Here is a 56,738-nt window from a genome sequence, read left to right as displayed (position 1 = left end):
GACGTCTTAAAACGGGGACGCCGGCCCGTATCGACGGACGTACGATTGATTTTTCAAAGTGTATTGAACAACCCGGGGATCTGAATCCGGTTCCGCATTTTTCTTTGATGGAACCGGATATTGATCATCCGCGGCAGGTGCCTTGCTGGATTACACACACGAATAAGGAAATGCACGAGATTATCCTGAGTAATCTGGACAGATCTCCGATGTATTCCGGTGTAATCAAAGGAATCGGACCCCGTTATTGTCCTTCGATTGAAGATAAGGTTCAGCGTTTTGCCGGTAAAGACAGTCACCAAATTTTTTTGGAGCCCGAGGGCTTAACGACAAATGAGTTCTATCCGAACGGTATTTCCACCTCTTTGCCGTTTGATGTGCAGCTCAAAATGATTCATTGCGTCCCCGGGTTGGAAAATGCCTACATGGTGCGCCCCGGGTACGCTATTGAGTATGACTTTTATGATCCCAGGGATCTTCACCGGACCTTGGAAACAAAAAAGATTAAGGGACTCTTTTTTGCCGGTCAGATCAACGGAACAACGGGGTATGAAGAAGCTGCTGCACAAGGTTTGCTTGCCGGTGCCAATGCTGCACTGAGTGCCTTGGATCGTGAGCAGTGGACGCCGAGCCGGACAACCTCATACCTTGGTGTGATGGTGGATGATCTGACCACGAAGGGGGTGACCGAGCCCTACCGAATGTTTACAAGCCGCGCCGAATACCGCTTGAGCCTGCGTGAGGATAACGCTGATGCGAGACTGTCGGAAACAGCACATAAGCTCGGCCTTCTTTCTGAAGAAAAATGGGCCCGCTATGCTCGTAAACATGAGGCGGTACAGCGAGAAATCGAGCGATTGAAGTCGACCTGGGTGAATCCGATGATTGTGAGTCAGGCCGATTGTGAACGTGTTCTCGGTAAGAAAATTGAGCGGGAGTATTCACTCGCTCAGCTTTTGTCCCGTCCCAATACCGTTTATGAAGAGCTGATGACGCTTAAAAAAGCGGACGGATCGTTGGTCTCTGATAAAAAACTCGGAGATGCGGCACAAGTCGAGCAAGTCGACATTGCCATGAAGTACAGCGGTTATATAGAAAGGCAGAAGTCGGAAATAGCCAAGACAACTGCTAATGAAGAACTGCGTATTCCTTCGGATATTGATTACGACACGGTGGGCGGATTATCTTTTGAAGTCAGACAAAAGCTCAAAGCAATGAGACCGGAAACACTCGGACAGGCGGGACGAATTTCCGGTGTAACTCCAGCAGCTGTCTCGCTGCTCTTAATCCATCTGAAACGTCGTCAGTTCGGCCTGGAGAAGTTATGACAACATGGACGGTCACTGAAACTTCTGTGCGTGATGCCGTTGCTCGGACGGATCTGGATGTCAGCGCTCAACAGATCGGGCAACTGACCCGGTATGTGAATCTCTTGCTGCAGTGGAATTCCACATACAACCTGACAAGCATCACGTCGGTTGATTCTGTACTGAAACTGCATCTGCTCGATTCTTTATCGCTTGTCTCTGCTCTGAACACAAAAGTTATTGATGGGAAACGCCTTTTGGATGTCGGCAGTGGCGGCGGACTGCCCGTGGTTCCTTTGGCTGTCATGAGACCGGATATTGACTGCAGTGCCGTGGATGCCGTTAAAAAGAAGACTGTCTTTTTAAAGCAGGTAAGCGCGGTTTGCGGGCTTAAAAATCTGCATGTCTGTCATGACAGGGTTGAAAAGCTGCAGCTTCCGGCTTTTGACGTGATTACAAGCCGCGCTTTTGCCTCATTGATTGACATGGTCACCTGGACCGAACATCTGCTCTCTGAGAACGGTCAATGGCTCGCCATGAAAGGAAAGTTGCCTGTTGATGAGATCGCAGCGCTTCCGGCTGATCGGTTTGATGTCTCTGTTTCTGATCTGATTGTTCCGGGATTGGAGGCGCAAAGGCATTTGGTTTGTATTAAAAAGAAATAATTTCTTTTTAAATCAATTAATTAATATTTTTCTTGGGGATGCAGCATGTTTGAAACAGAAATTTCCAATGCATACTCAACAGCCCTGTTCGTTTTTGTCTCATTTTTCCCGGTATTGAACGCCATCGGCGGTGCCATGTTTTTTCTGACACTCACCAACGGTGTGGATTCAGCCTCAAGAGCGCAGCTGGCAAACCGCATTGCGATCTACTCGATTATTGTGTTGTTTGTCAGCATGTATGCCGGCAACATCATTCTGAACTTTTTCGGCATTTCGATCGCAACGCTGCGCGTGGCGGGCGGTATTGTGCTTTTTGGTGCCGGCTGGCAGGCTTTGAATGCGCCGTCACAGGATGACAGTGATGCGCCGCCCAAACCGAAAAGTGCGAGAGCTCTGTCTTCGATGGCGTTCTATCCGTTCACATTGCCTTTGACGACCGGTCCGGGGGCTATTTCGGTGGCCGTGGCTGTCGGTGCCACACCGGTAAGAGACGTCGGTGACGTGATCGGCTGTATCGTCGGTGTTTTACTGAGCGGTTTTGTGATCTGGGTCTGTTACCGGTTCTGCGACCGCATCAACCGTTCAGTGGGAGCAGCCGGAGCAGATGCGCTGGCAAGAATTTTTGCATTCATTCTGATTTGTCTTGGGGTTACGATCTTCTGGACAGGTTTTTCAGAACTTTGGGCAACGTTGCCGCGATGATCAGGTTTTATTAAAAGGGAGTCACTCATGTCGCACGTTTTTTGTGTCGCCAACCAGAAAGGCGGGGTCGGTAAAACGACAACGACCGTCAATCTCGCTGCAGCGCTTGCCAAAAAAGGAAAAAAAGTACTGCTCATCGATCTGGATGCTCAGGGGAATGCCACGATGGGATCCGGTATTGAAAAAAGTGAGCGCTCACAAACTATTTACGAACTGCTGATCGGAACAGCCAAGTTTGAGGATGTGCTTGTCCGCAGTGAGCAGGGAAAGTACGATGTACTGCCTTCCAACAGGGATTTTGCGGCTGCTGAACTTGATTTGGCCGAGTGTGATGATCCCGACATGCGGCTCAAAAAGATTCTGGAAAGCGTGGCCGACAGGTATGACTATGTGCTCATTGACTGTCCGCCTTCGCTTTCCATTGTGACGGTGAACGCGCTGTGCGCTGCTGCCGGTGTCATTATCCCCATGCAGTGTGAGTATTTTGCGCTTGAAGGGTTAAGTGACCTTGTTAATGCCGTCAAGCGGGTCCGGTTCAACAAAAACCCGCAACTGAGGATGATCGGACTGCTTCGGGTGATGTTTGATCCCCGGATCACTTTACAGAAGCAGGTGAGTGAACAATTGAAGGAAAACTTCGGAGAACGTGTGTTTGACACAGTGATTCCCCGTAATGTTCGTCTGGCTGAGGCGCCTTCCTACGGTCTGCCCGGTGTTTTATACGATCCTTCCAGCCGCGGGGCAAAAGCCTATCTTTCATTTGCACGCGAAATTCTGAAAAGAACCAACACTACAGCCAAGGAGTCGAAGTAATGGCTAAACCGAGAGGATTGGGACGAGGGTTGAAATCACTGTTGGGTGACGACCTTACTTTGGCGGTGATGCCGGATAAGAGTAACGGGATCACGGAAATTGAGCTCAGTAAGCTGCAGGCTGGCAAATACCAGCCGCGTACGGCGATGGAGCAGGAGAAGCTGCAGGAACTTGCAGATTCAATCCGTGAGCAGGGGGTGATCAGTCCGATCATCATCCGCCCGATTGCCGCCGACAAGTACGAAATCATTGCCGGTGAGCGGCGTTTCCGTGCATCCCAGCTTGCCGGAAAGGAGTCCATTCCGGCAATTATCCGCGACTTTGATGACAAGACGGCACTGGCGGTTGCACTGATTGAGAACATGCAGCGCGAGGACCTCAATGTGATGGAAGAAGCGCTCGGCGTGAAACGTCTCATTGAAGAATTCGGATTTACGCATGAAGATGCCGCAAAAGCAATCGGCAGAAGCCGTCCGGCAACCAGTAACCTGCTGCGGCTTCTGAATTTGGCTGCACCGGTACAGAAGATGCTGTCTGAGGGCAAAATCGAGATGGGGCACGCCAGAGCGCTGCTGAGTCTGCAGCCCGCGGAGCAGATTCTTGCCGCCAATGAAATCGTCAATCAGGGGTCAAGTGTCCGTCAGGCTGAAAAACTGGTGGCCGGCTGGGGTGCTAAGGCTGAATCGAAGAAAACGGTCAAAAGTAAGCCCGAGAAAACCCGTGATGACGTCATCCTGGAAGAAAAACTCAGTGACGCGCTCGGCGCGGCAGTGAGCATCAATGTGGGACGCCAGGGAAAGGGGCAGATTCTGATCAGTTTCTCTGATCTCGATGATCTGCAGTCGATTATTGATAAGCTGATGCCGGCGGAAAACGGGGAGCAGTCAGAGGAGTAGAGGGTTAACACTTACTCCTTAAAACCTAGTACCATCCCTCTTTTTGATACTTGTTAAAAAGTGTTTAGGGACGTAAAATACGGCCGATTTCAGTAAACCATGGACTTTTTGTCACCTGACCGTATGAACCGGACTGAGCTGATCCGCATTATTGTTTGTCAGTTTGCTCTGGTTTCGGCAGTTGCTTTGTTCGCAGCCTTTTTTGGCTTGAATGCAGGGCTCTCCGCTGCTGTCGGCGGTCTCTGCGTTGCTGTTCCCAACACTTTGGTAGTGGTCAATCTTTTGGTGTGCAACGCCTTGAAAAAGCCGTTGCCGCCGATGGTGATATTGGTTGCGGAGTTTCTGAAAATCCTTGTTACGTGCGCACTTTTTGTGCTCGCAGCAAAACTGTGTGCGGGGTTGAACTGGCCGGCAATGCTTTCCGGAATAATTGCCGCCGCAGGCAGTATGTTTCTGCTGCCTCTTTTTAAACGTTGAGACCAAAGGATCGGTTAACTTATGGCTACCGCAGGCGCTCAGAGCCCTACCGAATATATGGTTCATCACTTGACGCACAATTCCTCCGGGAAGATGTCGTCAATTGTTGATTTCTCCGTTATCAACTACGACACAGTCGTATTCTCCGTGCTGTTGCTTTTGGTGTCTCTGTGGTTGCTGTACATGGCCGCCAAGAAAGCCACCAACGGCGTTCCCGGCAAGTGGCAGTGTGCGGTGGAAATGGTTGTGGACATGGTGGAAGAGCAGAGTAAGTCCATCGTCCACGGCGACCGTTCCTTCATTGCACCGTGCGCTCTGACCGTGTTTGTCTGGGTGATCCTGATGAACGCGATCGACCTTATCCCGGTTGATCTGCTTCCCGCAATTGCTTCTTTGTTTGGTGTGCATTACCTGCGCCCGCTTCCGACGGCGGATCTGAACGGAACACTCGGCATTTCCGTGAGCGTTCTGGTTCTGTGCATCTATTACAGCCTTAAAATCAAGGGTGCCGGCGGCTTTGTCCACGAGCTCTTTACCGCTCCCTTCGGCAACAATATTCTCCTGTGGCCGTTTAATCTGGCCCTGAACCTCATCGAGTACCTTGCGAAGACCGTGTCTCTGGGCATGCGACTCTTCGGCAACATGTACGCCGGTGAATTGCTGTTTTTCCTGATCGCGCTTTTAGGCGGCTACGCACTGTCTTTCGGTGTTGTGGGCGGCTCTCTGAGCGTGCTCGGACAAGTCGTGGCCGGCCTGTGCTGGTGGCTGTTCCACATTTTGATCGTTCTGCTGCAGGCGTTCATCATGATGATGCTGACACTGGTTTATCTGGGTCAGGCACATGACGTCCACTGACAGTTTTTTCTTCTTCTTTTACTTTTATTCCTAATTGGAAATCTAAGGAGTTTGCAATGACCAACGTTGCTATGGTTGCCCTGGCCACTGGCTTCATCATCGGCTTAGGTGCTCTGGGTGCCTGTATCGGTATCGGCATCATGGGTTCTCGTTACCTCGAATCTGCTGCCCGTCAGCCGGAACTGATGAATGCCCTGCAAACCAAGATGTTCCTGCTCGCCGGTCTGATCGATGCCGCCTTCCTGATCGGTGTCGGTATCGCGATGATGTTCGCCTTTGCTAACCCGTTCGCCGGCTAATTGAAGTCGTCGGTTCACGTCTTTCTTATTAATGACGCCGTCAGTGCCGCAGCCTTTCCCTGTGAAGGGCCGGTGCTGACGTAACGGGGTTCCATAATGAACATCAATGCAACACTGTTCGTACAGATGGTGGTGTTCTTCATCGGCTGCTGGATTACGATGAAGTACATCTGGCCGCCTTTGATCAAAGCGATCGAAGAACGCCAACAGAAAATCGCAGACGGTCTTGCAGCTGCCGACAAGAGCAACATCGCTCTTGCTGAAGCTCAGGCTAAAGGCAAGGAAATTGAGGCCGAAGCCCGTGCACGTGCCACGACGATTGTCTCCGACGGCGAAAAGCGCGGTGCCAAGATCGTTGAAGCGGCCAAAGAGCAGGCTCGTACCGAAGCTGATGCCATCATCAGCGCAGCCAAGGCTGAAGCGCAGCAGGAAATTCAGCGTGCGCGGGAAGAACTTCGCGGCCAGGTGGCAGCGCTTGCTGTTGCCGGTGCTGAGAAGATTCTGCAGCGTGAGGTTGATGCGGCTGCTCACGCGAAAATGCTTGATCAACTTAAGGCGAAGCTTTAATCATGGCAGAACTTTCAACGATTGCGCGCTCGTATGCAGAAGGTCTTTGGCAGGCTTTGACCGAGCATAAGACATCTGCTGCGAAAATCGCCAAGATCGGTCAGGTGTTGGAAAGCTTGGCTGACATGGCGAAGGATCCGCAGGTTTCTGAACTTGTCAGAGATCCCAAGCTCACCGATGATCAGATTTTTGAAGCTGTTACCGGTGCTCTCGGCAAGGGGCTTTCTCCCGAATTGTCTGGACTGATCCGTGTCGTGATTGAAAACGGTCGTTTGGAAGCTCTCCCTGAAATTGCCGCGCAGTACCGCGCTCTCAAAAACGAATCCGAAGGTGTCGCTGACGCCTACATTGAGACCGCTTTCCCTCTGGATCAGAAGGAACTGGAAAAGGTGCTCGGAGATCTGGCCGACAGATTCCCGGGTGTCAAGCTCAACCCCATCGTCAAGGTCAATCCCGCATTGATCGGCGGGGTGAGTGTGTGCGTGGGGGACCAGATCCTCGACGTGTCCGTTCGAGCCAGACTGATGCAGATGCAGGCGGCGCTCACCGCATAAATTTCGGAGCTCAATGATGCAACTCAATCCCAGTGAAATCAGCGAACTGCTCAAGCAGCGAATTGAAGGCCTTGGCGTCTCCGCTGATCTCCGTACTCAGGGAACCGTAATTTCGGTTACCGATGGCATTTGCCGTGTTCACGGTCTTCACGACGTGATGCAGGGTGAAATGCTTGAATTCCCCAATAACACCTACGGCCTCGCGCTGAACCTTGAACGTGATTCCGTCGGCGCAGTTGTTCTCGGTGATTACGAAAAGATTTCTGAAGGCGATACGGTCAAGACGACCGGCCGCATTCTTTCCGTGCCCGTCGGCCCGGCTCTGATCGGCCGTGTGGTCAACGCTTTGGGCCAGCCCATCGACGGCAAGGGTCCGATCGACACCAAGGAATTCGACGCTGTTGAAAAGATCGCTCCGGGCGTGATCGAACGTCAGTCCGTGAGCCAGCCGGTTCAGACCGGTCTGAAGTCCATCGACGCGATGATTCCGATCGGCCGCGGCCAGCGCGAACTGATCATTGGTGACCGCCAGACCGGTAAGACGGCCATTGCGCTTGATACGATCATCAACCAGAAGGGCAAGAACCTGATCTGCGTTTATGTCGCTATCGGCCAGAAGGCTTCCACCATCGCCAACGTTGTCCGCCAGCTCGAAGAGCACGGCGCCATGGAATACACGATCATCGTGGCTGCTTCTGCCTCTGAAACGGCAGCTCTGCAGTACATTGCACCGTACGCCGGTGCCACGATGGGCGAATACTTCCGTGACCGCGGTCAGGACAGCCTGATTGTTTACGACGATCTGACCAAGCAGGCCTGGGCCTACCGTCAGATTTCCCTGCTGCTTCGTCGTCCGCCGGGACGTGAAGCCTACCCCGGCGACGTCTTCTATCTGCACTCTCGTCTGCTCGAACGTGCAGCCCGCGTGAATCCGACTTATGTCGAACGTTTCACCAAGGGAGAAGTCAAGGGTAAGACCGGTTCCATGACGGCTCTTCCGATCATTGAAACCCAGGCAGGCGACGTCACGGCCTTCGTTCCGACGAACGTGATTTCCATTACCGACGGTCAGATCTTCCTTGAAACGGACCTCTTTAACGCCGGTATCCGTCCCGCTATTAACCCCGGTATCTCGGTGAGCCGCGTGGGCGGCGCTGCCCAGACCAAGGTGATTAAGAAGCTCGGCGGCGGTGTGCGTCTGGCTCTGGCCCAGTACCGTGAACTTGCGGCATTCGCACAGTTCGCGAGCGACCTGGACGAAGCCACCCGTAAGCAGCTGGAACGCGGCCGTGTTGTGACTGAACTCATGAAGCAGCCCCAGTACCAGCCTCTTCAGGTTTGGGAAGAAGCTGTGACGCTGTTTGCCGTCGAAATGGGCTTCTACGACACTGTTGCCGTCAAGGATGCTCTGCGCTGCGAACGCGCTATGCGTGAGTTCCTGCAGACCAAGCATTCCGATCTGATTGCCCGTATCGAAGAGCAGAAGGTCCTTTCCAAGGAAGACGGAGAGGCTCTGAAGGCTGCGATCGAAGACTTTCAGAAGAACGGCGCTTACTAATTGCGCATCAGTTTGAGAGGACCACATGCCTAGTACAAAGGAAATTCGCGGAAAGATCAAGAGCGTGCAAAACACGCGCAAGATCACCAAGGCGATGGAAATGGTTGCGGCCTCGAAGATGCGCAAGGCACAGGATCGGATGCGTCAGGCTCGTCCGTACGCTGACAAGATTCGCAATATCATTGCGCACTTGGCGGCTTCTTCGAGCAGCTACACGCATCCCTTCCTCGTCAAGCACAAGGAACAGACCGGTACGTCGGCAATCATCATTGTTGCTACGGATAAGGGTCTGGCGGGCGCGCTCAACACCAACGTTCAGCGCCTCGTGCTTCATAAGTCTCAGGAACTTCACGAGAAGGGTGAAAACCTCGTGGTGACTGCTATCGGCAGCAAGGCTGTCGCTTTCAGCGGTCACCTCGGTCTCGAAGTGATGAGTCAGGTCGTACAGCTCGGTGATCGTCCGAATCTGGAAAAACTGCTCGGTGCCATCCGCGTCCAGCTGGATGCGTATGCTCAGGGTAAGGTCGATGCCGTTTATCTTGCTTACACGCAGTTTGTCAATGCGATGAAGCAGGTTCCGGTGGTCGAGCAGCTTCTGCCGCTCACAACGGATAAGCTCAGTACGATTGGTGAAGAACCGCGTCAATACTCGTGGGATTACATCTACGAACCGGATGCGCAAACTGTGCTTGACGAGTTGCTCAAGCGCTACGTCGAAGCTTTAATTTATCAGGCGGTTGCTGAAAATATGGCTTCTGAGCAGTCTGCCCGTATGGTCGCCATGAAGGCGGCTTCGGACAACGCGAAGAAACTCATTGATGATCTGCAGCTCGTCTACAACAAGACCCGTCAGGCCGGCATTACAAAAGAAATCACCGAAATTGTCGGTGGTGCCGCTGCGGTGTCCTAAAAGATTTGAATACCGAGGATTACCCCATGAGTATCGGACAAATCGTTCAGGTTATCGGCGCTGTGGTGGATATCGAATTCCCCCGCGACGACATGCCGAAGGTTTACGACGCACTTGTCCTGGAAGAGGACAAGTCCAATACCCTGGCCGAGGCAGGCCTGACTTTCGAAGTGCAGCAGCAGCTGGGCGACGGCGTGGTTCGTACCATTGCCATGGGCTCTTCTGACGGTCTGCAGCGCGGCATGAAAGTGAAGTCCACCGGCGCAGGTATTTCTGTTCCTGTCGGTCACAAGACTCTCGGCCGTATTATGGACGTGCTGGGCCGCCCGATCGATGACTGCGGCCCCATCGGCGAAGATGAACGCCGTACGATTCACCGTGCAGCTCCGAAGTTCGACGAACTGAGCCCGGCTGTTGACCTGCTGGAAACCGGCATTAAGGTTATTGACCTTATCTGCCCGTTTGCCAAGGGCGGCAAGGTCGGTCTGTTCGGCGGCGCCGGTGTCGGCAAGACCGTCAACATGATGGAACTCATCAACAACATCGCTAAGGCTTACGGCGGTTATTCCGTGTTTGCCGGTGTCGGTGAACGTACCCGTGAAGGCAACGACTTCTACCATGAAATGGAAGAGTCCAAGGTGCTCGACAAGGTCGCCATGGTGTTCGGTCAGATGAACGAACCCCCGGGCAACCGTCTGCGCGTTGCTCTGACGGGCCTGACGATGGCTGAAGCCTTCCGTGACGAAGGCCGCGATATCCTGCTCTTCATTGACAACATCTACCGTTATACCCTTGCCGGTACGGAAGTGTCCGCTCTGCTCGGCCGTATGCCGTCAGCTGTGGGTTATCAGCCGACGCTGGCAGAAGAAATGGGTAAGCTGCAGGAACGTATTGCTTCCACGAAGACCGGTTCCATTACGTCGATTCAGGCCGTGTACGTGCCTGCTGACGACTTGACTGACCCGTCTCCGGCCACCACGTTCAGCCACTTGGACGCCACCATCGTTCTGAGCCGTGATATTGCTGCTCTGGGTATTTACCCCGCTGTGGATCCGCTCGATTCCACCAGCCGTCAGGTTGACCCCAACATCATCGGTGAAGAACACTACAACACGGCCCGCCGTGTTCAGGAAACGCTTCAGAAGTACAAGGAACTGCGCGACATCATCGCCATTCTCGGTATGGATGAACTGTCTCCGGAAGACAAGCTCGCCGTGACCCGCGCCCGTAAGATTCAGCGCTTCCTCTCCCAGCCTTTCCACGTGGCCGAAGTGTTCACGGGTACGCCGGGTAAGTATGTGCCACTGAAGGAAACGATCCGTGGCTTCAAGATGATTGTTGACGGCGAATGCGATGCATTGCCCGAACAGGCCTTCTACATGGTCGGCACGATCGACGAAGCCTTTGAAAAGGCCAAGACGATCAAGTAATAAGTCGGTTGCGGGGGTGCAGCGGTGAGCTGCCCCCGGCAGCCACACTTGATTGCCGATTACACGGAGCAACATATGTCCACGATTTTTGTTGATGTCGTCAGTGCGGAAGAGGCCATCTTCTCCGGTAAGGCGAGCTTTGTGGCTCTGCCCGGTCAGGAAGGTGAGCTCGGTATTCTGCCCGGACACGTTCCTCTGATTACCCGTATTCGTCCCGGTGCCGTCCGCATCAAGACGGAAGAAGGTCAGGAAGAAGACGTGTTTGTTGCCGGCGGCATTCTTGAAGTGCAGCCCGATCGCGTGACGGTGCTTGCTGACACGGCTGTCCGCAGCAAGGATCTTGATGAGGCTAAGGCCAAGAAGGCTCTCGAAGAAGCCAAGCAGGCCAGAGAGCAGGCGAAGAGCAATGTTGAAATCGCCAAGCTCGAAGCCACGATGTCCGCCTTGGCGGCACAGCTTGCCTACATCAGAAAACTCCGTCACTGAGAAACGAGTTTGCGGTAACGACTTTCCGAAAGACGTCCCGGCAGAAGCTGAGGACGTCTTTTTTTGCCCGGTGACAAGTTTTGCAGTAGCATGGAAAGATAGGGCGGCAGAAGGGGCCGGACTCCGTTGCCGTTATGGTCAGAAAAGCCCGGAGCACTCAATGAGGCGGACGCGGCTTTAGTACTTTAAGAGATTAAAAAAGGGGTATTGAGCATGCTCAAGGATGTTGTTCAGGTCTGTACCGACGGCAGCGATCTTTCGCACAAAGGCATTGAATCGGCCGTGGAAATTGCCAAGGCACTGCATCTGCCGGTGGTCGGAATGACCGCGGTTTTATCCAAGCCCAACACAGTGCACGGTCTTGAACATGAGGACAAAGCCGTGCAGGAGAGACTTGCTGCGGTGAAGAACCTCGCTGAAGCCGCTGAAATTCCGTATGAACTCGTGGCGGAGCACTGTGAGTCGGTGGCTGACGGTATTCTCAATGTGGCGGACCGTCATGACGCCCGCTTTATTGTGATGGCAAGCCGTGGCCTGGGAACGTTGGGCAGCCTGATCCTGGGCTCAGAAACCCAGAAGGTTCTCGCGCAGGCCAACCGTCCCGTGCTTGTGATCCGTTAAGCGTTTTTTGGACTGAAGGCGGCTGCCGCGTCAGCGGAACTTAGCCCCCGGATGCGGACGCGCTTTGTGCGTGAGGTCTCGCCGCTGATGACAGCAACGGCAGACTTCGGTACACCGGCTGTTTCAGCAATGAAGCGGATCAGCATGGCGTTGGCTTTGCCGTCCACCGGAGGTGCGGACAGAGCAATTTTGAGTCTGTCGTTGTAGATGCCCGCGACGGCATTGCGTTTGGCGCCCGGTTGGGCGTGAACCGCTAAAATGCAGCCGTCCTCACCGGTACTGAGCCAAACGGGGCCCGCGGGGGAGGCTGTATTCCCCGTTTTCCCGGTCTGTGTAATTTCCCTCTGCTTTTTAGAACTCATGAAACCGAGCAACGATACTTTTCTGCGTACTTTAAAACGTGAACACACTGAATATACCCCATTGTGGCTGATGCGTCAGGCGGGAAGGTACCTGCCCGAATACAACGCAACGCGTGCCAGGCTCGGCAGTTTCATGGCACTGGCGCAGTCGCCTGAAGGGGCTTGTGAGGTAACGCTGCAGCCGGTGGAAAGATTCGGGCTCGATGCGGCGATTCTTTTTTCGGACATTCTGACCGTACCGGATGCCATGGGGCTCGGCCTGCATTTTGTGGCCGGCGAAGGCCCTGTGTTTGACCATCCGGTTCAGACCGAAGAAGCGGTGGCCAAACTTTTTGTGCCGGATCCCTGTGAGAAACTGAAGTATGTGACCGATGCTGTGAGCCTGATCCGCAAAACCCTGAACAATAAGGTTCCTCTGATCGGTTTTTCGGGCTCGCCCTTTACGCTTGCCTGCTACATGGTTGAGGGCGGATCCTCCAAGGATTTCTCCACCATTAAGAAGATGATCTACACGCGTCCGGACCTTCTCAAGCGCATTCTGGAAGTCAATGCTGCATCAGTGGCGGCATACCTTAACGCGCAGATCGAGGCGGGCGCTCAGGCTGTTCAGATTTTTGATACCTGGGGCGGCGCGCTGGCCGACGGTGTTTACCAGGAATTTTCTCTGAAGTACATGGCCGACGTGATCCGCGCGCTGAAGCGTGAAAATGAGGGCGAGAAAGTGCCGGTCATTGTTTTCACCAAGGGATGCGGCAACTGGCTTGAAGATCTTGCGGCCTGCGGTGCGGACTGTGTGGGTGTGGACTGGTGCGTCAATCTCACGACGGCCCGCAGCCGTGTGAAGGATCAGGTGGCTTTGCAGGGCAATATGGATCCGATGGTGCTTTTTGCCGGTGAAGAGGCAATCCGCCGGGAAGCCCGCCGCGTTATTGACGCTTACGGGCCGGTCGGAAAAGGCGGTCATGTCTTTAATCTCGGCCACGGCATCAGTCAGTTTACGGATCCCGAAGCCGTCCGTATTCTTGTGGATGAAGTGCACAGTTATTCACGCGGCCGTCATTAATTCAACAGCTGATTCCACAGAGTTATCCACAGGAAGAAAGTCAAAGACCGCTGCCGTAAAAGATTCGGCAGCGGCCTTTATTTTTCTATTGAATTCGTTTCAACAGATTGAAAATAAATAAAATTAATTTTCTTAGCGCTTCGGAAAACACGCCTCTTTGTTTTACACGGTTACCGGTGCTCCGGCGCCGGTGGAAAACTCTCCACAAAGTTATCCACAGGATGGGCTTAAGCGGGTAGAAGTGCCCTCAGAACCGTTCTATCAAACCTGTGTAAAAGTCGGTTTGCTCACATCTGAACCTATTATTCGCTCTTCGTCCCGACACAGCCGAACTGCTGTCCCGTGTGAATGGCGGGGACTGTGTCTGAGCATCCCGGGCCTTGCGGTCCGGCCGAAGTCCTGCCGTGAACGGTAGAGCCCGAGGGCTCCTCCAAGCGGCGACGGAACCTGGCTTCAAGCTCGGCCTTCACATACTGCCTGCCGAGCTTTCGGGCGAGCTTTTGTTCCGATACGCATCTCCGAGAGGTCTTCCACCACGAGCCGCCCGATTTTCTTCGGATTATCGGCAAGCGGCTTTAAGAAGACGAAGTTCCGCCGTGCGGCCCTCTTCCGTGAGACGCTTTACAGTCTCATTCCTGAATAGACGAAATGCGAAACCGCCGCAAGAACGAGACTTGCGGCGATGTGTTCAACTAAGGAAGTCTTAGGCTTCTGTTGCGTTGTCCTCTGTTGAGGGTTTTCTGTAAATATCGAAGCTGAGTTCGGAGTAAGGAATGTGGCAACGATCAAAGAGTGCTTTCAGCAAGCAGAGCTTTAACCGGGTATTACCCGCGATCCATACATAAAGATTGTCCGAAATCTGGCGGTAGTCAACTTGCGGCTCCTTTAAGAAATGACTGCCAGGCCAACCGTCTTCTTCTGTAAGGCTGGTGAGGATCGCCGGCTCAATCGTGTTGATGAGGCTGATGACACTGGTGTGCATCTCCCTCCAGGAGCTGACCGTGTATCTGGAGCCCATGAATGTGAAGGCGGCAATCTTTCTATTGGTGACGGAGCGCTCGTCTTCATCCAGTGAAATTTCGTCATAAGCAGTGGCGGGCGGCACATATTCTGAAGACGGCAGGGGCCAAAGATGAAGCGCTTTTTCCCAGAGCAATTCGTTTCGAGCTTCCAACTCTTCCTCGCCCCAGCGTTCCTGATTTCTCACGAAATCGTTGATTCGGAAGCCGGATTGACAGAAACCGCCTTCAGCATCTCGCTTTTCAAGGAAGGATCGGTTGCTGTATTCAGAGTTGTAGGCAGTCAGGGTTAAGTTGGCTGCTTTATGGAGCCAATTTTCATGGATCTCATTGAAATTGGGACCAAGTGCTTCTCGCCACGGATTGCTGAGCGTTTGCGGCATGATGTGTTCGATGCTGTATGTGCCGTCGCGTAGTCGTTGGATTACTTCAACGCGCTCGCGACTGTCTTCGTTTTCAAGCCGGTCGAAGAAATAGTACTTCATGCTCTGAATTTGGTAGAAGTCACGCTCCTTGAAGGCTGTTTCAAATGCGTGGTCATTCGGGAACGCAGCACTGCCCTCCTTGTGAAGAAGCAGATAGTTGACCACGGAAAGATAGGAGGAATCTCTGGACAGCTTGGATGCCTCGCTGTGCAGCGTCATAAACACTTTGGCCAGCGCGTTGCTGGGCTCTCGGCAGACGAATCGCCTGAAGAGATAGGTTTCGATCGTCTTGAGTACGGACGCGGTTTCATCATCGCTGATGAAGCCATCCTTCCGGTATTTGTAAAGCCCAAGCAGGAAGGGAACGATGACGTCTTGCTCGAAAAGGTTGAGGCGTCGCTGGATGAGATTGATGGCCTGGCAGCCAAGTTCTGCATGCTTCAGAGCTTGGTAAAGCCCTGCGTATTCGAGCAGATCGGCCAGATGCTCTTCCTGCGAAAAGTCGGATTTCTCAAAAAAGGTTTTGTATTGAGCATAGATTCTGGCTTTGGGCGGCGATTGGCGGATTTTGGTGGTTAGATAACTACGCACGAAATCCGATACGTTGAAGTCGGTGCGCTCTTCAATTTTCTCCCAGTACCGTTCATGACACATTTCCTGCTCTTCAGGAGACAGGCGCATAAGAAGGTAGTTGCGGATCTTGTCGCCTTCGGAAAGGTTGAGCCCGGTCGAGTTGAGACTTTCGAAAATCAACTGAGGGTCATCGCGGTCATCCAAAGTGATGTCGATGACTTCAAGTTTCATAATGGCCTTTTCGAGCTCTTCCGGCGAAAAACCACTCTGAGCAATTCGCTCAGCAAAATACTTGTAGTTGACAGTGACGTTGGAGGAATCGATCAGATTGTCGAAGTCTCCATGAGCGATTCGGAAGAAGGCCTCTTGATCCTTCTTGATGAGTTTCAGGCGTAGTTTTTCTTGTTCCTTGTTGTATTGGTTGAGGAGGTATTGATCCAGTATGCGTCGAGCAAAGACCGGATCATTGGTTTTGAGGATCCCTTTTTCAACGCTGTGTACAAGAGCGAATAAAAGGAGGAAGCAGGTCGTGATGCGTTGCTGACCGTCAATGAGAATACGATTGCCGAACGCTTCGGTACTGATCTGGGAAACAATGCATCCGAAGAAGTGCCTTGGTCTCTTCGTAAGGATCATGTTTTCGAGGTCGGTGAAGAGCTGAGCGCAGTTCTCAATCTTCCAGTCATAGTTTCGCTGATAGACAGGAATGATGAATTTTGTGTCAGCTCCATTCAACATCTGCCCGATTACTTTGGCGTCACCCCTCACGCTTCATCCCTTTTGATATTGTGATTCTTTAAAAATACTGGCTTTGGCTTGTACGTACAGGTTTAAGAATCTTACAGCAGGGGTGACGAGCATGTGCAAACCTGGTCGCGAGATGCTAAAGACGCTTTTGGTTACGGCCCGCCCGAACCAACCCAACGAAAGTCCCATTTCGTCCAGTTGGCGCCTCAGAAAGCCGTCAAACAACGTTGAATTGCTCTGATGGTATCGCGGATTTCTAAATGGCGATCGTTTGCTGATTTTTTCACCATGACACCTTGAAAACGGCGAAAAATCATCGACTCTGAAGTGGAATCCTCACCATCGAGACAGACCTTTCCAAGGGAGGGACGTGTCTGTTTTCAGCGCAGCGACCAGGCGGTCTCTGAGTCCCTGGAAAGCCATGGCGTCCTGCCTGAGTTCCCGGCTTTGCAGGCCGTTAAGAAAGACAGAGAGCATATCGCTGTAACGGACGCACAACGCCGTGAGCGCGGCAGCTTCCTGCGCCCCGGCGTTTCAAGCTCACGTATAACGGTTTTGATTTGTGTGTCTCTGACTTTCATGGCCGCGGAGCATATCAGAAACATTTTGGATGCGTATGCTTTCATCCGGTTTGTTTTCACTGCGCCCGCTGCGGCGGTTTTTCCGGCTGCGTTTGCCGTACAACCGCGCAGAGAACACAGTCATCAGTGTGATGACGTTACGCACAAGTTCCGTTTCAAAGGCTTCTTCCCTTGCGGCATCCAAAATCACAACCTGTGCCGCCTGCCGACGGCAGATGGCAAAGATGAGTTCAGTTCCGAAACGCGGTTTTCGTGTGTGAGAACAAGCGTTTCAACCTCATCGGAAAGCAGTGCACTCATCAGACGCTTTAATCCCGGCTTGCGGCAGTTAAGCCCGTAACCAAGGCCCGTGATGACCTCATCGCATCCGTAATCTCTGAGGCGCTGCGCCTGTGTTTCAAGATCCGCTTTCTGATTATGGCCGCTTACGCTGGCATAACCTATTTTTTCGGCGGGCTTTGTCGTTTGCGTCATTGAGCAGGTGCTTGTAGTCTGAGTGAGCAAAGTGGCGATGGTTGTCTGCCGTGCGCAAAGTTCTTTCAGATGCCCCTCACGGCACCAGCGGCGTACTGTGCTCACGCTGACGCCTAAAACAGCGGCAAGTTGTCCTATACTGAGCAGGCTGTGGAGTTTTGCATCGCAACCTCCGTTGGTGAGGTTACACGTCTCATTGTTCCGTAAATGGACAGCTTTGGACAAATTATCCGTGGCTAGCAGTTACCCCTTCTGCTTCTGCCGTCTCTATTGTTATGAACGCGAAACTCGCCTCCCAATATGCCCGAGTCATCATTGACGCACCGCTGCCCGTTCTAGACTACAGGATTCCGGAATCGATGAGCCTGGTGCGGGGGGACCGTGTGATCGTTCCGCTGAAAAAGCGCAAGGTCGCAGGCATTGTCACGGGGCTTGAACCGCGCTCGCTTCTTGCGGATTCAAGGATCCGGTCAGTGCAGATGCTGCTGGCCGAGACCCGGCCGCTTTCGGAAGAGTGGCTCGATCTCACCCGTTTTGCGGCGTCTTACTACATGGGAAGCTGGGGAGAGGCTGCGCTGCCGGCGCTGCCGCCTTTCTGGCGCCGTGTGCCGGGGGTACGCCATGCGGCTACGGTCGCGTCCCTGCGGGAAGTCAAAGCCCGCAGCGTAAAACCAGGACCAAGGCCTCAACTCAATGAAAATCAGCGCGCTGCGGTACAGGCTGTTCTGGACAGTCACGGTTTTCAGCCGTTTCTGCTTTTCGGTGTCACCGGGTCCGGTAAGACCGAGGTCTATCTTCACATCATGGAGGAGGTCTTAAAACGCGACCCGCAGGCGCAGGTTCTGCTCCTGGTTCCTGAAATCAACCTCACCCCGCAGCTGGAAAACAGGGTGCGTTCCCGCTTTACCGACGAGACTGTGGTGACGCTGCATTCGGAACTCTCCCTAAAACAGCGGGCCGCCAACTGGCTTGCCGTGCACGAAGGGCGGGCCCGTGTTCTTGTGGGAACCCGGATGGCGGTTTTTGCGAGCTTTCAGAAGATTGCCCTTCTGATTGTCGACGAAGAGCATGACACAAGTTATAAGGCGGGCGACGGCCTGCATTATTCAGCGCGCGATCTGGCTGTGAAACGAGCTCAGATGCTGTCGGTGAGCTGCGTGCTGGGTTCGGCCACACCTTCGCTTGAGACATGGGCACGGGCTGAGGAAGGAAAATACCGGCTGTTAAGGCTCGATCACCGCGCCGTGGCGGCTGCGCAACTTCCTAAACTCACGCTCTCAGATACGCGGCATGAAAAGTTTGTCATTTTCACGGCCTCCGTCAGGCAAAAGATTGATGAGGCGCTTGAAAGAAAAGAGCAAGTCCTTATCTTTGTGAACCGCCGCGGCTATGCGCCGGTTTTAACTTGCACGGCCTGCGGCTGGGTGAGCCGCTGCCGGCACTGCTCGGGGTTTACGGTTTTCCATAAAGCTGAGAAAAAACTTGTGTGTCATCACTGCGGCACGACCTATGAGGTGCCGCAGTACTGCCCCTGCTGCGGAAACGCCGAACTTGAAGCGGTCGGCACAGGGACCCAGAAAATTGAAGAGGGTATTGAAAAGCTTTGGCCCCAGGCGAGGCTTCTGCGCATTGACCGTGACAGCGTGCGCGCCAAGGGTGAGGCTGAGGCGGCCTTTAAAAAGGTGCATGCCCGGGAAGTCGATATTGTGGTCGGCACCCAGATGATTGCCAAGGGGCATGACTTTCAGCATGTGAGTCTGGTGGTTGTCTTAAACGCCGACGCGCAGCTCGTGAGTCCCGATATCCGTGCCGAGGAACGGCTTTTTGCCACCCTCATGCAGGTGGCGGGCCGCGCCGGGCGGGGGGATACGACCGGCGAAATCGTGGTGCAGACCCGGTTTCCTGAGCATCCGGTCTTTGCCGCTCTGGCAGCTCAAAGCTATGAGATGTTTGCCGGCCGGGCGCTCGGAGAGCGCCGGGAAATGCATGCGCCGCCTTTTGTTTTCCAGGCGCTTATGCGCGCCGAAGCGCAGACATTGGAGCGGGCCGTGGGATTTTTGCAGAGAGCGGCAGCCCTGGCGGCGGATCTGGCCGGAGACACGGTTTTTGTCTACGACCCGGTACCGATGTCTCTGATGCGGTTTATGGATACCGAGCGCGCGCAGCTTTTGGTGGAAGCCGACAGCCGCACCGATCTTCACCGGTTTTTAAATGCATGGAAGGCCGCCGTGGTGCCTGAGAGCGGTATTTCCTGGCAGATTGAGGTAGACCCGCAGGAAGTCTGAGGCGTTCTCAGGCTATAATCAACAGTCCGTCGCCGTATTTCAATGGATAGAATACGACCCTCCGAAGGTTGTGATGTGGGTTCGATTCCCGCCGGCGGCACCAGAATACAGAGGCGGCACGTGTGAAAAACACGGCCGCTTTTTCTTTTTTATTCCAGGATGGCCGGACATGCTGATTCCTACCGATATGTCTCTGCACAGTAAGAGCAGGCGATTTGACATTACGTTTGACAACGGCAGCAGCTACTCTTTTTCCTACGAGTTTCTGCGCGTGTTTTCTCCGTCGGCAGAAGTGCAGGGGCATACGCCCAATGAAGCCAAGCTGCAGATTGGCAAACAGAATGTCATGATTGAAGGGGCCGATGCCGTGGGCAGTTATGCGCTGCGCTTTCGCTTTTCCGACGGTCACGATTCCGGCATCTACAGCTGGGAGTATTTCGATGAACTCGGGAAAAACCAGAACCTGCTTTGGGATGAGTATCTGAGAAAAATCGCGGCGTCCGGTTTCAGCCGTGATCCCGAGGATCCGGCAACAGCAGCCGAGATTGCCCGTGAAGAGCAGGCAAAAAAAGCGCATCAGTGCCACGGGCATGCCTGACGTTTGATACCTCCCCCGACAACAGTTTCAGAAGATCCAAGACAAATGACAAACAACGGTAAACCGCAGGAGCCGCAGCAAAAAGACGGCATGACGCATTTCGGCTACAGCGCTGTGCGCGAAAGCGACAAAGCCCGCAATGTGGAAAAGGTCTTTGATTCCGTGGCCTCGAAGTACGATCTGATGAATGATCTGCTGAGTTTCGGAATGCACAGACTTTGGAAGCGGGCGGCGATTGCCGCGGCCGGGCTCTCTGAGGGCGGCAAAGTCCTCGATATCGCTTCGGGTACCTGTGATCTTGCGATAGCGTTTGCCGGTAAGGTCGGGCAAACCGGGGAAGTCTGGGCAACCGACATCAACCGGGCGATGCTCTCCGAAGGCTACAAGCGGCTGCAGAAAACAGGAACGAAGGCCCGTGTGGCGGTCTGTGACTGTGAGGCGCTGCCCTTTGAGGACAATACGTTTGATGCGGCAACGGTCTCTTTCGGCTTAAGAAACATGACGCACAAGGACCGGGCTTTGCGGGAAATGTGCCGTGTGGTACGCCCGGGCGGCCGCGTGGTGGTGCTTGAGTTTTCGCACTGCTATAAAATCGTGAAGCCGATTTATGACCTCTACTCCTTTGTTTATATGCCGTGGCTTGGTTCCAAGATCGCCGGTGACAGAGAGAGTTACCGTTATCTGGCCGAATCCATCCGCATACACCCGGATCAGGCAACGCTTGCGCAGATGATGCGCGAAGCGGGACTGACCGGCGTGTACTGGAAGAACTTTACGTTCGGCGTATGTGCCCTTCACGTCGGCGTCAAACCGCAGTAAAAAAGCGGAGAAGCAGCGCAAAGCCCGGTCCGTCCGGGCTTTTGTCTGAAAAGAACTTATACAAATCAGCGCGTGAGCTCAGATTCACGAAAGCCCGCTTTGTACAATATTGTGAGATTATTAGAAAAGCCGCACGGATAGTTCCGGCGGACATACTTCCCTGAAGGAAAAAGAGAGAGAACATGAAAAAACTTTTGGCAGTTTTTGCAATCGGTCTGATGATTGTGATGACCATGCCCCAGGCGGATGCCGCCAAGCGTTTCGGCGGCGGCAGCAGTTTCGGACGTCAGGCCCCGGTTCCGGCACTCAGCCAGAAGGCCCCGGCCGCCAACCCTGCTCAGAACTTTAACCGCCAGCAGGCCAATCCCGCCGCAGGTGCTGCGGCTGCTGCCAAACCCGCCTCGCCCTGGAAGGGCATGCTCATGGGCGCGGCTGCTGCGCTCGGTATTGCCGCTTTGGCCAGCGCCCTCGGGCTCGGTGAAGGCATGGTGCAGATTCTGATGATGATTCTGCTCGCGGTTGTTCTGTACTTCGTGTTCCGCTTTGCCATGGGCTTTTTCCTTGCCAAAAAGATGCGGGCGGCCGGAGCACAGGGGGTGGGTGCCGCCGCTCAGCGTCCTGAGGAAAGCATTCTTTCGCGCATGAGTTCTGCCGCGCAGACCGCGCAGCAGACCCCGGCTCAGCAGCCTGCGCCGGCTCCTGCCGCAGCTGCATCCGCCGCTGCCGCGGGCGCAACGCCCGGCAGCGTGATGGATACGTTTGCCACCACCGTAGCTGTTGCCAACGGTGAGCTCTCCATCCCCGAAGGCTTTGACACGGCTTCCTTTGAAAAGGTCGCCAAGGAAAACTTCGCCAAACTGCAGAAGGCCTGGGATACGGGCAACGTGGTGGAGATCAGCGACTTCACGACCAACGACCTCTTTATCGCCGTCACGCACCAGCTGCGCGAACGCGGCAACACGAATCAGACCTCTGAGATCGTGGACCTCACCGCGAAGCTTCTCGGTATCGCCACCGAGCAGAATGATTATGTGGCGGTGGTTGATTTCACGGGCGCCATGAAGTTTGACGGTGAGTTTGAGACCGTGCATGAACGCTGGATTCTCACGCGTCCGCTTAACGAAACCGAAGGCTGGCTGCTTGCCGGCATCGAGCAGGTTCAGGATCCCGTGCCGGCCGCTTAACGCATCTCCGGCATAACGGACAAGGGCCGCTGTTGTTTTTGTATGACAACAGCGGCCTTTTTGTCGGCAGCCGCAGGCTGTACCAAAAATGATGCAGGCAAGGGATATCACTTACTTTCAGGGGCCTTCAATGAGGCCTGTGTTTCATCGAGATCAAAGAAAAGGACTTTCTGACGAAATATTTATGCGCAGGGCTTTTTATTTACGCGGAACTTGTGCAAACTGCGCCCTCCGCGGGAACACCGGTGCGGTACCGTCTTTTTGAGTGACGGATGTGTCTCCCGGCCAAGATTTGGTTTTTCTTTTTTTTAAACCCTTCGTCGTTACGCTTTTTTAAGGAGAGGTGCGATGACGCAGCTGATCGTACTGGTCTGCATGTACATGCTGGTTTCGGTCGGAATCGGGTTGTGGGCGGCTCGCCGCGTACGCAATACCGCCGATTATGCTTTGGCAGGACGGTCTTTACCGCTTGCCATGGTGATTACGGCTACTTTTGCCACCTGGTTCGGCAGTGAGACCGTGCTCGGTCTTCCCGGACGTTTTATTGAGGGCGGCATCTCAGGTGTCATCGAAGAGCCTTTCGGCTCAGGCATGGCGCTCATCCTTGTGGGCATGTTTTTTGCCCGCAAGCTCTACAAGATGGATCTTCTCACCATCAGCGACTTTTACCGTCGCCGTTACGGCAGAAAGATCGAACTTGCCTGCTCGATTTTCATCATCGTGTCCTACCTCGGCTGGGTGGGAGCGCAGGTCGCGGCCCTCGGGCTCGTGTTAAACCTCATCACCGAAGGCGCGGTGAGCGTCTCGCTCGGCATGACCATCGGCACCTTTGTCGTGCTTTTTTATACGGTCTACGGCGGTATGTGGTCTGTGGCGTTCACGGACTTCTTTCAGATGCTCATCATCGTGCTCGGCCTTGCGGCAATCGCGTTTTGTGCGGGTGATATGGCAGGGGGCTTTACGAAGGTCATCGACTTTGCCGAAAGCAGGGATCTTTTTAATCCCTGGCCCGAGATGAGCGTAAGCGGCTGGCTTTTCTGGATCTCTGCCGCCATTACGATGATGATCGGCTCCATCCCGCAGCAGGACGTTTTTCAGCGCGTGATGAGCGCAAAAAGCGCCGGTACCGCGGCGCGCGGTGCGGCAATGGGAGGCGCCTTTTACATCGTCTTTGCCTTTGTGCCGATGTTTATCGTCTGCGCAGCGGTTCTGGCGATGCCGGGCGTGGGGGAAATGCTTTTAAAGACGGATCCTCAGAGACTGCTTCCCACGCTGGTGAAGGACTACATGCCCGGGTGGCTGCGCGTGCTCTTTTTCGGCGCCGTTTTGTCTGCCGTGATGTCAACGGCTTCGGCCACGATGCTTGCGCCGTCGACCACCTTCGTGCAGAACGTCCTGAAGGGCTTTGTGCGGATTTCGCCGGATAAAGAACTCACCTGCATGCGCGCCACGCTGACGGTTTTTGCCGTGGCGGTGCTCACCTACAGCCTCTGGTTTGAAGGGACGGCGATTTACGACATGGTGGCGATGGCCTATCAGTTCCCGGTCGTGGGTGCGTTCTGGCCCCTGGTGTGCGGCCTGTACTGGAAGCGTGCGACTGCGCAGGGCGCGTGGCTTTCCATCCTCGTGGGCGGCGCCGTTTGGATCACGCTTTCGGCCACACCTCTGGGTGAAGTTTTCCCCTCGGTGTTGGGCGGCTTTATCGCTGCGGCGGCCGGCATGGTCGGCGGGAGCCTTCTGCCCACCCGCAGCAATGCCCGCTACCGCCGCTGGCAGGCCATCACGGTGCCGGTTGCTTAACTGTTGTCGGATGAACGCCGCCTGAAACACTTTCGGGCGGCGGTTTTTTTTCTGTCCGAAAACAGCTCTCTCCGTGACGGCCGCCGAATAGGCAGGGCGAGCAGCACGACTGCCGGCCTTTCTTCAGATTTCATTAACAAAAAAGCCATTCACAGTCTTTAAAGTTGTGGCTGTCTACACTCACAAAATAAGGACCGGAATGGCTCTGGACACGACTTTATTCAAGCATCTTCTCAATGTCAAAGGCACCGTCGTCGAGGACATCGAATTCTTCCACGAAACTGACGGTACAAAATCTGCAGTGGTCCAGGTTCACGCCACCCGGGGATACCGTTGCCGGTGCCGGTTTCGTAATGTTGAAAATCTCAAGGCAATGGTGCTTTTATGCTGCTCAAATTTGGTGATCCCTTTGCCAGACCATGCTGTCTCCGGAAAGCCCGCTAAACAACAGCTTTCCGGCGTAGTTGCTTGATTTTTTTACCCACAACTATGCACGAAGAGCCAAAATCCTTGTGAATGCACGGTTTTAGGCAGTTTACCTTAGGGGCGTTTGAGTCAAGATTGTTACAATCTGACACTTCAATAGCATACCTGCTGAGGTCATGTAATGTCAGAAGACAAAACACAGGACACGGTAGAGGAAGAGAAGGTCGGCCCGGGTGCCTACATCGCACTTTTGGCCGCTTTGGTTTTCTTCTCCGGTATTTTTTACAAGATTGACGGCTACAAGTGGCTCGGAGCACTTGACTTCACCACGCTTGCGGGTGCCTTCGGTCAGATCAGCGGCAAGACTTTTGTCGGTTCCGGTGGTATCGGCGCACGCTCGGGCTTTCTGTTTGCCCTGTCGCTTGTGCCCACCGTGATGCTTGCTTTGGGGATTCTTGAAATTGTCACGTACTACGGCGCCATCCGTGCCGCTCAGAAACTGATGACACCGCTTCTGTACCCGATTCTCGGTATTCCGGGCCGCACGGGCCTTGCCCTCATTACCGACCTGCAGAGTACGGACGCGGGTGCTGCTCTTACCAAGGGCCTTGCCGATCAGGGGCAGATTACGAAAAAAGACCTGGTCGTGATGTGCGCCTGGCAGTATTCGGGCGCAGGGCTCATCAATAACTACTTTGCCATCGGTTCGGCCTTGTTTGCGGCCTGCCTGGTGCCGGTTGTGATTCCGCTTATTGTGATGTTTATTCTGAAGTTTGTGGGTGCCGTGCTTGTCCGCATTCTGCTTAATACCGTTTACAGGAAGGATTTTCAGTCATGAGTGAACAGGCTGTGAAAACCGCCAAGCAAAGCGGCAATCCTCTGGATATCTTCATTACCGGCGCCCGCAAGGGGTTCGGTGTCGCCATCAACAATCTGCTGCCCAACGTGCTGATGGCCTTTGTGCTTGCGCACATTCTGGGTTTGCTCGGCGTACTGGATTTTCTCGGTACGCACTGCGCGGGCATCATGGGGCTTTTTGGCCTTTCCGGTGAATCGATCACGGTGTTGCTCACGGCCTGGCTGTCGGCTTCTGCCGGTACCGGCGTTGCCGTGAGCCTTCTCGCGAGCGGACACATCACGCCGCACGACGTGACGATTCTGCTGCCCGCCATCTTCCTGATGGCGTCCCAGATTCAGTACATGGGGCGTCTTTTGGGTGTGGCTGACTGCCCGAAGCGTTACTGGCCGATGCTGATGGTCAACTCCATCCTCAACGCCGTGTTTGCCCTCATCATCATGAATGTTCTGCTCGCATTCTGGAAATAATCCGGTTTAAGCCGGTCTGAGGCAGAAGGCGGTTATCCCGACAACCGGGGTGACCGCCTTTTTTCATGCCTTTGCCGGACGCTGTCCGCCTCTGCCGTCCCTCGGTACAATTAATCGGTTAAATGCTTAAAACCGCCCGAACTTTCTGTCAGACAAAGGGCGTAAAACCACTAAAAGGAATCGTATTGTGATTAACGTTGTTGTTCTTGCCGCGGGACTCGGTAAACGGATGCATTCGTCGCTGCCGAAGGTGCTTCAGCCGATTGCCGGCTCCCCGATGATTCATCATGTTCTGAAGACCGTGCAGGCGCTGCCCGATGTGAGCCGCACGGTGGTTGTGATCGGTCACGGCGCCGATGAGGTAAAGGCCTCTTTAACGGACTTCCCCGCCGTGTCGTTTGCTCTGCAGCAGCCGCAGCTCGGGACCGGACACGCTCTGCAGCAGGCGCTGCCGCTTCTGGATCCGGCCGCAGAGATGACCCTGGTGCTTTTGGGTGACGTGCCGCTGATTCAGCCCGAAACCATTGCGCGTCTGAGAGACGCCGCCGGTGACGGCATGGCGCTTTTGACGGCTGTGCTGCGTAACCCCACCGGTTACGGGCGGATTCTGCGCCAAAGGGGCCGCATCGTGGCAATTGTTGAGCAAAAGGACGCCACCGAAGGCCAGAAACAGATTCGTGAAATCAACACAGGGATCATGCTGCTGCCCACTGCGCGCCTTGCGGGCTGGCTTTCGGAATTAAAGCCCGCCAACGCGCAGTCTGAGTACTATCTCACTGATGTTATCGGCCTTGCGGTCCGTGACGGCGTGCGCATCAGCTCGGCCCGCCCGAGAAGAAGTTTTGAAGTCGAGGGGGTGAATTCCAAGACGCAGCTTGCACGCCTTGAGGGGATCTGGCAGGACTACAGGGCAGAGCAGTTTACCGATGCCGGCGTGACGGTGATTGACCCCTCGCGCCTTGACGTGCGTGGGGAACTCACCTGCGGCGAAGACGTGGTGATTGATGTGGGCTGCGTCTTTGAAGGCAACGTCAGGCTCGGCAACCGCGTGCATGTGGGACCTTACTGCGTAATCCGTAATGCGGTGATTGCCGATGACGTACGGATTGAACCCTTTACGCACATTGACGGCGCCGAGGTGGGCGCGGGCAGCAAAGTGGGGCCCTACGCCCGTCTGCGACCGCAGACCAAATTGGCCCAAAACGTGCATATCGGCAACTTTGTGGAACTGAAAAAGTCTGACGTTGCCGCTGAAAGCAAGATCAACCACCTCTCCTACATCGGAGATACAACCGTCGGCGCGCGCGTCAATATCGGCGCGGGCACCATCACCTGCAACTATGACGGCGTCAACAAATTCCGTACCGTGATCGGAGACGATGCCTTTATCGGGTCAGATACGCAGCTTGTGGCTCCCGTGACGGTGGGCGCCGGTGCAACGCTCGGCGCGGGGACCACGCTCACGCACGATGCGCCCGAAGGTAAGCTCACGCTCTCGCGGGTGCATCAGAAAACGGTGGAAGGGTGGGAACGCCCCAAAAAGGCTGAGGCGAAGTAACTGAACCGGACACACGCTCAGGGAGAGATCTATGTGCGGAATTGTGGCCGGAGTCAGTACCGGCAGAATCATGCCCGTCCTTTTGGAGGGCTTAAGGCGTCTTGAGTACCGCGGCTACGACAGCTGCGGCGTTGCGGTGATTGAAGACGGAAAAATCCGTCGTGCGCGCTCCGTGCAGCGTGTGCATGAACTCATTGAGCAGGTCGAAAACGAGAAAATCGACGGCACGATCGGTATTGCCCACACCCGCTGGGCCACGCACGGCAAACCTGTTGTGGAAAACGCGCACCCGCATATTGCAGGCGGGCGCATTGCGCTCGTGCATAACGGCATCATTGAAAATTTTGCCGAACTGCACGATGAACTGCAGGCCAAAGGCGTGGTCTTTACGAGTCAGACGGATACGGAGGTGCTCGCGCACCTTGTGAATTCCTACTACGAGGGAGACCTTCTTGCGGCCGTGCAAAAGGCTTTAAACCGCGTGCGCGGAGCATACGCCATCGCCGTTTTTGCGCTCAATGAACCGCAGCGCATTGTGGCGGCGCGTCAGGGGTCGCCCCTGGTGGTGGGGTTAAGTGAGACCGGAAATTTCGTGGCTAGCGACGCAATGGCTTTGGCAGGCGTCACCGACAACATCATTTTCCTTGAAGACGGTGATGTGGCTGACGTGACGCTTGGAAACGTCCGGATTTTTTCGCACAAAGGGACGGACTATCCGGCTGTTTGCCGCCAGCCCATGCGGGTGCAGACGTATTCGGGTGCGGCAGAGCTCGGACCCTACCGTCACTACATGCAGAAGGAAATCTTTGAGCAGCCCCGCGCAATTGCCGACACGCTCGAAGGCGTGGAAGGCATCACGTCCACGATTTTCGGCCGTCAGGCGGCAGAGGTTTTCCCGGGCGTCAAGCGCATTCTGATGCTTGCCTGCGGAACGAGCTACTACGCGGCGCTTACCGCCAAGTACTGGCTGGAGTCGGTGGCGGGCATCGCCTGCGACGCGGAAGTGGCTAGTGAATACCGCTACCGCACGCCCGTGACGGATCCGGAGACGCTTGTGGTGACGATTTCGCAGTCGGGCGAAACCGCGGATACGATTTCGGCGCTCAAATTTGCGCAGAGCCGCGGCATGGACAAGACGCTCACGATCTGCAACGTGGCGCAAAGCGCCCTGGTGCGCGAAAGCCGTCTGCACTACATCACGCGCGCGGGTGTCGAAATCGGGGTGGCAAGCACCAAGGCCTTTACAACACAATTGACGGCGCTTTACCTCCTTACGCTGGTCTTTGCCAAGATCAGGGGAAGGCTGACTGCAGAGGCTGAGGCCGACGCTTTAAACCGTTTGCGGCATATTCCAACGGCGCTTACCGCAGTGCTTGCGCTGGAACCCCAGATCATCGCCTGGGCCGAACGGTTTGCCCGCAAGGAGCACGCGCTTTTTCTGGGACGCGGCATGCACTATCCGATTGCGCTTGAGGGGGCACTGAAACTCAAGGAAATCAGCTATATCCACGCTGAAGCCTACCCGGCCGGGGAATTAAAGCACGGGCCTCTGGCGCTTGTGGATGAAAACATGCCCGTGGTGACGATTGCGCCCAATGACGAGCTCATTGAAAAATTAAAGAGCAACATGCAGGAGGTGCGGGCCAGAGGCGGTGAACTTTATGTGTTTGCCGACGCCGACACGGCGATTGCCCCCGCCGACAACATGCACGTGATTCAGATGCCGGAAAACTACGGTGATCTCTCGCCCGTGCTGCATGCGGTGCCTCTGCAGCTTTTGGCGTATCACACGGCCCTGGCGCGCGGCACCGACGTTGACAAACCGCGGAATCTCGCAAAAAGCGTGACGGTCGAATAAGCAAAACTACAAAGACGCGGTCGGTTGCCCGAGAGTATGATTTTTTCCCGTAGTGCTCCGGTCAAAGAGGGCCTTATCCCTTAAACCGGCGCGTCTAGCCATGATGTCGGGAGGCAGGTGCTCAATGCCTGTTTTCCCGTGTTTGTTGCAGGTTTAGTTATGGAAAAGAAAAACATCGATTGGGCCAAGCTCGGCTTCGGCTACACGAAAACGGACTACCGCTGGCAGTCTGAATGGAAGGACGGCGCCTGGGATCAGGGCGGACTGATTACCGATGAGCACATCAGCCTTCTGGAATCGGCCTGTGTGTTTCACTACTCGCAGAGCTGCTTTGAGGGCCTGAAGGCCTACACGACGAAGGACGGCCATATCGTCACCTTCCGTCCGGACTTAAACGCCAAGCGCATGGCCGACTCTGCGGCCCGCCTTGAGATGCCCGCCTACCCGGTGGAGCGTTTCGTGCATGCCGTGGAAGAAGTGGTGCGCGCCAATGCCGCCTGGGTTCCGCCCTACGGTACGGGCTGCACGCTTTACATCCGCCCCGTGATGATCGGCTCGGGCCCGCAGATCGGTGTGGCGCCGGCTCCTTCGTATCTTTTCCGCGTTTTCTGCATGCCGGTGGGCGCCTACTTTAAGGGCGCCGTCAAGCCCCTGAAGGTGCGCATCGCGGAATACGACCGCGCGGCACCTCACGGCACGGGCCACATTAAGGCGGGTCTTAACTACGCCATGAGCCTGTACCCGACCATGGAAGCGCACCGCGAAGGCTACGCTGAAAACATTTACCTCGATCCGCAGACCCGCACGTATATTGAAGAAGCGGGCGGCGCCAATGTGCTCTTTGTTGACAAGGACAATCAGCTCATTGTGCCGAAGAGCCCCTCGATTCTGCCGTCCGTCACGCGCCGTTCGCTCGTGTATGTGGCCGAACACTATCTCGGACTCAAGGTGATCGAACGCCCGGTGGCGCTTGCCGAAGTCAAGGACTTTAAGGAATGTGCGCTCTGCGGTACGGCGGCCGTGATGGCGCCCGTTGGTGAAATTCATACCGCCGACGGCGTGATCCGCTTCCCCTCGGGCATGGAAAAGATGGGTGAAGTCACGGCGAAGCTGCGCAGCACCCTCACCGGTATTCAGGACGGCGAAATTGAAGCGCCTGAAGGCTGGATTGACGTGATTGTCTGATAAGACACAGACGCGCGGAGTTGTCTCTTTTACGCGCGTAAAAAAAGGCGCCGTCAGAAATTGTCTGAGGCGCCTTTTTTGCGGTCCGGAAAACCGCGTTTATGAGGCAATGAAACTCTTGATGCCCGAGCCAACAAACTGTACGCCGATGCAGATCAGGATAAAGCCCATGAGTTTGCCCAAAACGGCCATGCCCGAAGGCCCGAGGTGGTCCGAGCAGTATTCGCTCGAGCGCAGCGTAATCCAGGCAATAAGGCTCGTTGCCGCGATCGCAAGCCCCGTCATTAAAAAGGCCGTAATCATCTGCGTGCGGTCCGTGAGTTCGGCAATTTCGGTGGAAAAGCCGATCACGACGGCGATGGTACCGGGCCCTGCAATACCGGGCATGGCAATCGGAAAGAACGCGTAATCCTCTTTGTTGCGGCGCACCATCGGGGCGTTATTGGGGGAGTTGCCGCCGAAAAGCATCTGGTAGCCGATCATGGCAATCACCAGGCCGCCCGCGATACGCATGGCGCTGTAGCTGATGCCGAAAAACGCGAGCAGCATGTTGCCGGCAATCAGACTGACGATCATCACCAGGAATGAATAAATCGCAGCCCAGTTGGCCTGCTGATGGCGCTGCTCGCGCGTCATACCGACCGTCAGGCTCACAAACAGCGGAATTTTGGAAGGCGGATTGGTAATGACGACAAGCGAAACCAGCGCGCCGAAAAAATACTGCAGGTGAAGCAGGTCCAACATGATTGTTAACGCCGCAAACGGGTGGGGAGAAGTCAAAACGTCCGGTGCAGGCAGGACGGAAGCCCCCTGCCGGAAGGCAACGCCATTGTAGGCCTAGCTAAGCAAAAACACGTAACCGCGTTCTATCGCCGTACGGCCTCAGATCAAAAACAGACTCAATTGTTTACAAACTGGCTTTTCTTATTTATTGGCACGGCGCTTCTCAAACACTGGGACGGGGGTTTCTTAAAGATTGGGACAGAAGCCTAAATTTTTGATTCTTATCTACTGGGACACTGATTCTTAACCATTGGGACACAGGTACACACCTTCCGTCCGCTAATGATTGACGCTAAACAAAAAGTGCTCTTGTTAACCTACAGGAGGCTTTATGCAAAAGCATCAAACTGAGCACATCAGGGCTGTCTTGCAGGCCCTTGATGAAAACATGTCCTATCGTGAGATTGAAGCATGGCTTCATATCTCCAAAACCGCAGCAGGCCGCATCAGGACGGCGGCAGTCAATTCCGGTTTGTCTACTCAAGAACTTTGCGGGCTGGATGATGAAGACCTTCAAAAGATCTTCTATCCGCCGACAGGCAAAGTACGTGTTGATCCGGACTGGGAACAGGTTCACAGCCTTCTCAAACGAAAAAAAGTCACACTTCAAATGCTTTTCGCTGAGTACGAAAAGCAGGCTGAAGGGGAAACCTACACTTACGCGTCATATTGCAGACGCTACAACGAGTGGAAGCAGGCCAACGGCATTTTCCGTATCGAAGGCAACACACAACGCTTGCCCGGCGAGAGAATGGAAATCGACTTTGTCGGTGATGACATTCCCTGGGTTGACTCCTATGGAGAGATCCACAAATCGAGGCTCTTTGTAGCGACATTGCCATTCAGTTGTTTGATTTTCTGCAAGGCTTACCAGGATGAAACACAAGCCAGTTGGCTCGACGGCGTCATCTCAGCCTTGGAATACTTCGGAGGCTCTCCCCAGGTCCTGGTCATGGACAATGCCCGAGCCCTGGTTCAAAGAGCTCACTGGCATGAGCCTGACATCCAGCCGGCAGTGCGCTCAGTCTGCGCTTACTACTCAATGCAACCATGGGCTTGCCGGCCGGCAAGCCCCAAACAGAAGAATCGGGTAGAAGCCGCTGCCGGGGATGTTGAGCGATGGATCATCGCTCAACTGACTCTGCACCAGCCGCATATTCTGGCTCCGGATATCGATACGCTTAACAGCCTGATTCGCAGGCGCATTGATGAAATCAATGCCCAGCCGTTCAGATCCAAAGGCTCAACCGGATCACGCCTCCAGAAATATGAGGAAGAAGAACGATCCTGTATGCGGGCTCTGCCGCCGTTGCGCTACGAACTGGGGCAATGGCGCTTGCTCGTTGCTGACAAGGCACACTGCATTCGTATCTCTTCTGATGCCGGGCACCGCTACAGCGTTCCTGCCGCCTATGCGCATAAAAAAGTTGCTGTGCGCATCTGCAGTAACACTGTCGAGATTTACGATCCGGACAGCAATCAAATGCTGGGGCGGCACATTCGCTGCACGAATCAGCACGGTGAGAAAACACACATTCTTGAAGAACACCTGACTGCGGCAGAAAAGAGTTATCGAAAGACTCCGGCTGACTGGATAAAGATTTTCATCCAAAAAGGATTATCCGAAGCCTTGGCAGATCGGCTTGTCTCTGTGCTGCAGGACAAACAGGGCAAATTTCCCGGCAGCCGCACTTGTTGCGCACTTCTGAGGCTTACCAAAACCTACACGCCGGCCATTCTGCGCAAAGCCGTAGCGCAAGCTCTGGAAGACGATGTCGTGAGCTACCGCTACATAAAGCTGCTCAGTGAAAAGTACAGCGTTGCTGCGGCTACTAACCGCAGTCTCTTTGTCAAAGAAGCAGAGCCGGTTGACATCCGGCACGAAAACATCCGCAATAACTATGAATAAGGAACAGAGATGACTACGTCATTTATTGATTTGAAGCCGCTGTTTAAGCGGTTGCGCATGAGCAGTGTCTGTGAGCATGCCTGGGAACTGGACAAGGATCCCGCAACAGCCGCCCTGACACACGCTCAATGGATCGAAACCCTCTTGAGAGCTGAAATCGTCCGCCGTGAAGATAAAGCGCTCAAGCGTCGCATTCAGGATGCCCAAATTCGCTACGTCGATGCCTGCTTCAGTGACGTTGACTATGACCCCGTCAGGTGTCTGGATAAGGCATTCATTGCCCAGCTGGCCAGTTGTGACTGGATCCGGCACCACCAAAACCTCATCATCACCGGGAAAACCGGCTGCGGTAAGACATGGATGGCATCAGCCGTGACAAGGGCGGCTTGTTTAGCTGGTTTCACTGCCAGAACTTACCGACTTGCTCACCTGCTGGCTGCAATTAAGGCCGGAGAAACTGCTCTTTTGGAATACAGGAAGCTCAGTAAAGAGTTGGAACAAGTAGACCTCTTGGTTCTTGACGATTGGGGAATCGGAACCGCTGACCGATCAGCTCTGGCCGGCCTGTATGACATCATAGACAAAAGGTGTCACTGTAAAAGCACGCTGGTTGTCAGTGTGCTGCCGGTAAGGCATTGGGCTGAATTTCTTAACGATGCGACACTGGCCGATTCAATTTTGGACCGACTCGTTAAATCCAGCCATAGACTGGAAATGGACGGTCCTTCCATGAGAGATAAAGCACAGTACGGAGCAATTCCAAGAATTAAACGCGACTGATTGAACCGATAACACGACTTTCCCACCGCTCTCCCGGCCTACGGCCCACTTAGTAGGGTGAGCGGCCGGGAGAGCCGTGGAAAAGTCTGCGCTGTCCGTACGCCGTCGTCCTGCGTTCCTCCAATAAAAAAGCGCCGAAGCTTAACTCGCTCGGCGCCGTAACGGACTGTCCCAATGTTTGAGAAAGGGGGGGTCCCAATGTTCGATATACACCGTCCCAATGTGTGTGAAATTCCACAAACTGTAAGAAAGCGCGTAACGCAGGGAAATAAAGCACATTAAAATGTTGAATCCTCGTTCAGTTAAGAAGATGTCCGGGGCTTTTTGTCTTTGTTTCAGGCCTTCCGGGCCTTAACTGCCTCCCTTTTTCGGGTGACTCAGCTTTACGGAGCTTTATCAATGTCGTTCAAATTTCGCCCTCTGACTACCGCTGCGGCAGCGGTTTGCATTGCGGTTGCGCTTGCCGGCTGCGGCAACAAACAGTCGGCGCAGCAGATGAAGGCGCCTGCGACGCAGGTTGAAGTGGCTCAGATGCAGCTTGTTTCCGCAACACTGCGTGCGGAACTGCCGGGCCGCACCAGCGCCTACCGCGTCGCCGAGGTCCGCCCCCAGGTCACGGGCATCATTGAAAAGCGCCAGTTTGAGGAAGGCGCCGAAGTCAAAGCCGGCGATTCGCTCTATCAGATTGACGCAAGCCTTTATAAGGCCCAGGTTCTCTCGGCGCAGGCCGCCTTAAAGCAGGCCGAAGCCACGCTCGCACTGCGTCAGGCCGACGCCAGGCGTTCCGCTCAGCTTGTCAAAGCCAATGCCGTGAGCAAACAGTCCGATGATTCAGCCCAGGCGCAGCTCAAAGTCGCCGTGGCTGAGGTGGCTGCCGCCAAGGCCGCCCTTGAAACGGCAAGCATCAATCTGCGCTACACCAAGGTCACAAGTCCTATTTCCGGTCAGGTTTCCTTGTCTGAAGTAACGCCCGGGGCCCTGGTGACGGCCAATCAGGCCTCGCGTCTGACGGTCGTGCAGCAGCTCGATCCGATTTACGTTGACGTGACGCAGTCCTACGATGTGATGGACAAAATCCGCTCCAACATTGCCGCAGGCCGCTTAAAGGCAAGTGACGAAGGTGCGGAAGTCACGCTCATGCTCGATAACGGTGTGGCCTATCCCCATAAGGGGCGCCTCACCTTTAAGGATGCTTTGGTGGATCAGACCACGGGCACCGTGCGCATCCGTGCGGTCTTTCCCAATCCGGACCGCCGCCTGATGCCGGGGCAGTATGTGCGTGCTGTCATCAATGAAGGCGTACAGCACAACATCATCAAGCTCGATCAGCGCGCGACGATGCGTCACACCAACGGCAAACCCTATGTGTTTGTCGTCACCAAGGACAATAAGGTCGAGACGCGTGATATTGAAGTGAGCGGCACCGAAGGCGCTTTCTGGATTGTGACGGGGGGCCTGAAGGCCGGTGACCGCGTCATTGTCGAAGGGGTTCTCAAGGTCCGCCCGGGGGCGACTGTTTCGCCCGTTGAGGCTGGTGCCGCCCAGAAGGCTCCTCAGAAGCAGTAAAAACGCGGGAGAGACTGAACTATGTTGAGCCGCTTTTTTGTCGACCGCCCGATTTTTGCCTGGGTGGTCGCTATCGTGATCATGCTGGCAGGTCTGCTGTCGATCTTTAACCTGCCGGTTTCTCAGTATCCGCGTATCGCACCGCCTCAGGTGACGGTTTCGGCAACCTACCCGGGTGCCTCGGCTGAAACGATGTCGCGTACGGTGACGCAGATCATCGAGCAGAACATGACGGGTCTGGACGGCCTTTTGTACATGAGTTCCACGTCGGACTCCACGGGCCGCATGACGATTACGCTCACCTTTGAGGCCGGCACCAACCCGGATATTGCTCAGGTGCAGGTGCAGAACAAGCTCTCGATGGCTGAGCCCACGTTGCCTGAGATCGTCAAGCGTCTGGGTGTCGTGGTGCAAAAGAGCTCTGCGTCCTTCCTGATGGTTGTGGGCTTTGTGGACCGCTCGCACCGCATGAATTCCGGTGACTTGGGCGACTACCTCACCAACAACATCGAAGAGCCTCTGGCGCGCGTCAAGGGTGTCGGTGAAACCACGGTGTTCGGTGCGTCCTACGCCATGCGTATCTGGATGGATCCAGAGCTTATGAATAAATATAAGCTCATGCCCTCGGACGTTTCCTCGGCGATTTCGCAGCAAAACGTCCAGGTGGCGGCCGGTGACATCGCCGGTCAGCCTACCAACGGCAAGCGCATGATCACCGCCACGATCCGCGCGAGTTCCCTGATGACGACCTCAGACGAGTTTGCCAACATCGCGTTAAAGACGATGCCTGACGGCTCGGTTGTGCGCATCAAGGATATCGGTACGGTTGAGCTCGGTCAGGAAACCTATACCTTTGAAGGTAAGTTTGACGGCTATCCCTCTTCGGGTATCGCCATTAAGCTCGCCGCGGGCGCCAACGCTCTTGACACGGCGGCGCGCGTGCGCGACAAGGTGCAGGAACTCTCCGCGTACTTCCCCGAAGGCGTTGAGGTGATTTACCCCTTTGATACCACGCCCTTTGTGAAAAAGGCGCTGGAAGAAGTGGTGAAGACTCTGATTGAGGCCATCATCCTCGTGGTGGGCGTGATGTACCTCTTTCTTCAGAACTGGCGCGCGACGATTATTCCGACGATTGCCGTGCCGGTGGTGCTTCTGGGGACGTTTGACGTGCTCGGCATCTTGGGCTACTCAATCAACATGCTCACGATGTTCGGCCTTGTGCTTGCCATTGGCCTCTTGGTGGACGACGCCATTGTCGTGGTGGAAAACGTCGAACGCGTAATGAGTGAGGAAGGGGCAGATCCCCGGTCCGCAACGATTAAGTCCATGGGCCAGATTCAGGGGGCCCTGATCGGTATCGCCATGGTGCTTTCGGCCGTGTTTATTCCGATGGCCTTTTTCGGCGGTTCCACCGGCGTGATCTACCGTCAGTTCTCCGTGACGATTGTCTCCTCGATGGTGCTTTCAGTCATTGTGGCTCTGACTTTGACGCCCGCGCTCTGCGCCTCGATGCTCAAGCAGGTGAAGGCCGGAGCACATCTTGAGCGCGGCGGCTTTTTCGGAAAATTCAACAGCGGCTTTCGGTCGCTCACGAACGGCGTGCGCTCCTCGGTGCGCGCACTGGTGCACCGCATCGCCCGCGTGATGGTGATTTACCTTGTGCTCTGCGGCACGCTGGTCTGGGGCTACATGCATCTGCCGAGCGCCTTTATGCCGTCGGAAGACCAGGGTGTGCTGCTCATGATGATGCAGGCACCCGCGGGCGCCACGGCCGAGCGCACCGATAAGGCGCTTGACCGCTTCCAGAAGACGGTTGCACAGGCTGAAAAAGACGATGTTGCCTCAATCTTTTACGTGCGGGGCTTCTCCTTTGCCGGTACCGGTCAGAATAACGCCATGGGCTTTTTAAAGCTCAAGGACTGGGATGACCGAAAGACGGACAAGTCCAGTGTCCAGGCTATTATGGGCCGCGTGCAGGGATTGCTTTTTTCGCCGCAGTTTAAGGACGTTCTAGGCTTTGCCTTCCCGCTGCCGCCCGTGCCTGAACTCGGTGTGGCCGACGGCTTTGACTTCTACCTGCAGGACCGCTCCGGCCGAGGGCACGACAACCTCATGCAGGTGATGGGGCAGTTCCTCGCGGCCGCCAACGCCGATCCCCGTCTGCAGCAGGTGCGCTATAACGGTATGGCCGACTCCCCGATGCTGCAGGTCAATATCGACTACGACAAGGCCCGTGCGCTCGGGGTGTCCGACAACATGATCAACGACACGCTCAATTCCGCCATCGGTTCGAGCTACGTCAACGACTTCATGGATCAGGGCAAACTCAAGAAGGTCTACATCCAGGGTATTGAAAGCTCGCGTGCCGAAATCGAGGATATCGGTAAGTGGCATGTGCGCAACAGTGCGGGTGAAATGGTTCCGTTCTCATCGTTCCTTACGACGGAATGGATTTACGGTTCGCCCCGTCTGGAGCGCTTTAACGCGCTTGATGCCGTCAACATTCAGGGGTCTCCGGCGCCCGGCGTTTCTTCCGGTCAGGCCATGGCCGCGGTGGAAGAAATCCTGCAGCAGATGCCGCCGGGATACTCCATCGAATGGAACGGCGTGTCCTATCAGGAACGTGTGGCGGGCGGCAATGCCGGTCCCCTGTACGCCGTGTCGCTGCTCGTGGTGTTCCTTGCACTTGCCGCTCTGTATGAATCCTGGTCGATTCCTGTGGCTGTGATTCTGGTGGTGCCCCTGGGTGTGTTGGGTGCTCTGGGACTGACGGCTCTGTGCGGCAAGGAAAACGACGTGTACTTCCAGGTGGGGCTCCTGACCACCGTGGGGCTTGTCGCGAAAAACGCCATTTTGATTGTGGAATTTGCCCGCGAGCTCTTTGAAAGCGGCATGGACGCTCTTGCGGCCGTTGTGGAAGCCGTGCGTCTGAGACTGCGTCCGATTGTGATGACGTCTCTCGCTTTCGGTCTCGGTGTGATTCCGCTTGCAACCGCCACGGGTGCGGGCGCGGGTGCGCAGTCCGCGATCGGTGTGGCCGTTTTGGGCGGTATGCTTACCGGTACGTTCCTCTGCATCTTCTTTGTGCCGGTGTTTTATGCTCTGATCATTCAGATCTCCGGCCGCAAGAAGGACAAGACAGCCGCGGCTCCTGTAACCGATGAGAAGGAAACCAATCATGCGTAAGATTTTCACGCTTTTACCGCTGACGGCAGCGCTGCTTCTGACGGGCTGCGTGTCGCTCGCGCCTGATTACGAAAGACCGCAGACACCGGTGGAAGAGGCCTGGCCGCAGGATGAGGCGGTTAAAAACGCCAAACTTCTGACCGAAGGCCTGGCCGACTGGGCGAGTTTCTTTACCGATGCAAGGCTTAAAAAACTCATTGAGCAGGGGCTTGCGCAGAACCGCTCGCTGAGATCGGCCTTCTACAGTGTGGAAGAGGCGCGCGCTCAGTACGGTGTGTCGCGGGCGGAACTCTTCCCGTCTGTGGCGGCCGCTGCCGGTGAGTCGGCGGCGCGCTCCGTGTCGCGTACGGGTTCAAGCATCAACCGCACCTACTCGGCAACCGCGATGGCTTCTTATGAGCTCGATCTTTTCGGGCGCGTGAGAAACCTTAACGAAATGGCGCTGCAGGCGTTTTTCCAGACGCAGGCCGCGCAGCGCACCGTGCAGATGACGGTGATTACCGACATTGCACAGACGTGGCTCGCGCTGGGCGCCTCCAAGATGCAGTACAAGCTTGCGAGGGAAACGCTCACAAGCCAGGAAGAAAGCTACCGGCTCATTGTCAGAAGTTACGAGCTCGGGGCCTCAAGCCAGCTTGACGTGCAGCAGGCCGCTCAGACCGTGGCCGCAGCTCAGGCCGCGGCCGTGCAGGCTGAACGCGCGGTTTCACAGTACAGAAATGCCCTGCGGCTTTTGGCGGGCGGCACCTACGATCTGGCCCTCGAACCCGAAGGCATCGAAACCGCGACGGTTGCCGCGGTGTCGGTTGCCGGCAACATTCCGAGTGAAGTGCTTTTAAACCGCCCGGACATTGCGCAGGCTGAAGCCGTGCTGCGCTCAGCCAACGCCAATATCGGCGTTGCGCGTGCGGCGTTTTTCCCGAGTATTTCGCTCACCGGAGCTTTCGGGGGCGGCAGCACGCAGCTCTCCGACCTTTTTGATCACGCCACCAAGATCTGGAGCTGGGCTCCGCAGATTTCGCTGCCCATCTTCACGGGCGGCGCAAACATCTCCAACCTCAGAGCGGCTGAGGCGCGGCAGAAGTCGGCGCTTGCGGACTACGAGGCGGCGATTCAGGCGGCCTTTAAGGATGTGGCCGATGCTCTGGCGATGGAAGGAACCGTTGAGCGGGAACTCTCCGCCCGGCGCGACTTTGCCAAGGCCGCTGCAGAAAGCTACCGCCTTGCCACGGACCGCTACAAAAACGGTGCCGACAGCTACCTTTCGGTTTTGGACAGCCAGAGAACGAACTTCTCCGCGCAGCAGGCTCTGATCACCGCGGAACTTTCGCGCGCGGCAAGCCTCATTACGCTTTATAAGGCCATGGGAGGTGCCTCTGAACTGGCCGAGCCCGAAGGGGAGAGCAAATGACGGCTCCGGACGAAACGGCCGCGGCAAGCCGCGGCCGTAAACCCCGCAGCCCGGAAGCGCAGCTGCAGCGCCGTGAGGAAACCATGCGCTCGGCCCTGGCGTGCTTTAAGCGAAAGGGGTTTCACAACGTCTCCATGGCCGACATCGCCCGCGAAGACGGCATGAGCGTGGGAAACCTCTACAACTTCTTTGAAAACAAGGACGCCATCATTGAAGCCTTTGCCGAGCGGGAAATTCTGAGAATCCGCCGGCATCTGTGCACGGACTCGGAGCACTATGAGGAGCAGGAAGCCTGTAAGCGCGATGTCTACGAACTTACGCTTGCCAGGCTCGATCCCGTCAAGGCAAGACTTACCCTGGAAATCCTGGCCGAATCCGTGGAAAACGAACGGATCAGGCGCGCCGTGCAGCAGTTTGTCGCGGCCTGGCGTGAAGTTCTGATGCCCGTGTACCTGCACGGCGGCCGGGTAACGGACGCCGTTGCCCGTACGCGCCTTGAAGCTGATCTCGCCCTTTTGGACGGCATATGGTTAAGGGCGCTGAGTGTCAGTGATGAAGCGCAGAAGGAGGCACTTGCCCGTGAGGTAAGCGAACGCATCTGGGCGTCGGCTTCAAGAGTCTGACCCGGAAACACTTTTTACGTCTTTACAAAAAAGCGGGCTATTGCGAAAATAGTCCGCTTTTTTTGAAAGCAAAAATTCGAGCTTAAAAAGCGCCTGGTTACAGTAAATTGCTCAGGCGAAACCCTTCGGGGTGCTGGTATAAGTTGCGACAGCGGGCCGCAGAAAAAAAGGCGGCGCCGGTGCTGCAGAAGGCGCGGGACGGTTTGCTGCGGGTCTTTTTCAGACTGGGCGGATCAAAGTGAGCCTTCCGGATAAATTGTGTAAAGAATTCCGATCATGGCAAAGAAAAGAACTCCGATTTACAAGGTCCTTTATTTTCAGGTGATCTGCGCCATTGTGTGCGGCGTGCTGCTCGGCTATTTTGCGCCGGACTGGGGCGCAATGATGAAGCCTTTCGGTGACGGCTTCATCAAACTCATCAAGATGATCATCGCTCCGGTGATTTTCTGTACGGTGGTGACCGGTATCGCCGGCATGGAAGACATGAAAAAGGTCGGTAAGACCGGGGGCCTTGCGCTGCTTTACTTTGAAGTGGTTTCCACCATTGCCCTCATCGTGGGGCTGTTCATTGTGAACGTCTGCCAGCCCGGCGTAGGAATGCACGTTGATCCGAAGACACTGGACGCAGGTGCCGTTGCCGCCTACACGGGCCCGGGCAAGATGCAGACCACCACGCAGTTTCTGATGAACATCATCCCGTCGACGGTGGTGGGTGCGTTTGCGCAGGGTGAAATTCTTCAGGTGCTCTTTTTCTCGCTGCTTTTCGGCTTTGCACTGCATAAGTTCGGCGGCCGCGGCACACTCGTTTTTGACGTGATTGAAAAGAGCTCGCACGTGCTTTTCCAGATCGTGGGCATGATCATGCGCGTGGCGCCGATCGGTGCCTTCGGCGCCATGGCCTTTACGATCGGTAAGTACGGTATCGCGTCGCTTGTGCCCCTGGCCGAACTCATGGGGACGTTCTACCTTACCTGCATCCTCTTTATCTTCGTGGTTTTGGGCGGTATCTGCCGCTGGCACGGGTTCTCGATTTTCCGCTACATCGGCTACATCAAGGAAGAACTCCTCATTGTGCTCGGTACGTCTTCTTCGGAATCGGTGCTGCCGCGCATGATGGCCAAGATGGAGCACGCAGGCGTCAGTAAGTCCACGGTGGGCCTGGTGATTCCGACGGGTTACTCCTTTAACCTTGACGGCACGGCCATTTACCTCACGATGGCAGCGGTCTTTATCGCACAGGCCTGCGACGTGCAGATGACGCTTTTCCAGCAGATTACGCTTTTGGCCGTGCTGCTTTTGACGAGTAAAGGTGCTGCGGGCGTGACGGGTTCGGGCTTTATTGTTCTGGCGGCAACGCTTTCGGCGGTGGGTCACGTCCCGGTTGCGGGTCTTGCGCTCATCCTCGGTATTGACCGCTTCATGAGTGAAGCCCGTGCGCTTACCAACATGATCGGTAACGGCATTGCCTGCATCGTGGTGGGACAATGGATGAAGGATGTGAACGAAGATCAGTTAAACGAAGTGATGCATCCGGATAAACGGCATCTTGCAGAAGAAGCCGCGATGAACATGGAAGCGGATCAGATCGCAGCCTCCAAGCAGAAAAACAGCTACTCCAAGTAAGCGGTTCTGAACAAAAAGCGGCGCCAAGGAGAGAGAGCCTGAGCGCCGCTTTTTTTCGCCCGCAAAAAAACCCCGCGGAAGTTGCCTTCAGCGGGGCTCGTGCTCAGAAAAAACCTGAGCCCGCGGATTACTTCAGACGGATCGGAATGAAGATCCGGGTGCCGCCGCGCTGGATCAGTATGCGCAGCGTCTTACTCTTTTCGAGGATGTTGCCGAGATCGGTGCTCTTTTTCATCGCAATGCCGTTGACGTTCACAATGATGTCACCGGACTGGATGCCGGCCTTGCGGGCCGCACCTTCGCTTTTCACCACGAGCAGACCTTCGGTTTCAGCCTGCTGCTTTTCTTCCTCATTTAAGGCGCGGACCGTGACGCCCAGAGCCGAAGCTTTTGCCGAGGACTTCTGACCGGGCTGCCAGTCGTCGTTGCCGGACTCAGCCACCTTCACCGTCACGGTCTGAGACTTGCCGTCACGGATCACGGTGAGTTTGGCGGTGTCGCCGGGTTTGAGGGAGCCCACGATCACGGGCATGTCGCCGCTCGTTTCAACGGGCTTGCCGTTTACCGCCGTGATGACGTCGCCTTCACGCAGGTCACTCTTGGCGGCAGGGCCGGACTTATCGATCTGGGCAACGATCGCGCCCTTGGGTGTCTTTAAGCCGAAGCTTTCCGCAAGTTCCGGCGTAATGTTCTGAATCATCACACCGATGCGGCCGCGCGTGACTTTGCCGTGCTTGACGAGCTGATCCTTGATCTGAAGCGCAAGGTCAATCGGAATGGCAAAGCTCAGACCCATGAAGCCGCCGGAGGTGGAGAAGATCTGGGAGTTGATGCCCACGACTTCGCCGTCCATGTTAAAGAGGGGGCCGCCGGAGTTGCCGGGGTTTACTGCGACGTCAGTCTGAATAAAGGGCACGTACTGATCGCTCGGAAGCTTGCGGCTTTTTGCCGACACAATACCGGCGGTCACGGTGTTGTCCAGGCCAAAGGGACTGCCGATTGCCGCCACCCATTCGCCGACCTTGAGTTTGTCGCTGTCGCCCATCTTGAGAACGGGCAGATCCTTGGCTTCAATCTTCACCACGGCGATATCGGTCTTAGCGTCGCTTCCCAGCACCTTACCGCTGAACTCACGGTTGTCGGTGAGGCGCACCGTGATCTTGTCGGCGCCGTCGACCACATGATGATTGGTGAGAATCAGACCGTCAGCGCTGATGATAAAGCCCGAACCTGTGCCGCGCTGTTCCGGTTCCTCTCGGGGACCACCGAACGGAAACATCGGGAAACCGAAACGACGGAAGATTTCCGCATGGCGTTCATCAAGACCGCCGAACGGATCCGCGCCTTCGACACGGCGGGCTTCACGCACGGTGGAGATGTTGACAACGCCCTTGCCGTACTGTTCCACGAGGTTGACGAAATCGGGCAGCTGAGAGCGGGCGCTCTGTGCGGCGGGTGCATCGGCAGCAACGGCGGGGACCGTCGTCAGAACAGAGCCGGAAATAAGAGCGGCAATCGCGGCGGCAGCCGCCGTCGGTTTAATCAATTTCCTGATCATATTTTTCTTGGTTGCTCCGAGAAAAGAAGCTGTGGGGATAACGGCGTGTCTGAGGCAACCGTTTTTATAAAAAAGGCACGGACCTCAGGTCGTTTCATGATGAAGGAGACGATACAGCAAGACTCAGGCAAAAAGCGCAAGAACCCCGTTAGCATCTGTCGCTGACGGGTTAAAGTTGTAACAAAGCGCACCGCGTCAGTCGGGCTTATGCGGGCTCTGAGCGCTGATTCTGGGGTTGGCGATCGCCGCAGCCGTGGTCTCATCGGTTGCCTGCGCCGTGACGGTGAGGTGCAGAACCGCTGCGATTTTCGCGAGTGTTTCAAGCTGCATGTGCGCCGGATTGTTTTCGGCCTGACACACCGTGGCGGTGCGCACTCCCGCAGCCTGCGCCACAGCCGTCTGCGTGAGACCCTGAGCACGGCGCGCCGCGTAAAGTCTGGAAGCAATCAGGCGGGCAAAAAAGGGCGTGGTGCTGCGCGCAGGCATAAATGAAAACTGCGGCGGCAGAAAATGTTGCCGCCGCAGGTATCGGGATCAGATAAGCGAGAGGAAGCGCACGATCATGCGGATGCGCTCTTCAACGGTATCAACGCGCAGATACTCGCGGTCGGTATGAAAACCCGCGCCCGCCGGACCAACGCCGTCAATCACCGGGGTGCCTGCCAATGCAATGTGGTTTGCGTCAGAGCCGCCGCCCGCGTCAACCCAGCCGATTTTGACGCCTTCAAGGCGTGCAGCCTCTTCAATCTGACTGACAAGCTCCCTGGTTTTTTCCGTGCAGGGCATGGCGGGCAGATATGCGAGCTTCACGAGTTCGGCGCGTGTGCCTTCACCCCAGTCGCCCTCACAGAGCGCCGCGAAGTTTTTGTCGAGCCGCTCGCGTTCTTCATTGGTCCAGAAACGCGTGTCAAACTCAAGTTCGCAGATGTCAGGAACAACGTTGGAAACCGTGCCGCCCTTTTTGATGATGACGTTGACGCTGGTACCCGCACCCTTTAAGTCCTGCAACTTGTCGGCTGCAAGCGCAAAGCGGCAGGCCGCAAGTACCGCCGAGCGGCCGTCCTGCGGGTTGTTGCCCGCGTGCGCGGACACGCCGTGCATGACGACGCGGTAGGCTGCACGGCCCTTGCGGGCACGCACGAGTTCGCCGCCGGCGCGGGCTGCTTCAAAGACAAGGGCCCGCGTGGATTTGGCTGCGGTTTCACTGAGCCACTGATGCGAGCTCGCAGACCCCGTTTCTTCATCAGGATTCAGACACACCGCGACGGAAAGTCTCTCAAGGTCTTCCTTACGTGCGTTTTTGAGCGCGTAAAAGATGGCGAGCACACCGCTTTTACAGTCCGAGCAGCCGGGGCCCTTCACATGGTCGCCTTCGCGGCTCATGGGGCGCTCGGCCGCCGTTCCGTCGGAAAATACGGTGTCAAGATGCGCGTTCATCATCACGTCATAGTGATCAGCCCCGGGACGGTTGGTGGCAAAAAGCCCGCGGCCGGCCTTGGGCCCGAGATCAACGAGTTCGGCATGAAAGCCGATTGACTCGAAGTGACGCTTCATGATTTCAGCCGCGCCCGTGACGCCTGCGCAGTTATGCGTGCCGCAGTCGCGGTTGACGAGCTCGGCAAGATCCTTGAGATAACTTTCCAGCATGGTACGTTTTCAGCCTTGTCTTACAGAACGAAGAGACGCATGATAATCATCGCGACGGCTGCCGCGAGAATCGACAGAAGCATCATCACGGGGATCATCTTGCCGGAGATGCCGACAACACCCAGAAGGCGTCCCATGTACTGCAGCTGAGAGCCCATGAGGTAGATGGCAGGCGTTAACACCGCAAGATGGGTGCCGTCAACCAAACCCTGGCCGAACAAGGCAATCGCCACACCGACGCCGCCGCCCATACTCATCCAGGCGGCAAGAAGCACCGTGGCGGATTCGCCGGGCAGTCCGAACACAGCCATCAGAGGACCGCAGGCCACACCGATGATTTTCAGAAGTCCCGTGATCTGCAGAGCCTTAATGATCACAAAGGCCATCAGAACGTTGGGGATCATGGAACCGATGGCAATGCCCCAGCCCTGACGGGCACCGCGGACAAAGACGTCGGTGATCATTTCCTTGCCGCCCGCATGCGGATCGGCAGCCGCTGTTGTTTTGTTTTCGCTCATTTCAAATTCCTTTTCAGTATTTTGTCGTGGCGTTCACTGTGCCTTTACTTCGCCGCCTTTTTGGACGAGCGGATCATGAGAAGACGCATGACGTTGGCAATAACGAACTTCATCACGAGGATGAGCCCGAGGCACACGCCGATCGAAGTGGGGACAGCCAGCTTGCCGTCAGCCGCGGTGAGCGTGAACAAAACTGCACCGGAGGAAAGGAAGTTGGTGATGGTGGCGTCGGCCGAGTACTGGAACTGGCAGAAGATGTTGACTTCAGCTTCGTTGAGTTCACCGGCGTCCTTTAACTGACGTGTAAGCGCCGCGGCGCCGTCCGTGGACTGCAGCGACGTAATGAGCGCTAAGCCGCAGGAACCCGGAAGGCCAAGCAGCGGCCGCAGAATCGGGGTGAGCAGCACACGGGCCGCACGCAGTGCACCGTAGTGCTCAAGCACCGTGATCATGGCAAGCGCAAACATCACGGTGGGAACAAGCGTGAGGGCAAACACGAAGCCGTCAACGGCGCCTGACCCGCCTTTGCCGCGGAAGTTGGAGAAGGCCGCGGTAACGCCGTCGGCCGACTGCGAGACGCTTGCGACAACTTTACCGAAGCCGCCGTTAAGGCTTGTGAAGTCAAAAACGCTCCACCAATGGTTGCCGGCTAAAACACCGGAAAAAAACACGCAGGCAAAAATCAGCGAGACATACGCGCCGATACCGACTTTTTCTTTGGTCTGCGGAGTTGTCGTGTCAGACATAAATGCTCCTTGGCTGGTAATAAAAGACAGGCAGGAAATAGTGAGCCGCGGCGGGGAAAACGAGGCGGTACTGCAGGTGTTGCCTTACCTCGGGAAGCGGCCGGATGTGAAAAACCTGTCTAAGGGAAAAAACCTAAGAAGCATTATGCATAGACAACGGATATTTGTCTATTTGTAACGGGACAAATCGATGAAATTCGAATACCGTCAGTTCAGTTTGGTGCGGTCAAAGGGAATCCGGACCACAAACCGCGCCCCGCATCCGGAACCGTCAGCGCGGGGAAAGCCGTCTTCAATCTGAATCGAAGCGTCATGCATCGCGACAATGCGGCGGACGATCGCAAGACCCAGGCCGGTGCCTGAAACTTTGGTGCCCAGAGCCCGGTAAAAACGCTCAAAGACGCGTTCGCGTTCTTCGGGCGCGATGCCCGGGCCGTTGTCGGTGACGGAAATAACGGCGTCTTTGCCGTCGGCGGCAATGCCGATTTCAATGCGCCCGCCTTCGGGCGTGTAGCGGATGGCATTGTCGGTGAGGTTGGTGATCATGAGCCGCAGCGCGTCGGGCATGCCGAGGACTTCGGCGGGTTCCGTTTTTGCCGTGAGCGTGATGCCTTTGGCTTCGGCCGGTGCGGTAAGGTCTTCGGCAACGGCTTTGGCCATTGCGGCAAGGTCAGCCGGCGCCATCGGTTTTTGGGAGGCGTCCGGGTCAAGTCGGGCAATGGTTAAAAGCTGCTCGACAAGTTTTGTGGCGCGGGCCACACCCTGCTGAAGGCGTCCGGCGTACTTGGCGCGGTCCTCATCGGTTTTGGCGCGCGCAAGAAGTTGCGCCTGCAGCTTGATCGCTGCAAGCGGCGTTCTGAGTTCGTGTGCGGCATCAGAAGCAAAGCGCTGCTGCGCGGTAAGGCTGTCGCCTAAGCGCCGCATCAGATCGTTAATGGCGTTAACGAGGCTTCTGAGCTCGTAGGGCAGGCCCGTTGAAGGAATCGGATCCAGAGACGACGGGGAGCGCTTGGCAACAGCTCTTGCGGTTTTACTTAAGGGCTGCAGCACCTGCACGATCACAAACCAGATGGCAATCGCAAGAAATGCGATGAAAAGCAACACCGGTTGCAGAATTCTCAGAGCGGCGGAAGCGGCCATCCGGGAGCGTACCTCAAGGGGCTGCGCCGCCTGCACAATGCGTGTGCCGACAGCGGCGGCGTACTGCCGCCACTCGTGCCCGGCTTCATCGGTAAAGGTGGAAAAGCCCGGAATTTCCGCAACCGGCAGCGGATGCTGACTGCGGGCCACGTAGAGGCGGTTGTCCGCGGCATCGTAGACCTGTACGGAAATCTGCTGCTGCGGCGCCTGCCCGATAAGGGCCACGCTGTTAACCTCAATATTGCCGCCTTCGATGAGTTCAAGCGCCGTGTGCTTAAGCTGCGCATCAAACAGCGACGAGAACTCCATCCGGGTGGAGTAATAGGTGGCAACCGATGCGACAACGCCCGCCGTGACGAGCGCTGAAACAAGCATCAGAACAAGTTTTCCGCGGATACTGAGCATGATGATGCGGCAGGTCCCGAAGCTGCGTGCTGACTAGGTCTCAAGAAGGTAGCCCACGCCGCGCACCGTTTTGATGGCGCCGTCCGAGAGCTTCTTTCTTAAGTGATGCACGTGCACTTCGATGGCGTTGGAGCCCACGGTGGAATCCCAGTTGTAGAGCTTTTCTTCGAGCTGGCCGCGCGAGAGCACAACGCCCGGACGGTCGGCAAGCGCCACAAGAAGGGCATACTCCTTGGAGGAGAGCAGTACCGGCTCGCCGCGGAAAAAGACTTCGCGGGTTTCCGGCTTGATGACGAGTTCGCCTCGCTCAATCGTGGGCTCGCTGCGGCCGGCGGAGCGGCGCAAAAGGGCACGGATGCGGGCTGAGAGCTCGTCAAGGTCAAAGGGCTTGACAAGATAGTCGTCGGCACCGGCATCAAGGCCCTTGACGCGGTCGGAGACCGTGTCGCGCGCCGTGGTCACAAGAACCGGCACGTGCATGCGCTGCGAGCGAACTTCCTGCAGCACGCTGATGCCGTCTTTGCCGGGCAGACCCAGGTCAAGAATCACGAGCGAAAAAGGGGTTGTTCTGAGTGCAATCAGGGCGGAGTTGCCGTCCTGCACCCAGTCAACGGCATAGCCTTCGGCCTTAAGCCCGTCGACAACGCCTTCTCCGATCATTTCGTCGTCTTCAACGAGAAGAATTCGCATGATGATTTCCTAACGCATAAGAGGGCGGCCGCAACGGTGCTGACACGGGACACGCGACGCACGGGGACTCGGGCGGCCGCCGACAGTTTGCCGCAGAGTGTACTCGATATCGGAAAAGACTACGTTTTCTGAAACGCTTTTCTATGTCTTCGTGCAAAGACGGAGGGCGAAAAGTCTTGTGTTGATACAAAAGAAATTGTTTTGTGTCACAGAATTGTTGCAATACGGTGCTACATTGAAAAATTATCGCGGGCGGAGCGGGTTTTCTGCCTTTTATCAGAGTGTTTGCCGGACGGTGTTGCGTCATGAGTCAGGAAAAAGCGGTGTCGGAAAAAGAAGGCGTTAAAGCCGGGAGCGTCAAAAAAGAGGGGGCGGGTCCGGTGCCGGCTGCTCTAAAGAGCGGAAAAGCAAAAAAGCGGACGGGAACAAAAGCCGCGGCGCGCACAAAGCCGGCAGGTAAAAAAGGGGCAGCCGGACAGCCGGGGGCACAAAGGGAAGCGGCCTTTCTGAAAGACGCTTCAGCACTGGGCTTAAGAGATCCCCGGCTTTACATCAACCGTGAAATCAGCTGGATTGAATTTGACCGCAAGGTCCTTGAGACGGCCATGGACAAACGTGTGCCGCTTCTGGACCGGGTGAAGTTTCTTGCGATCTTCTTTAATAACCTCGATGAGTTTTACATGGTGCGGGTGATGAACCTGCAGCGCCAGGCCCGAAGCGGTGTGGCGCCCACCGGCGCCGATCAGATGCCGCCCGCGCGCCAGTTGTCTGAAATCCGGCGTCGTGTGCAGGAGATGCTCGATGCCGCCGAAGTACTCTGGTTTGATGAGTTAAAGCCCGCTTTGGCGAAAAAAGACATCCGCTTTGTGAAGTACGAGGATCTTACGGGGCGTCAGAAAACGCGTGTGAACCGCTATTTTGACGAGCAGATCTTTCCGATTCTCACGCCCCAGGCCGTGGACGCAGGCCGCCCCTTCCCGATGATTTCCAACACGAGCATCAATATCGTCGCGGAACTTGAGGCCGTGGCCGCTTCCGCCCCCGTCAAGGTCCGTTTTGCCCGTGTGAAGTGCCCGAACAACCTGCCGCGGTTTCTGTTTCTCACCGATGCTGATAAGGAAGGGTCTGAAACCTTTGCCGTCACCGAAGACACCAATCAGGTGCTTTTGGTGGAAGACCTGATCGTGCGCCGCATGGGGCAGCTTTTCCCCGGCTACAAGGTAAAAAATTCCGGTCTTTTCCGCGTCACCCGCAACACCGACGGTGAAATCGAAGAAGACGAAGCCGATGACCTGTTGTCGGCCGTGCGCGACTACGTCGAGCAGCGACGTTTCGGCTCGGTCGTAAGGCTCGAACTCGGGCGCGGCATGCCAAAGCGCCTGCAGGAATTTCTGGTGCAGCACCTTGACATGCATCCGAGCCAGATCTTTAAGTCAAAGATGCCGCTTGCGTTTTCTGAGTTCATGGGACTGATGGCCCTGGATAAGCCGGGGCTTAAGTACCCGGCGATGCATCCGAGAATTCCTGCGGCCTTTGACGCCGAAGGCAGCGTCTTTGAGGCGATCGCCGGGCACGATCAGATGGTTTATCACCCCTACGATTCGTTTGCCTGCGTTTTGCGGTTTCTGCATCAGGCGGCGCTTGACCCCGACGTCGTTGCCATCAAGCAGACGCTTTACCGCTGCGGCAGAGCGTCCCCCGTTGTAAAGAGCCTTCTTGAGGCCAGGCGCCTCGGCAAGCAGGTGACGGCTGTGGTGGAACTCAAGGCCCGGTTTGACGAAGAGCAGAACATCAACTGGGCCGAGGAACTCGAAAAAGCGGGTGTGAATGTTGTTTACGGTTTTGCCGGACTCAAGATCCACGCGAAGCTCTGTCTCGTTGTGCGCCGCGAGGGCGGCGGCATGCGCCGTTACGTGCATATCGGCACGGGTAACTACAACGCGGCTTCCGCGAAGATCTATACCGATCTCGGGCTTTTCACAACCAATGACGCGATCTGCAACGACGTGCAGGACCTGTTTAACATCATGACCGGGTTCGGCTTTATTGAAAACTACCGTGAGCTTTTTGTCTCGCCCAATCTGCTGCGGCGCAACATGTCCGCGCTCATTGAGGAAGAAATTGCGCTGCACATGAAAGAGGGCGGCGGCCACATTATCTTGAAGTGCAATCAGCTCGTTGACCCCGACATCATTGCCCTTCTTTACAAGGCAAGCCGCGCGGGCGTGAAAATCGAATGCATCGTGCGCGGCATCTGTTCGCTCAGGCCCGGCATTCCCGGTGTTTCCGACACGATTACCGTGCGCTCCATCGTCGGAGAACTTCTGGAGCATGCCCGCGTCTACTGGTTCCGTCACGGCGGTAAAGAGAAAATGTACGTGGGCAGCGCCGACATGATGACCCGTAACTTAAACGGCCGCATTGAGGTGTTGGCGCCCGTGCTCGATCCGGATATCCGCGACAACATCCTTGAGCAGATTGTGAAGGCGCAGCTTGCCGATAACGTCCATGCCTGGGTTTTGGCGGGCGACGGCACCTACACGAAAGTAGTGCCGGAAAAAGGGGCTGCACCTTACGACTCACAGGCTGAGATCGGCCGGCATCTGCATCTTCTTGCGCAGCACGACGGCAAACGCCGGGTGTCGATCAGCTGAGGCAGTCACAGGCATTTTCAAAATTCTCAGGCAGCCCGCATACCTGAAGTGTGCCCGGTGTTGTAGAGTGCGAAGAAACCGGCCGGGACGGCCTCTTTGCAGTCTCGGTGCGGTGCTTTTCGGACTTTCGGGAGATCTGTGCAATGGATATGACGCCGCGTGAACCGGTTGTTGTAAACGGCTTTGCCAACGAACCGCCTTCTTCAATTGTGACGGTGGCCAAGATCGTTTATATCCTGCACGCCGTTTCCGTCATCATCGGAATCGTGACCGGAGCCTCCGTCATCGGCGCATTTCTTTTCGGCTGGCCTTCGATTGCGGCGGTGGTTTTAAATTACGTGATGCGCAGCGAAGCCCGCGGCACGTATGTTGACAGCCACTTTTCCTGGCAGATCCGCACCTTCTGGTACGCCATGGCCTGGACGCTTCTGGTGGCCTTTACGGGGTTCATCCTCTCCTGGCTTCTGATCGGCTTTGCCGTCTGGACCGTGGGTTTCATCGTCATGGGAATCTGGGTGGGCTACAGAATCGTGCGGGGCTGGATCCGGTTAAGTAACGCGCAGCCCATGCCGGTTAACTGACAAAGGAAACCGCAGGCATCATCTCTACGGATTAGTCTGTGCGGGAGAGGGCGGGATTATCCGCATACATTTCATGCCCTGAAAAAACAGGAAGGCAGCAAAATGCCAACCTGTTTTTTTGTGTCCTGAAAAAGAGCCTGCCCGAGCAGATGTTTTTTGGTCAGGACAGACGTTACCGGACCGGTGCGAGACCGGCCGTCAATAACAAGAAGACGCTGGTGCATTGTCCGTAAAACGGATGAGTCCGGTGCCCAATGGAGAATTCCTGTGAAGAACGCAATGTTCAAGTTTTCGGCAGCACTCACGCTTGCGGCGGCTGCCACGTCCGCAGCCTACGCGGGCGGCTTTATGCTCACCGAACAGTCTGTGGCGGGTTTGGGCCGCGCCTACGCCGGCTCCGGTATCGTGGGTGACGATCTGTCCGCCGTCTGGTACAACCCGGCCGGTATGGTTCTTCTGCCTGGCACGCAGTTTCAGATGGGTTCCGTGATGGCTTATCTCGATCTCGATGTTGAGACGAATAAAGGAGATACGGATAACGGTGCCAAGCACGGTGTGCCGATTCCCAACATGTTCTTCACGCATCAGATGAATGAAGACATGTGGTTTGGCTTCGGTATCACGGTTCCTTTCGGTATGGCGACTGAATATAAGCGCGACTGGGAACTTGCCGACCACGGCATGAACGCTGAAGTGAAGGTCTTTGACTTTAATCCGAACGTTGCCTGGAAGGTAAACGACAAGCTCTCCATTGGTGCGGGTATGTCGCTGCAGTATGTGACGGCGCACTTCGAAAGCGGTGTTCCTGTTGGTGGTGCTACGGGATATGGTCGTCTGTCTGCTGACGGCTGGGCCTGGGGCGGAAACCTCGGCGTGATGTGGCAGCCCACGGAGACGCTGCGTTTCGGTCTGGCTTATCGCTCTCAGGTGAATCACCACGCAGACGGTACGTTTAAGGCAGGGATGAAAACCGGTCCGGATGGCATTCCGAAATTGGGAATCCCTGCTAACACGAGCGGCAAGGGTTATAACCTGGGTACTTATGATGGGCAAGCCACAATGTCTGCTCCGCATGTTGTGACACTGACCGGGACATGGGAAGCAACTCAGGCTCTGCGTTTGTCAGGCTTGGTTCGTTGGACAAATTGGGCAAGCTTTGATTCGTTGCCGATCACCAGTTCTGCATTTGGCAGACTTGGCCAAATGGCCGGAAACCCGACGAGCAGCAACACTCACAAAGAGGAGTATCACTGGAAAGATTCCTGGCTCTTTACGCTCGGTGCTGACTACACGATCAATGATGCAGTCACGGTCCGCGGCGGTGTGGGCTATGAAATCTCGCCGGTTGATGACGACAAGTACCGCAGCGCCACGATTCCGGATACTGACCGCCTGTGGCTCTCTTTGGGCGCCACCTGGCACGTCAATAACAAACTGCAGGGTGACTTCGGTCTCGCGTACCTCAAGGGAATCGGTGATAAGGGCCTCTACAACAAGACAACGGGTGAGCAGCTCGGCGAATTTAATAAGCTTGACGCCATCCTCGTGGGTGCTCAGTTCGTCTACCGCTTCGACTGATAAAGCCTGAGGCGTCAGAGGCGATCTGACAAACGTATAAAGCCGCTTTGCGCAGAAAATGAGTCTGCCGAAGCGGCTTTTTTACGGCCTGAAGTTTGTGCCCGGCCCCGTTTGGGCCGATAATGCACGTCTTTTCCGGATTTTCTTTGTGATTTCAACCCTTACGGATAGCGGCTGTGTCGATCTTTCTGCATCATCTTGAGCTTTGCGCTCCGCTTTTTCTGCTGGTGTTTTTGGGCTGGTTTACGATCAAAATCGGGCTTTTTGACAAAGCGGTGAGCTCGGCACTGTCGAAGTTTGTTTTTAAGCTTCTGATGCCGGTCCTTCTTTTTAAGATCATGAGCGGGCTCTCAGAGATGCCGCCCGTGGACTGGAAGGTGCTCATTGCCTTTTTTGCCTCATGTGTCGTCGTCTTCTTGCTCGGCAAATACTGCGGCAAATATTTTTTCCGTCAGGACAGCACAGGCCAGGTCATTACCGGCATGGGCGGCATTTTCGGCAACAACGTGCAGCTCGGTGTTCCCATTGTGCAGGTGAGCCTCGGCGCCGAGGCTATCCCCACGATTTCGCTCATCATTATTTTTAACGTTCTGCTGCTTTGGACAGCGGCCACGGCTTGTGTGGAATTCGGAAAAACGGGCGGGAAAATCGACGCCCGGAAGTTCGTGCATGCCCTCATCAACATCTTTAAAAACCCGATTGTTCTCGGCATCATCATCGGCTCGTGCTGGGGTATGACGGGCTGGCATCTGCCGCAGGTTGCGCAAAAGACGGTGGACTGGGTGGCGCTTGCCACAACACCGGCGGCACTGATTGCGGTCGGTATGGGCCTTGCGCAGCATTCGTTTAAGGCCTCCTTACCCAAAGGCACGCTGATCACGGTTTTAAAGCTTGCGGTGCAGCCCGCGCTTGTTTTCTTTTTCTGCCGCCTCATCGGTCTCGGGGAGCTCGAAACCAATGCGGCAACGCTTTTGGCGGCTCTGCCTGTGGCCATCAACCTCTACATCATGAGTAACGAATTTAACTCGGAAGAGGGGGCCGCGAGTAATTCCATCTTCGTCTCTACGCTTGTGTCGGCGGCCACGGTGCCGCTCACACTCACCTTACTGGGTGCAGGAGTTTAAAAATGGCGCTCGGCGCAACGATTTATAAGGCAACACTTGATATTTCCGATCTTGACCGCGGCTGGTACGGCTCGCGGTCGCTTACCGTGGCGCGGCACCCCTCGGAAACCGAAGAGCGCATGATGGTCCGGATTCTGGCCTTCTGCCTTTACGCGGATGAAAAGCTGGAGTTCGGCCGGGGACTTTCCGCCGAAGACGAACCGGACTTGTGGGAAACCAATGATGCGGGGGATATCGGCCGCTGGATCGATGTGGGCAATCCCGACAACAAGGCCTTAAGGCGCGCGGCGGGCAGAAGCGACGATGTGGTGGTGCTTGCCTACGATGAGGCAAAAACCGGTCCCTGGTGGCTTTCCAATAAGGGTGATTTCGGCAAGATCGATAAGCTCACGATCCGCACGATAAGTGACGAAGAAGTCCAAAAACTCACGGCAATGTGCACGCGCAGTATGCACCTCGCAGCTACGGTTCAGGACGGCGTGGTGTGGATTGCCGACGATAAAACCAATCTGGAACTGCACATCGGATGCCTGATGCGCAGAGGAGAACCCGTGTTCTGAGGCGCGTTACGCGTTTCTGAGACTGTCGGCCATGCGCCAGAAGGCCGCTTCAAGCTGAGTGCGCAGTGCGGCATCGGAAATCACATCAGCAATGGCCGCCTGCATACAGCCGTACCACTGATCACGCATGGCGTCATCAATCGTGAGCCGGCAGTGCTGTTCCCGCAGCATCGGCAGGCCGTGCGCCTGCTGATAGAGCCCCGGGCCGCCCAAAAAACCCGTGATGTACTCGACCATGCGGGTTTGATAGTGATCCGTTGCTTTACTGTAAAAGCCGCAAAGGGTTGGGGCACGGGGCTGGGTATGCAGCTCCCGGAAGTAGGCTGAAACCAGTGCGTTCACCGTTTCAGCCCCGCCGATGCGTTCAAAAAGCGACGGTGCTTTATTGTCCGTCATCGCAGAAACACGCCCCAGATGCCCAGGGCAATCAGCGGCCAGGCCACGACGGGCGAAAAGCAGACACGCAGGGCACGGTTTTGCGGGATAAACCCGAAACCGTGCACCCAGCAGAAACTCATGCCGATCATCATGAGAACAAAAAAGCCGTGCGGCACAGACGTGCTTGTCTCGGCAATAAGCCGCGGATAAAACACGGTGATACACATCACGGCCGCGGCCGCAAGAAAGCTTAAAACTCGCATCAGAGTCCGCACGTTTGTTCCTTTTCTGACGTTGTTGCAGGCAGAGTGCTTGTAAGGCATTAAGCCTTGTTGTCTTCTTCTTCTTCGCGGTTGTCGATCGTCACGGAGATGAGAATCGAAATCGCGAGGGCGAAGCCAAGACCGGCAGCCCAGTAAAAGTAGATCATGTCAAATCCTCCGGTTAAGGGGTTTGTCGGCGGCAGAGCGCTTCAGTCATAAAGCCTTTCTGCCGCCGGGTTCATACCGATCAGTACAGGTTGTGATCGTTCTTGGCGATGAAGTCGGACGTGATCTTGCCGGACATTGTGCGGTAAGCCCACGTGGTGTAGGCGACCACAATCGGCAGGAAGATGAGCGTAACAACAAGCATGATCTCAAGCGTGAGCTGAGAGCTCGTGCTGTCCCAGATCGTCAGGCCGGAGCGCGCATCGGTCGAGCTCGGCAGGATGAAGGGGAACATGGCAACCAGGGGCGTGAGGATCACACCGAGCAGGCCCACCGCGGAACTGACAACCGCCGCAAGGCCCTTCATGCCGCGGGCAAGAATGCCCGAGACCACAAACCCGAGCACGGCAACAAGCGGCACAAGCCA

Annotated in this window: 54 protein-coding genes, 1 tRNA gene and 1 pseudogene (2 of these 56 running past the window's edge); 40 read left to right on the top strand and 16 right to left on the bottom strand. The window is 55.8% G+C overall.

Annotation, left to right across the window (positions count from 1 at the left end; genetic code table 11):
• From mnmG to NXF97_RS06495, 15 genes are all read left to right on the top strand, one after another.
• Window positions 1-1,328: the 3' portion of a tRNA uridine-5-carboxymethylaminomethyl(34) synthesis enzyme MnmG gene (gene mnmG / locus NXF97_RS06565; protein ID WP_274955508.1), read on the top strand. It extends 583 nt beyond the left edge of the window; the window shows 1,328 of its 1,911 coding nt (coding positions 584-1,911); its start codon lies beyond the left edge, outside the window; the stop codon is at window positions 1,326-1,328.
• The gene (gene rsmG / locus NXF97_RS06560; RefSeq protein WP_074008540.1) at window positions 1,325-1,972 is read left to right on the top strand and encodes a 16S rRNA (guanine(527)-N(7))-methyltransferase RsmG; all 648 of its coding nucleotides are present in this window, start codon (window positions 1,325-1,327) and stop codon (window positions 1,970-1,972) included. The genes mnmG and rsmG overlap by 4 nt, the downstream gene beginning before the upstream one ends.
• 45 nt (window positions 1,973-2,017) lie before the next feature.
• Window positions 2,018-2,674 carry a MarC family protein gene (locus NXF97_RS06555; protein ID WP_022372744.1) on the top strand — a complete coding sequence of 219 codons (657 nt, stop codon included), beginning with the start codon at window positions 2,018-2,020 and terminating at the stop codon, window positions 2,672-2,674.
• Window positions 2,675-2,701: 27 nt separating this feature from the next.
• Window positions 2,702-3,487: a ParA family protein gene (locus NXF97_RS06550; protein ID WP_022372745.1), complete on the top strand. Its 786-nt coding sequence runs from the start codon at window positions 2,702-2,704 to the stop codon at window positions 3,485-3,487.
• On the top strand, window positions 3,487-4,383 hold the full coding sequence (locus NXF97_RS06545) for a ParB/RepB/Spo0J family partition protein (protein WP_022372746.1): 897 nt from the start codon (window positions 3,487-3,489) through the stop codon (window positions 4,381-4,383). The genes NXF97_RS06550 and NXF97_RS06545 overlap by 1 nt, the downstream gene beginning before the upstream one ends.
• A gap of 99 nt (window positions 4,384-4,482) precedes the next feature.
• A complete protein-coding gene (locus NXF97_RS06540) occupies window positions 4,483-4,860 on the top strand; it encodes an ATP synthase subunit I (protein ID WP_022372747.1) in 378 nt (125 codons plus the stop codon).
• Window positions 4,861-4,881: 21 nt separating this feature from the next.
• Window positions 4,882-5,715, top strand: a complete 834-nt coding sequence (gene atpB / locus NXF97_RS06535) for a F0F1 ATP synthase subunit A (RefSeq protein WP_074008542.1) — start codon at window positions 4,882-4,884, stop codon at window positions 5,713-5,715.
• Window positions 5,716-5,771: 56 nt separating this feature from the next.
• The gene (gene atpE, locus NXF97_RS06530; RefSeq protein WP_022372749.1) at window positions 5,772-6,014 is read left to right on the top strand and encodes a F0F1 ATP synthase subunit C; all 243 of its coding nucleotides are present in this window, start codon (window positions 5,772-5,774) and stop codon (window positions 6,012-6,014) included.
• Between the two features lie 96 nt (window positions 6,015-6,110).
• Window positions 6,111-6,581, top strand: coding sequence for a F0F1 ATP synthase subunit B (locus tag NXF97_RS06525; protein ID WP_022372750.1), 471 nt, complete (start codon window positions 6,111-6,113; stop codon window positions 6,579-6,581).
• A gap of 2 nt (window positions 6,582-6,583) precedes the next feature.
• The gene (locus NXF97_RS06520; protein WP_274955507.1) at window positions 6,584-7,135 is read left to right on the top strand and encodes a F0F1 ATP synthase subunit delta; all 552 of its coding nucleotides are present in this window, start codon (window positions 6,584-6,586) and stop codon (window positions 7,133-7,135) included.
• Between the two features lie 16 nt (window positions 7,136-7,151).
• Window positions 7,152-8,693, top strand: coding sequence for a F0F1 ATP synthase subunit alpha (gene atpA, locus NXF97_RS06515; protein WP_074008547.1), 1,542 nt, complete (start codon window positions 7,152-7,154; stop codon window positions 8,691-8,693).
• A 25-nt stretch (window positions 8,694-8,718) separates the two neighbouring features.
• Window positions 8,719-9,603: a F0F1 ATP synthase subunit gamma gene (gene atpG / locus NXF97_RS06510; RefSeq protein WP_022372754.1), complete on the top strand. Its 885-nt coding sequence runs from the start codon at window positions 8,719-8,721 to the stop codon at window positions 9,601-9,603.
• Window positions 9,604-9,629: 26 nt separating this feature from the next.
• Window positions 9,630-11,033, top strand: coding sequence for a F0F1 ATP synthase subunit beta (atpD, locus tag NXF97_RS06505; protein ID WP_022372755.1), 1,404 nt, complete (start codon window positions 9,630-9,632; stop codon window positions 11,031-11,033).
• Window positions 11,034-11,108: 75 nt separating this feature from the next.
• Entirely contained in the window at window positions 11,109-11,519 is a 411-nt protein-coding gene (locus tag NXF97_RS06500) for a F0F1 ATP synthase subunit epsilon (protein ID WP_022372756.1), read from the top strand.
• Between the two features lie 213 nt (window positions 11,520-11,732).
• Window positions 11,733-12,140, top strand: coding sequence for a universal stress protein (locus tag NXF97_RS06495; protein ID WP_274955506.1), 408 nt, complete (start codon window positions 11,733-11,735; stop codon window positions 12,138-12,140).
• Here NXF97_RS06495 and NXF97_RS06490 read toward each other — a convergent pair.
• Window positions 12,137-12,502 (bottom strand): DUF167 domain-containing protein, encoded by a 366-nt coding sequence (locus tag NXF97_RS06490; RefSeq protein WP_084765504.1) that lies wholly within the window; start codon window positions 12,500-12,502, stop codon window positions 12,137-12,139. The genes NXF97_RS06495 and NXF97_RS06490 overlap by 4 nt on opposite strands.
• On the opposite strand from NXF97_RS06490, the gene hemE reads away from it, so the two are divergent.
• Window positions 12,501-13,565, top strand: coding sequence for a uroporphyrinogen decarboxylase (gene hemE, locus NXF97_RS06485; RefSeq protein WP_274955505.1), 1,065 nt, complete (start codon window positions 12,501-12,503; stop codon window positions 13,563-13,565). The two genes, NXF97_RS06490 and hemE, sit on opposite strands and share 2 nt — an antisense overlap.
• 703 nt (window positions 13,566-14,268) lie before the next feature.
• On the opposite strand, the gene NXF97_RS06480 is transcribed toward hemE, so the two are convergent.
• The 4 genes and pseudogenes from NXF97_RS06480 to NXF97_RS10795 all read right to left on the bottom strand — a co-directional run.
• Window positions 14,269-16,350 carry a DUF262 domain-containing protein gene (locus NXF97_RS06480; RefSeq protein WP_274955504.1) on the bottom strand — a complete coding sequence of 694 codons (2,082 nt, stop codon included), beginning with the start codon at window positions 16,348-16,350 and terminating at the stop codon, window positions 14,269-14,271.
• A gap of 519 nt (window positions 16,351-16,869) precedes the next feature.
• Window positions 16,870-17,100, bottom strand: a complete 231-nt coding sequence (locus NXF97_RS06475; RefSeq protein ID WP_274955503.1) for a hypothetical protein — start codon at window positions 17,098-17,100, stop codon at window positions 16,870-16,872.
• Window positions 17,097-17,384, bottom strand: a complete 288-nt coding sequence (locus tag NXF97_RS06470) for a recombinase family protein (protein ID WP_022373451.1) — start codon at window positions 17,382-17,384, stop codon at window positions 17,097-17,099. The genes NXF97_RS06475 and NXF97_RS06470 overlap by 4 nt, the downstream gene beginning before the upstream one ends.
• Window positions 17,385-17,459: 75 nt before the next feature.
• Window positions 17,460-17,609, bottom strand: a pseudogene (locus NXF97_RS10795) (hypothetical protein); the annotation flags it as partial.
• A 50-nt stretch (window positions 17,610-17,659) separates the two neighbouring features.
• Here NXF97_RS10795 and priA point away from each other — a divergent pair.
• The 12 genes from priA to NXF97_RS06410 all read left to right on the top strand — a co-directional run bounded on the left by priA (window position 17,660) and on the right by NXF97_RS06410 (window position 30,423).
• On the top strand, window positions 17,660-19,669 hold the full coding sequence (priA, locus tag NXF97_RS06465; protein WP_274955502.1) for a replication restart helicase PriA: 2,010 nt from the start codon (window positions 17,660-17,662) through the stop codon (window positions 19,667-19,669).
• A gap of 28 nt (window positions 19,670-19,697) precedes the next feature.
• Window positions 19,698-19,772 (top strand) — tRNA-Arg (locus NXF97_RS06460).
• 66 nt (window positions 19,773-19,838) lie between these two features.
• Complete coding sequence (locus NXF97_RS06455) at window positions 19,839-20,267, top strand: gamma-butyrobetaine hydroxylase-like domain-containing protein (RefSeq protein ID WP_022373449.1); 429 nt, start codon at window positions 19,839-19,841, stop codon at window positions 20,265-20,267.
• 45 nt (window positions 20,268-20,312) lie between these two features.
• Window positions 20,313-21,086 carry a bifunctional demethylmenaquinone methyltransferase/2-methoxy-6-polyprenyl-1,4-benzoquinol methylase UbiE gene (gene ubiE / locus NXF97_RS06450; protein ID WP_274955501.1) on the top strand — a complete coding sequence of 258 codons (774 nt, stop codon included), beginning with the start codon at window positions 20,313-20,315 and terminating at the stop codon, window positions 21,084-21,086.
• Between the two features lie 182 nt (window positions 21,087-21,268).
• Entirely contained in the window at window positions 21,269-22,270 is a 1,002-nt protein-coding gene (locus tag NXF97_RS06445) for a Tim44 domain-containing protein (protein WP_274955500.1), read from the top strand.
• Between the two features lie 348 nt (window positions 22,271-22,618).
• On the top strand, window positions 22,619-24,070 hold the full coding sequence (locus NXF97_RS06440) for a sodium:solute symporter family protein (protein ID WP_274955499.1): 1,452 nt from the start codon (window positions 22,619-22,621) through the stop codon (window positions 24,068-24,070).
• A 199-nt stretch (window positions 24,071-24,269) separates the two neighbouring features.
• Window positions 24,270-24,542 (top strand): hypothetical protein, encoded by a 273-nt coding sequence (locus NXF97_RS06435; protein ID WP_274955498.1) that lies wholly within the window; start codon window positions 24,270-24,272, stop codon window positions 24,540-24,542.
• Window positions 24,543-24,677: 135 nt separating this feature from the next.
• Window positions 24,678-25,334, top strand: a complete 657-nt coding sequence (locus NXF97_RS06430) for a nucleoside recognition domain-containing protein (protein ID WP_022372649.1) — start codon at window positions 24,678-24,680, stop codon at window positions 25,332-25,334.
• The gene (locus tag NXF97_RS06425) at window positions 25,331-25,822 is read left to right on the top strand and encodes a YjiG family protein (RefSeq protein WP_022372650.1); all 492 of its coding nucleotides are present in this window, start codon (window positions 25,331-25,333) and stop codon (window positions 25,820-25,822) included. Before NXF97_RS06430 ends, NXF97_RS06425 begins: the two co-directional genes overlap by 4 nt.
• 187 nt (window positions 25,823-26,009) lie before the next feature.
• A complete protein-coding gene (gene glmU, locus NXF97_RS06420) occupies window positions 26,010-27,380 on the top strand; it encodes a bifunctional UDP-N-acetylglucosamine diphosphorylase/glucosamine-1-phosphate N-acetyltransferase GlmU (RefSeq protein WP_274955497.1) in 1,371 nt (456 codons plus the stop codon).
• A 31-nt stretch (window positions 27,381-27,411) separates the two neighbouring features.
• Entirely contained in the window at window positions 27,412-29,238 is a 1,827-nt protein-coding gene (gene glmS / locus NXF97_RS06415; protein ID WP_274955496.1) for a glutamine--fructose-6-phosphate transaminase (isomerizing), read from the top strand.
• Between the two features lie 159 nt (window positions 29,239-29,397).
• On the top strand, window positions 29,398-30,423 hold the full coding sequence (locus NXF97_RS06410; protein ID WP_274955495.1) for a branched-chain amino acid aminotransferase: 1,026 nt from the start codon (window positions 29,398-29,400) through the stop codon (window positions 30,421-30,423).
• A gap of 99 nt (window positions 30,424-30,522) precedes the next feature.
• Here NXF97_RS06410 and NXF97_RS06405 read toward each other — a convergent pair whose 3' ends face one another.
• On the bottom strand, window positions 30,523-31,167 hold the full coding sequence (locus NXF97_RS06405) for a MarC family NAAT transporter (RefSeq protein WP_022372654.1): 645 nt from the start codon (window positions 31,165-31,167) through the stop codon (window positions 30,523-30,525).
• Between the two features lie 370 nt (window positions 31,168-31,537).
• Between NXF97_RS06405 and istA the strand changes: the two genes are divergently transcribed.
• The 7 genes from istA to NXF97_RS06370 all read left to right on the top strand — a co-directional run bounded on the left by istA (window position 31,538) and on the right by NXF97_RS06370 (window position 42,304).
• Complete coding sequence (gene istA / locus NXF97_RS06400; protein ID WP_274955416.1) at window positions 31,538-33,115, top strand: IS21 family transposase; 1,578 nt, start codon at window positions 31,538-31,540, stop codon at window positions 33,113-33,115.
• A gap of 9 nt (window positions 33,116-33,124) precedes the next feature.
• Window positions 33,125-33,895, top strand: a complete 771-nt coding sequence (locus tag NXF97_RS06395; RefSeq protein WP_274955417.1) for an ATP-binding protein — start codon at window positions 33,125-33,127, stop codon at window positions 33,893-33,895.
• 399 nt (window positions 33,896-34,294) lie between these two features.
• Window positions 34,295-35,461, top strand: a complete 1,167-nt coding sequence (locus NXF97_RS06390; protein ID WP_274955494.1) for an efflux RND transporter periplasmic adaptor subunit — start codon at window positions 34,295-34,297, stop codon at window positions 35,459-35,461.
• Between the two features lie 21 nt (window positions 35,462-35,482).
• The gene (locus NXF97_RS06385; RefSeq protein ID WP_274955493.1) at window positions 35,483-38,647 is read left to right on the top strand and encodes an efflux RND transporter permease subunit; all 3,165 of its coding nucleotides are present in this window, start codon (window positions 35,483-35,485) and stop codon (window positions 38,645-38,647) included.
• Window positions 38,640-40,058: an efflux transporter outer membrane subunit gene (locus NXF97_RS06380; protein ID WP_274955492.1), complete on the top strand. Its 1,419-nt coding sequence runs from the start codon at window positions 38,640-38,642 to the stop codon at window positions 40,056-40,058. The genes NXF97_RS06385 and NXF97_RS06380 overlap by 8 nt, the downstream gene beginning before the upstream one ends.
• The gene (locus tag NXF97_RS06375; RefSeq protein ID WP_274955491.1) at window positions 40,055-40,681 is read left to right on the top strand and encodes a TetR/AcrR family transcriptional regulator; all 627 of its coding nucleotides are present in this window, start codon (window positions 40,055-40,057) and stop codon (window positions 40,679-40,681) included. Before NXF97_RS06380 ends, NXF97_RS06375 begins: the two co-directional genes overlap by 4 nt.
• 276 nt (window positions 40,682-40,957) lie before the next feature.
• Window positions 40,958-42,304, top strand: coding sequence for a dicarboxylate/amino acid:cation symporter (locus tag NXF97_RS06370; RefSeq protein ID WP_022372659.1), 1,347 nt, complete (start codon window positions 40,958-40,960; stop codon window positions 42,302-42,304).
• Between the two features lie 127 nt (window positions 42,305-42,431).
• Here NXF97_RS06370 and NXF97_RS06365 read toward each other — a convergent pair whose 3' ends face one another.
• The 7 genes from NXF97_RS06365 to NXF97_RS06335 all read right to left on the bottom strand — a co-directional run bounded on the left by NXF97_RS06365 (window position 42,432) and on the right by NXF97_RS06335 (window position 49,008).
• Complete coding sequence (locus NXF97_RS06365; RefSeq protein WP_274955490.1) at window positions 42,432-43,862, bottom strand: DegQ family serine endoprotease; 1,431 nt, start codon at window positions 43,860-43,862, stop codon at window positions 42,432-42,434.
• 195 nt (window positions 43,863-44,057) lie between these two features.
• Window positions 44,058-44,348, bottom strand: coding sequence for a helix-turn-helix domain-containing protein (locus NXF97_RS06360; RefSeq protein WP_022372661.1), 291 nt, complete (start codon window positions 44,346-44,348; stop codon window positions 44,058-44,060).
• Window positions 44,349-44,396: 48 nt separating this feature from the next.
• Complete coding sequence (locus NXF97_RS06355) at window positions 44,397-45,509, bottom strand: M20 family metallopeptidase (RefSeq protein WP_274955489.1); 1,113 nt, start codon at window positions 45,507-45,509, stop codon at window positions 44,397-44,399.
• 20 nt (window positions 45,510-45,529) lie between these two features.
• The gene (locus NXF97_RS06350; protein ID WP_022372664.1) at window positions 45,530-46,027 is read right to left on the bottom strand and encodes a YjiG family protein; all 498 of its coding nucleotides are present in this window, start codon (window positions 46,025-46,027) and stop codon (window positions 45,530-45,532) included.
• A 44-nt stretch (window positions 46,028-46,071) separates the two neighbouring features.
• Entirely contained in the window at window positions 46,072-46,773 is a 702-nt protein-coding gene (locus NXF97_RS06345) for a nucleoside recognition domain-containing protein (RefSeq protein WP_274955488.1), read from the bottom strand.
• 207 nt (window positions 46,774-46,980) lie between these two features.
• The gene (locus NXF97_RS06340; RefSeq protein ID WP_022372666.1) at window positions 46,981-48,318 is read right to left on the bottom strand and encodes an ATP-binding protein; all 1,338 of its coding nucleotides are present in this window, start codon (window positions 48,316-48,318) and stop codon (window positions 46,981-46,983) included.
• A gap of 33 nt (window positions 48,319-48,351) precedes the next feature.
• Window positions 48,352-49,008, bottom strand: a complete 657-nt coding sequence (locus NXF97_RS06335) for a response regulator (protein WP_022372667.1) — start codon at window positions 49,006-49,008, stop codon at window positions 48,352-48,354.
• 305 nt (window positions 49,009-49,313) lie between these two features.
• On the opposite strand from NXF97_RS06335, the gene ppk1 reads away from it, so the two are divergent.
• The 5 genes from ppk1 (at window position 49,314) to NXF97_RS06310 (ending at window position 55,505) form a co-directional block, all read left to right on the top strand.
• Window positions 49,314-51,662: a polyphosphate kinase 1 gene (gene ppk1, locus NXF97_RS06330; RefSeq protein WP_274955487.1), complete on the top strand. Its 2,349-nt coding sequence runs from the start codon at window positions 49,314-49,316 to the stop codon at window positions 51,660-51,662.
• 143 nt (window positions 51,663-51,805) lie between these two features.
• On the top strand, window positions 51,806-52,243 hold the full coding sequence (locus tag NXF97_RS06325; protein ID WP_274955486.1) for a DUF4870 family protein: 438 nt from the start codon (window positions 51,806-51,808) through the stop codon (window positions 52,241-52,243).
• A gap of 267 nt (window positions 52,244-52,510) precedes the next feature.
• Window positions 52,511-53,821, top strand: a complete 1,311-nt coding sequence (locus NXF97_RS06320; protein ID WP_274955485.1) for an OmpP1/FadL family transporter — start codon at window positions 52,511-52,513, stop codon at window positions 53,819-53,821.
• Between the two features lie 176 nt (window positions 53,822-53,997).
• A complete protein-coding gene (locus tag NXF97_RS06315; protein ID WP_022372672.1) occupies window positions 53,998-54,945 on the top strand; it encodes an AEC family transporter in 948 nt (315 codons plus the stop codon).
• A 2-nt stretch (window positions 54,946-54,947) separates the two neighbouring features.
• Complete coding sequence (locus NXF97_RS06310; RefSeq protein ID WP_274955484.1) at window positions 54,948-55,505, top strand: YaeQ family protein; 558 nt, start codon at window positions 54,948-54,950, stop codon at window positions 55,503-55,505.
• 6 nt (window positions 55,506-55,511) lie between these two features.
• On the opposite strand, the gene NXF97_RS06305 is transcribed toward NXF97_RS06310, so the two are convergent.
• The 3 genes from NXF97_RS06305 to cydB form a co-directional block, all read right to left on the bottom strand.
• Window positions 55,512-55,901, bottom strand: coding sequence for a group II truncated hemoglobin (locus tag NXF97_RS06305; protein WP_022372674.1), 390 nt, complete (start codon window positions 55,899-55,901; stop codon window positions 55,512-55,514).
• Window positions 55,898-56,146, bottom strand: a complete 249-nt coding sequence (locus NXF97_RS06300; RefSeq protein WP_074008627.1) for a cyd operon YbgE family protein — start codon at window positions 56,144-56,146, stop codon at window positions 55,898-55,900. The genes NXF97_RS06305 and NXF97_RS06300 overlap by 4 nt, the downstream gene beginning before the upstream one ends.
• A gap of 247 nt (window positions 56,147-56,393) precedes the next feature.
• A protein-coding gene (gene cydB, locus NXF97_RS06295; RefSeq protein WP_022372677.1) for a cytochrome d ubiquinol oxidase subunit II crosses the window boundary here: on the bottom strand, window positions 56,394-56,738 show its final stretch. The gene runs 795 nt beyond the window's last position; the window shows 345 of its 1,140 coding nt (coding positions 796-1,140); its start codon lies off the right edge, out of view; its stop codon occupies window positions 56,394-56,396.

Source organism: Duodenibacillus massiliensis (genome assembly GCF_928721995.1).
Lineage (GTDB): Bacteria > Pseudomonadota > Gammaproteobacteria > Burkholderiales > Burkholderiaceae_F > Duodenibacillus > Duodenibacillus massiliensis.
The sequence above is the reverse complement of the archived record's forward strand: the minus strand, read 5'-3'. Positions and strand labels throughout refer to the sequence as shown.

Bases quoted from the DNA above. Each gene is read 5' to 3' on its own strand.
- rsmG (WP_074008540.1), top strand. From the start codon at position 1,325: ATGACAACATGGACGGTCACTGAAACTTCTGTGCGTGATGCCGTTGCT.
- NXF97_RS06555 (WP_022372744.1), top strand. From the start codon at position 2,018: ATGTTTGAAACAGAAATTTCCAATGCATACTCAACAGCCCTGTTCGTT.
- NXF97_RS06550 (WP_022372745.1), top strand. From the start codon at position 2,702: ATGTCGCACGTTTTTTGTGTCGCCAACCAGAAAGGCGGGGTCGGTAAA.
- NXF97_RS06545 (WP_022372746.1), top strand. From the start codon at position 3,487: ATGGCTAAACCGAGAGGATTGGGACGAGGGTTGAAATCACTGTTGGGT.
- NXF97_RS06540 (WP_022372747.1), top strand. From the start codon at position 4,483: ATGGACTTTTTGTCACCTGACCGTATGAACCGGACTGAGCTGATCCGC.
- atpB (WP_074008542.1), top strand. From the start codon at position 4,882: ATGGCTACCGCAGGCGCTCAGAGCCCTACCGAATATATGGTTCATCAC.
- atpE (WP_022372749.1), top strand. From the start codon at position 5,772: ATGACCAACGTTGCTATGGTTGCCCTGGCCACTGGCTTCATCATCGGC.
- NXF97_RS06525 (WP_022372750.1), top strand. From the start codon at position 6,111: ATGAACATCAATGCAACACTGTTCGTACAGATGGTGGTGTTCTTCATC.
- NXF97_RS06520 (WP_274955507.1), top strand. From the start codon at position 6,584: ATGGCAGAACTTTCAACGATTGCGCGCTCGTATGCAGAAGGTCTTTGG.
- atpA (WP_074008547.1), top strand. From the start codon at position 7,152: ATGCAACTCAATCCCAGTGAAATCAGCGAACTGCTCAAGCAGCGAATT.
- atpG (WP_022372754.1), top strand. From the start codon at position 8,719: ATGCCTAGTACAAAGGAAATTCGCGGAAAGATCAAGAGCGTGCAAAAC.
- atpD (WP_022372755.1), top strand. From the start codon at position 9,630: ATGAGTATCGGACAAATCGTTCAGGTTATCGGCGCTGTGGTGGATATC.
- NXF97_RS06500 (WP_022372756.1), top strand. From the start codon at position 11,109: ATGTCCACGATTTTTGTTGATGTCGTCAGTGCGGAAGAGGCCATCTTC.
- NXF97_RS06495 (WP_274955506.1), top strand. From the start codon at position 11,733: ATGCTCAAGGATGTTGTTCAGGTCTGTACCGACGGCAGCGATCTTTCG.
- hemE (WP_274955505.1), top strand. From the start codon at position 12,501: ATGAAACCGAGCAACGATACTTTTCTGCGTACTTTAAAACGTGAACAC.
- NXF97_RS06490 (WP_084765504.1), bottom strand. From the start codon at position 12,502: ATGAGTTCTAAAAAGCAGAGGGAAATTACACAGACCGGGAAAACGGGG.
- NXF97_RS06470 (WP_022373451.1), bottom strand. From the start codon at position 17,384: ATGACGCAAACGACAAAGCCCGCCGAAAAAATAGGTTATGCCAGCGTA.
- priA (WP_274955502.1), top strand. From the start codon at position 17,660: ATGAACGCGAAACTCGCCTCCCAATATGCCCGAGTCATCATTGACGCA.
- NXF97_RS06455 (WP_022373449.1), top strand. From the start codon at position 19,839: ATGCTGATTCCTACCGATATGTCTCTGCACAGTAAGAGCAGGCGATTT.
- ubiE (WP_274955501.1), top strand. From the start codon at position 20,313: ATGACAAACAACGGTAAACCGCAGGAGCCGCAGCAAAAAGACGGCATG.
- NXF97_RS06445 (WP_274955500.1), top strand. From the start codon at position 21,269: ATGAAAAAACTTTTGGCAGTTTTTGCAATCGGTCTGATGATTGTGATG.
- NXF97_RS06440 (WP_274955499.1), top strand. From the start codon at position 22,619: ATGACGCAGCTGATCGTACTGGTCTGCATGTACATGCTGGTTTCGGTC.
- NXF97_RS06435 (WP_274955498.1), top strand. From the start codon at position 24,270: ATGGCTCTGGACACGACTTTATTCAAGCATCTTCTCAATGTCAAAGGC.
- NXF97_RS06430 (WP_022372649.1), top strand. From the start codon at position 24,678: ATGTCAGAAGACAAAACACAGGACACGGTAGAGGAAGAGAAGGTCGGC.
- NXF97_RS06425 (WP_022372650.1), top strand. From the start codon at position 25,331: ATGAGTGAACAGGCTGTGAAAACCGCCAAGCAAAGCGGCAATCCTCTG.
- glmS (WP_274955496.1), top strand. From the start codon at position 27,412: ATGTGCGGAATTGTGGCCGGAGTCAGTACCGGCAGAATCATGCCCGTC.
- NXF97_RS06410 (WP_274955495.1), top strand. From the start codon at position 29,398: ATGGAAAAGAAAAACATCGATTGGGCCAAGCTCGGCTTCGGCTACACG.
- NXF97_RS06405 (WP_022372654.1), bottom strand. From the start codon at position 31,167: ATGTTGGACCTGCTTCACCTGCAGTATTTTTTCGGCGCGCTGGTTTCG.
- istA (WP_274955416.1), top strand. From the start codon at position 31,538: ATGCAAAAGCATCAAACTGAGCACATCAGGGCTGTCTTGCAGGCCCTT.
- NXF97_RS06395 (WP_274955417.1), top strand. From the start codon at position 33,125: ATGACTACGTCATTTATTGATTTGAAGCCGCTGTTTAAGCGGTTGCGC.
- NXF97_RS06390 (WP_274955494.1), top strand. From the start codon at position 34,295: ATGTCGTTCAAATTTCGCCCTCTGACTACCGCTGCGGCAGCGGTTTGC.
- NXF97_RS06385 (WP_274955493.1), top strand. From the start codon at position 35,483: ATGTTGAGCCGCTTTTTTGTCGACCGCCCGATTTTTGCCTGGGTGGTC.
- NXF97_RS06380 (WP_274955492.1), top strand. From the start codon at position 38,640: ATGCGTAAGATTTTCACGCTTTTACCGCTGACGGCAGCGCTGCTTCTG.
- NXF97_RS06375 (WP_274955491.1), top strand. From the start codon at position 40,055: ATGACGGCTCCGGACGAAACGGCCGCGGCAAGCCGCGGCCGTAAACCC.
- NXF97_RS06370 (WP_022372659.1), top strand. From the start codon at position 40,958: ATGGCAAAGAAAAGAACTCCGATTTACAAGGTCCTTTATTTTCAGGTG.
- NXF97_RS06365 (WP_274955490.1), bottom strand. From the start codon at position 43,862: ATGATCAGGAAATTGATTAAACCGACGGCGGCTGCCGCCGCGATTGCC.
- NXF97_RS06360 (WP_022372661.1), bottom strand. From the start codon at position 44,348: ATGCCTGCGCGCAGCACCACGCCCTTTTTTGCCCGCCTGATTGCTTCC.
- NXF97_RS06355 (WP_274955489.1), bottom strand. From the start codon at position 45,509: ATGCTGGAAAGTTATCTCAAGGATCTTGCCGAGCTCGTCAACCGCGAC.
- NXF97_RS06350 (WP_022372664.1), bottom strand. From the start codon at position 46,027: ATGAGCGAAAACAAAACAACAGCGGCTGCCGATCCGCATGCGGGCGGC.
- NXF97_RS06345 (WP_274955488.1), bottom strand. From the start codon at position 46,773: ATGTCTGACACGACAACTCCGCAGACCAAAGAAAAAGTCGGTATCGGC.
- NXF97_RS06340 (WP_022372666.1), bottom strand. From the start codon at position 48,318: ATGCTCAGTATCCGCGGAAAACTTGTTCTGATGCTTGTTTCAGCGCTC.
- NXF97_RS06335 (WP_022372667.1), bottom strand. From the start codon at position 49,008: ATGCGAATTCTTCTCGTTGAAGACGACGAAATGATCGGAGAAGGCGTT.
- ppk1 (WP_274955487.1), top strand. From the start codon at position 49,314: ATGAGTCAGGAAAAAGCGGTGTCGGAAAAAGAAGGCGTTAAAGCCGGG.
- NXF97_RS06325 (WP_274955486.1), top strand. From the start codon at position 51,806: ATGGATATGACGCCGCGTGAACCGGTTGTTGTAAACGGCTTTGCCAAC.
- NXF97_RS06310 (WP_274955484.1), top strand. From the start codon at position 54,948: ATGGCGCTCGGCGCAACGATTTATAAGGCAACACTTGATATTTCCGAT.
- NXF97_RS06305 (WP_022372674.1), bottom strand. From the start codon at position 55,901: ATGACGGACAATAAAGCACCGTCGCTTTTTGAACGCATCGGCGGGGCT.
- NXF97_RS06300 (WP_074008627.1), bottom strand. From the start codon at position 56,146: ATGCGAGTTTTAAGCTTTCTTGCGGCCGCGGCCGTGATGTGTATCACC.